This is a genomic window from Flavobacterium sp. 9, from assembly GCF_002754195.1.
Taxonomy (GTDB): Bacteria; Bacteroidota; Bacteroidia; order Flavobacteriales; family Flavobacteriaceae; genus Flavobacterium.
The window spans coordinates 2,420,889-2,478,559 of record NZ_PEEU01000001.1; the positions used below are offsets into that span (position 1 = coordinate 2,420,889).

Consider the following 57,671-nt stretch of genomic DNA (forward strand, 5'->3'; position numbering starts at 1 on the left):
CGAGTTTCTAAGACACTCAATAATTCTTCTTGCTGTTCTGCTGATAATTTATTTTGTTGACTCATATAATTCTGTTTTATGGAATCTTAAACCTGATTTTAATTCAAATTCTAATCTTTCAAACCTTTTCCGTTCAGAATATTTGCGATACTATTTTCTACTCTCGATTCTCTGGTTTTGGATTGTTTAGGTTGAGAAAAATATAATAAATAACCTCTTTGTCTGCCTGGAGTTAAGTCATAAAAAGCTTGTCTTAAATCGAGCATTTCGTCCAATTTCTTCTGAAACTCTTCTACAACTTCAAAATCAGTTGTCTTTTTAAGCGCGACTTTTAAGCCTGCTTTTTCTATTTCGATAGCCTGATAAATGTAGGTTTTCAAAATAGCTTTCTGCTCAATTATTTCTTTAAGATTAGTAAATCTAATTTGGCGTCCAGCTTGTACATTCTCACTTTGATGCACCAAAATATTGTCGGTATCTTTTAATAAAGCGCCTTTGAAAAATAAGAAGGCACAATATTCTTTGAAGGTATGAATCAAAACAACATTGTTTTTACCTAAAGTATAACAAGGACTTCCCCATTTTAATTCTTCGTTCAACTGACAATCAAGCGCAATTGCACGCAATTCTTCTTGTTCTTTTTGCCATTTTTCGGCTTTATCAAAATAAAAATCAACTTCAGGATTCATAGTATTTTATACTTTAAGTTCTTACTATGTATTAAAATTCATACGTTATGCTAAATTATAAAATCTTATGAAAGAGAAACTTAAATTTCAATTAATAATATTCAATTTCATATTTAGTTATTTCTTCTTCATACTCATTATCATAATAACATTTTCTTGCTTCTAAAATTAGATTGCCATTATCATCATAAAACTTTTCATTAGTTTCTTCCGTATTATTTCGGTCTTCAATGTAGTAAACTAATTTTCCGTTATCGTTAAAACTAAACTTCTCGCTTATTTTATTGAAACCATTGTTCATTGTTTTTTCAATCATATTACCTTTTTCGTCAAAAGAATATGCAAAATCAAGTTCCCGTTTATCATCCCAATCGGTATGAATTTCAAATGACATATGTTTAATCACCATTTTTAAATCATTATACTCGTAATGATCTCCGCTGACAAGCGCTATTGTACGTGAAGAAGACTCTTTATCATACTCAAATTCTTCTTGAAGTATTTTATTTCCAAATTCATCATATTCATAAATGGTTTCAGAATCCAAAAAATTCATAGCCAAAGGAATATCTATTGTTTTTCCGGAAATATCAACACGAAATGCTTTCATCATTTCGAAATATTCTTCAAAATACTGCAATTCGTCAGGATCATAATTCGTAACATCTCGCTTTCTAAAATATAGTGCTCTAATAAGCTCTTTTTTTTCGTTAAACTTTAGAATCTGCAAATATTCGAGAAGTCCATTACTATCATAACGTTTGGTATATTCATCATTACCAATCAAATTATAAAGAATTGTACTCTCAATTTTATCTTCTGAATCTAATGCTGTTTCAGATACTAGTTTTTGGTTTTTATCATATTTATAAAAACATTTAGATACATAATTTCCAATTCCGTCGTATTCTTCTTCGATTTTTTCTTCTTTATTTAATTTTTTCAGGTTTCTACCAACAAGAATTCCATCTGCATTAAATGTTTCCTTTAAAATGCTTTTGTTTTCGTACTTAAAAATCAGGATGGACTTTAAAGATCCGCTATAAAAATCATATTCTTCTTCTTTAATTAATTTTCCCTGAGCATCAAAATATCGAGCACCTTTAATTTTATCCTCTGCTATCTTTTTACAAGATTTTATTTTTTCATTCATATTTGATGTTATTCTAAGTTTTAGTCTTTTTCTCAGGTAAATAATGATGCTTAAAATCCTTAAAGCATTACGATAGTAAAGAATAGATCCATTGTCTTTTTATCTTAATTTATATTTCCTTCGTTAATCGATCCATTTCTTTTAGCAAAGTTGGCATTCTAAATTCGCCCGCCATTTTTTCTACTTTCTCAAAAGCATCTTCCAGTTCAATACCAATTGCGGTAACATACAGCGGTTTTTTGCTTTCGCCTCTAAACCAGCTTTTTTTGTCTTTTTCGATTGAAGCAAAATTTGTTTTCGCCACACCAATAATCGCAACTTCTTTATTTAGTTTTTCATATAAATGTCCGCCTAAACCGTATTTCTTTTCATCGTCCAGATAAACAAAACCATCAACTATAATGGCTTCAATATTTTTCAGATCAAATTTATCTAGAACACTAAGAATACAAGGCAATTCTCTTCGATAGAATTCTCCCGGAATATAATCTTCAACATTATCGATTATTTCTGTGTGAATTTTGAAGTTTTCACTTTGATTCCATTCTGTAAATTCAAGGCAAACGGTTTTTGCTTTTCCGTCGTAGTAATAAGTATCGAATGCTAATATCATAATTTTGGCATAATAGTATCGCCTACACTAAGTGTGTACGATAGTTTTGGATAAGAAAAATTCATAACGCTGTTTTCTTGTCCTCTTAATTTAAAAAATTCTTTTTGTTGATCTTCATCTGCTAATGTCAATAATTCTCCGCTAGAAAAATAAGGCAAATTGTCCTTAAATTGTATAAAAGTTTTTGATTTTCGAAAAGTAATCCCAAGCCATTTATTATCTGATTCTGATCGTTTTGGATTCGGAAGTGATTCTAAAATAATCTTATGATGAAACTTTGCATTAGCTTCTAATGAAAAAATCACAACTGAATTATGTGTCAATGAAATTTCAAATTCTTCATTGGTGATTCTGTCTTTGAGTTTTAGTTTTCGGATATTTTTCTCGATTAGTTTCTCCGGATTTTCATAACAGCTAAAAAGTCCGATATAAGAATCTGCTTCTAAATCTAAACATTGATCTGAATGATATTTCATTGTCGTATAATTACAATCGTATCTTTCTATAAGCGCATTATTGAATTCTAATCGCGGCAAATCATCCGTTATATCATTTATTGTTTCTACTAACTTATGATGAATCTCAGAAAAGTTTTGCGCCGGTATATTATACATTGTTGTTGTTCTCACTATTGGAACACCTTTGTCACTTACATCAACCAAATGATTCCCGATTCTTCCTTTGGCAACATCTTCAAATTCTGCAGAAAGTAATAATTCATCGAATAAGTTCTTTTCTATCGGAAGTGTAATTTTATAAAAATCTGACTTATTCATAGTTTCTTTTATGGTGTTTCAACTTAATATATTGGTTTTTCATAATCGCCTGAATTCATACTAAAGTGAATTTTTCCGTATTCTACTTTCTTTTCCGTACTATTTTCTTCGTAATATGAATTTCTCAAATCGACCATCATTTCCGGAGTCATTTGTTCTAATTTAACCAACTCATTATTTTCTTTAATATACGTTTGACCTTTCATATATACAGCTTCCAGATTTGAACATCGGGCAACATAACCCATTCTAATCGGGATTTGATCGACATTCAAAACCGATGGTTTAATTTCATGCGTGTATAATCTATTGGTAGAAAGCGGAATTAAAAAAGCCGAATTTGGATATAAGATAACCGTAAATTCTTTGTCTAAAGTATCGTCAATTACGGTGCTTTTTAACTTGAAATGAAGTCTCGTAAATCCGCTGCCTTTTTTATAACACCAATCGTATCGATCTTCTTTTGATGGCTTTAGTTTATCAAAATTAGATTGATCATAAAAAGTACAAAAAGCAATAAGACCATCTTTTGGCATATCCTTCGTTTTATCAGAATGTGCTTTTATTTTAGATTTTACTTCTTTTGCATTTTCTTCCGTTTTCATTTTATTCTCGTAAATCTGAACCAAAACATGATTGAGTTTTGTTTCTTCTTCAAAAGTATATTTCACGGCATCGTTTAATGCATTTATTATAGTATGATCTGCATTACGAAAATTATCTGTTGGTCCGGTAAAATTACTGGAACATCTCAAAAGGCGAAAATTTAATCTTTCGTCTTCGGTTTCTTCTTTTGAAACTTCAGTTAAATAAATTCCTGTTCTTAATGCAGTAGATTCTTTATTCGATTCTGTTAAATGCTGAAAAATATGTTCCGATTTGATCGTATTAAAATAATTATCTTCGTCAAACATCTTTCTGAAATAAACTCCGGCATTGCTTACCAAAATAGGAACTTTACCCAATTCTATTAGATGAATATTTTTTTCGTTTCGATTTTCATAATTTGTAGAAACTTCTTTGATTATGTATAAAGTATTATCATCATTCTGAAGTTGATTGATATCTCCACACACATAAATCTTTTTGTCGTCAAGCGAAGTTGTAACTTCAGAAAGATTGTTTACCACAATTCCGCAAAAATTGTCGATTAGATATTGAAGTTCCGAAGTTATTTCTACATTTTGTTTTAAAACAATTAAAATATTTTTGTCTTTAGAAATTTTATTTTCAAAAGGAGATGATGTCATTTTTATTGGAATATTTGGATAAGCTTTAGGTCTTTTTTACTTTTTTCTGCAATCAAAATTTTCATGTTTTTATTGCTGAACAACTTTTTATAATGGCTAATATAGAACTAATTTTATTACATTTCTTTTAGAAAAACAAAACTTAATCTTCAACCAAAGAAATCTCAAAAACAGTTTTTTCACCTTCATTTTTATGTGCAATATAACCGCCATGAGCTTCTATAATATTTTTAGAAAGTGTCAATCCAATTCCCGCACCTTCATTTCTGGTAGTGAAAAACGGCAGGAATATTTTGTTTTCGATTTCTTTTTCAATGCCATTTCCGTTATCAATAATCCTGATAAAAATGCGGTTTTCTTTGGCTTCCGCCGAAATTAAAATTTGTTTTTCTTCAATATTTTTCAAGGCATAAATGCAATTGGTAAGAAGATTAATCAAAACTTGCTCGATTTGTTGTGAATCAACATTTATCCAGCGTTTAAAAGAAATTTCGTTTACAACCTCAATCTTATTTTCCTTAAATAAGGGATTCATGATTTGTACACAATTGTCTATCAAATAATGTAATTCTATTTTTTCTTTTTTGGGAGAAGGAAGCATCGCCAACTTTCGATAACCTTCGACAAATTTTTGAAGATGATCGCTTCGTCTCAACATAGTTTCTACACTGGTTTTGACATCTTCTAAATCTTCAGCCGATAATGAATCTTGCTCGACCAAATCCTGCAAATTCTGACATATTGAACGAATTGGCGTTATGGAATTTAAAAGTTCATGCGAAATGACTTTCATCAAATTTACCCACGCATCTTTTTCTTTTTTCTCTACAACATTCTGAATCGAATCGAGCAAAACGATAAAATAATCTTTCTCGAATATCTCTGTTCTCGAAGCTTGCAAAACAAACGTTTGCATATTTTGTTCGTTTATCCGAATTTCTACCGATGTTTTTACTTCCTGAAAACCGTCTTCTTCAATAATCTCGCATAACGAAGGCAATTGATTTTTGAGATATTTCCATTTTGAAACTTTAGGAACATTAAAATGAGAAGAGAAATAATCGTTCAGCAAAAAAATATCCCAATCATTATCCTGCTTTTGTAAAATAATAATTCCGGTTTCGATATTATTTAAAATAGAACGGTAAATGATATCTTTTGAAACTTGCTCGTTTTGCTTATTTTTCAAAGTATCATATAAAAGGAACAAATCATTATAACTTTTATTGAATTTATGCTTTGTAAAATCCGAAGTAAAATCATTTTGCAAAATCGAAGCAATGGTTTTATCATAAAGCAAAACGAAATTTCGAACATAAAAATACATTTCTCTACCTAATAGAAAAACTATAAAAAGACCAAATACTGCGGTAAAAAGTAAACCTTCTTTAAAAAAATAAATAGAGATTTCTATTCCTGCCACAATAAAAATTAATCTCAAAAAAAGAAGTTTATAAGTCTGAAATGATTTAAACATATTAATTGATATTGATGTTATATTTCTCCAGACGACGATACAAAGAACCTCTTGACAACCCAAGTTCTTCGGCAGTTTTACTGATATTATTATTGTTTTTTACTAATGCTTTTTCTACCGCCGCTTTCTCAACTGAAGAAAGTTGAACATCATCCGGATTTTCTTCATACGTTGTAATCGTTTCTAAATCTAAATCAGAAACCGTGATTTTATTATTTTCACAAAGAATAACAGCGCGTTCTATTTTATTTTCCATTTCCCTGATGTTTCCATTCCAGGCATGTTTTTCTATTTGTTCCAATACTTTTTTATCAAAAGTAATTTCATCTCTTCCGTATTTTTCAATCATTTTATCCAGAAGATATTCAGCTAACGGAATTTTATCTTCGTTACGTTCGCGCAACGGAGGCAAAATAATTTCCATCGTATTGATTCTATAATATAAATCTTCTCTAAAACTTTTATCGGCAACTTCAAGTTTCAGGTTTAAATTTGTTGCCGTAATAATTCGAACATTCAAAGGTCTTGGTTTGGTTTCGCCCAATCTTGTTACGGTTTTGGTTTGAATAACCTGCAAAAGTTTAGATTGCAAATGCAGCGGAACATTCCCGATTTCGTCTAAAAAAATAGTTCCGTTTTGAGCCATTTCAAATCGTCCCGGCGTATCTATTTTTGCATCTGTAAAAGCACCTTTGGCATAACCGAATAATTCACTTTCGAAAATATTCGAGTTTAAAGATCCTAAATCAACGGCAATAAAAGGATTGTTTTTTCTTTCGGATTGACTAAAAATATGATGCGCCAAAACAAATTTTCCGGTTCCGTTTTCTCCAAGGATTAAAACATTGGCATCGGTTTTTGCCACTTTATCAGCCAGAGAATATGCTTTTTTTATAATCTCAGAAGTTCCAATAAAAAAGTTGTCTTCGACTGCAACATTTTTAATCTTCTTTTGGTCTTTTCGGGATTTATCAACGGCTTGTTTTACAGATTCAAGCAGCTTTTTATTTTCCCAAGGTTTTAGAATATAATCAAAAGCACCATTTTTTAAACCTTCAACCGCAGTGTCTACTTTTCCAAAAGCAGTCATTAAAATCACAACGGTTTTTGGCGAAAGCGTTTTTATTTCTTTCAATAAATACAAACCTTCTCTTCCGTCTTCAAAACCTATTCGATAATTCATGTCGAGCAAAACGACATCAATTGTTTTTTTAGACAATAATTCGACAATATTTTTGGGATTATTTAGCGTATAAATGTCTTCAAAATACTTTTTCAGGAACACTTTTGACGCAAAAAGTATGTCTTCCTGATCATCGATAATTAATATTGACGCATTTGTCTTTTTCATTTTTGTTCGGTTTTGGACGAAAGCTGTCCAATAATGGACACTTTAGATTTCTATTAAAAAATAAAAATTTAAAAATAAGGTAGTTACGATCTTTAAATTTTTGGCACGAAAATCACATTAAGACTAACAAATCAGCAAATATGTGAAACATTATTGTTGGTAAAAGTAACAAAAATAGACATTTATCGATTATATTGTCAATTATCTTAATCGGATGCGTTTCTGTTACTTCAACAATAAAATTATTGAGAAGAAAAATAACAATCTATAAAATAACAATCATGATCACAATCAAAAAACTATCAAAAATTTTCAGAACCGAAGAAGTAGAAACAAGTGCATTAAGCGAAATTTCATTAACGATTAATCAAGGCGATTTTATCTCAATTATGGGTCCATCCGGAAGTGGAAAATCGACTTTGCTAAATATCATAGGATTATTAGACAGCGCTTCTGGCGGAAGTTATGAATTACTAGGTCAGGAAATGATTGGTATTAAAGAAAAATTAAAATCGAAAGCGAGAAAAGAAAACATTGGATTCATTTTCCAAAATTTCAACTTGATTGATGAACTTTCTGTTTTTGACAATATCGAATTACCGTTGATTTACAATAATGTTCCATCATCCGAAAGAAAGAAAAAAGTAGAAGATATTGCAACTATTTTGGGTATTTCACATCGTTTGAAACATTATCCGCAACAACTTTCAGGAGGTCAGCAACAACGTGTTGCCGTTGCGAGAGCTTTGATCAACGACCCAAAAATTATTCTTGCCGATGAACCTACGGGAAATCTTGACAGCAGAAACGGAAATGAAGTAATGGAATTATTGACGGACCTTCATGCAAGCGGCGCCACAATTTTGATGGTTACGCACTCTGATTATGATGCTTCATTTTCGCAAAAAACGATTTTAATGAAAGATGGAATTATACTTTCAGAAAAAGTAAATAATAGAAATGTCGATGTTTTTGCAGTTACTTTAAATAATTAAGATCATGCTAAAGAACTGGACAAACATATTTATTTACCACATCAAGAACAACAAGTTTTTTACAGCTTTGAATGTTTTGGGTTTGAGTATTGGAATCGCAGGATTAATTTTTGCCATTTTGTATTGGAACGAAGAACATTCATACGATCAATGGAATCCCGAAAAAGATAAAATTTATTCGGTAATGAGTAATCTTGGAGGAGGAAATATCTGGGCTGTAACTTCAACAATTCCTGCACCTATTTTAAAATCTACCACTTCTTACTTAGATGAATATTGCTATTTTAGAAACAATTATTCTAAGGGAACGATACAATATCATGGAAAAACAGAGTTAGTTGATAAGATTTTTACAGCGCAAAGTAGTTTCTTTTCTTTTTTCCCATTTGAATTTATTCGTGGGAACGCAAAAAATGCCATTCATGATCGCAATAGTATTGCGTTTTCTGAAGAAACTGCTGCACGTTTATTTAAGGACGAAAATCCGATGGGAAAACAAGTCAGATATGCTGAACGTCTTTTCGTTGTTCGGGGTGTATATCGATTATCAGACAAATCTTCGGTACAGCCGTCTGCAGTTACAACAATAATAGAAGACGATTTAGAAAAATACAGAGAAAGCTGGGGTTTGAGTTACGGATTAATGCTTAAGCTAAAAAAACAAAGTGACACAACCGCAGTTATTAAGCAACTGGATCAAATCTTTCTTGAAAAAAACTACAAAAAACAGGCAAAGAAAGAAGGTTTATCTCTTGAAGACTTTATAAAAAGATATGGTGAACCTCTTAAAGCAGAATTATTACCCCTTAACAGGGCAAGACTGTATCAGGGAAATACTCCATTTCCTGAAGGAAATGCCAATCTGACTTTTTTACGAATATTGATGGCTTTATCTATACTTATTCTGTTATTATCAATTGCCAATTACATTAATCTCGCAACTGCCAATGCTGTAAAACGTGCTAAAGAAGTAGGCATAAGAAAAGTTATTGGTGCCTCAAAATTGCAAATCGTTATTCAATTTGTATTTGAAACCATATTAATTACTCTTTTTTCAGTATTGCTGGCATTGGTAATTGTAGAACTTTCACTGCCTTTTTATAACGCTTTATTAAACAAAAACCTCATTCTTATCGGAAATCAATTCTATCTCCAACTAGTATTGGTTTTCATTCTTGTTGTTTTTGTTTCCGGTGTTATTCCTGCCATCTACATCTCAAATTTTGAAGTGCTGAAAGTTTTAAAAGGAAACTTTTCGAGAAGTAAAAGCGGTGTCTGGCTTCGTAATGGAATGTTGATTTTACAATTTTCTATTGCCACATTTTTTATAATTGGTTCTTTTATTGTATACCAGCAGGTAAATTTTATGACTGAAAAAGATTTAGGGTTTAAAGGAGCACAAGTCATAGATATTTCATTTATGTCTAAAAAAGGAAGAGGACAATTTGAAAGATATAAAGCGATTCAACAAGAACTTCAAAAAATTAATGGTGTTGAAGCTGTTTCTACGGGATCATTCTCTATTGGAAGCAGCGATAATTCTTGGTCTGGCTTACATTACAAAAATCATCAGGAGGTTATAACTCAACAAATGGGTGTTGATTTTGGAATGCTGAATCTTTTGAAGATACAAGTGATAAAAGGACGTGATCTAACAGAAAAAATTTCCTCAGACACAATTTCAAATGTTTTATTAAATGAAACTGCAGCCAAAACATTAATGGAAAAAGATCCCATAAATAAGATAATCAATTGGCAAGATGGAAATTACAAAGTAGTGGGAATTGTAAAAGACTTTAATTATTTTGGGCTTGAAAATAAAATTTCCCCAATGATTTTCTTTCACATTAAATCACAATTATGGACTCAAAATGAGATCCGTACAATCGCTGTTAAAATTTCTCCAAACAAAATATCTAAGACTATTGGTGATATTGGAAAGTTTTGGAAAACAAAGGTAGATGCCGAATATCCTTTTGAGTATAATTTTGTTGATAGAAACTATGCCAGAACGTATAAAAAATATCAGGACCAAAGTCAGTTATTTTCGCTCTTAAACGGAATTGTAATTCTGATTGCTGTTTTTGGATTATTTGCTTTAGCCTCCTTTTCTATGGAAAGAAGATTGAGAGAAATCGCGATCAGAAAAACATTAGGCGCTGAAACCAATATTTTGCTAAAAGATTTATCAAAACAATATGTATTCTTTTGTTTGATAGGTTTTGCAATAGGAATAATTCCTGCTTATTTATTATTAGAAAAATGGCTCGAAAATTTCGCTTTTAGAATTGATATTCCTGTACTTCCATTTTTTGTCGCATTAATTGCGTTGATATTTTTGACCTTAACTATTGTTTTGGCAAAAGCATATCAGGTAACCAAAATTGATGTTTTGAAATATCTGAAATATGAATAAATAAAAAGATAGGTTTCTTTTTATTCTTAACTCCACAACTAAAACTATGATTTTAAATTATATCAACATATTTATTTACCAACTCAAGCACAATAAACTTTTTTCATTTCTCAATATTCTTGGTTTGTCCATAGGAATTGCCGGATTAGTTTTTGCCTTGCTTTATTGGAACGATGAACAAAGTTACAATGCCTGGAATCCTGAAAAAGAGAATGTTTATCAGGTTTTGGTTAAACTAAGCGATATGCCCGCCCTGTCAGATTGTGCCTTATTCCTGAAACCGGCTTTAGACCAAGATCCAAATGTCAAATCTATACTATATGCTGATAGTTGGTATCAAAAGGATAAAATTATTTACAAAGGAAAAAAGGAGTTTGTAGATAAAATTATCAATGTCGAACAAAATTTCTTTTCTTTTTTCCCTTTCAAAATTATTAAGGGCGATGCAATTTCAGCCATAAAAGATGATTCCAGCATTGCTATTTCAGATATTACCGCTAAAAGGATTTTTGGAAATGAAAACCCAATTGGAAAACAAATAAAATGTTTTGATCAGCTGTTTTCTGTAAGGGCCGTGTACCATATTCCAGGAAATTCTTCGATTGCGCCAAATGTCATCATCAATAAAATGAAACAATATACAACTTCCGGGTTGACTGGTCCGTTTCTTTTAAAGTTATTATTAAAAGTAAAAGACCCGTCAAAAGTTGATCTAACAAGGCAGAAACTCGAAAGAATTTACAATCAAGATTTTATTGCTATAATTGCCAAAGAAGCAGGTTTTACAGTCGAAGTTATGACTAAAAAAGTAGGGCATTTTACAGTTATTCTTGAACCTTTATCAAAAGCCAGATTACATTCAATAATAGATGGTTATCCTGAAACACGAGGGAATTATCAGTTTTTAATAATCATGATGGGATTGTCTCTTTTGATTCTCGTTTTGTCGATTGTTAATTACATCAATCTTGCAACTGCTAATGCTGTAAAACGTGCGAAAGAAGTTGGAGTACGTAAAATTTCGGGTGCATCAAAAGGCGATATTGTGAGGCAGTTTCTTTTTGAAACGGTTCTAACCACGACTTTTTCTATTTTACTGGCGCTAGTAATTGTCGAGTTGACTTTACCATATTATAACAACTTTTTAAACAAGAACATTGTACTTCTTGCCAGTCAGTTTTACATACAATTGATATTGATTTTTATCATTACAATTTTGACAGCAGGATTATTTCCGGCCATTTATATATCCAATTTCGAAACTTTTAAAGTTTTGAAAGGAAATTTCGAAAGAAGCAAAAACGGTATCTGGCTGCGCAACGGAATGCTTATTTTTCAGTTTGCCATTGCTGCCTTTTTTATTATTGGTTCAAATATCGTATACCAGCAAATTAAATATTTACAGAATAAAGATCTGGGTTTTAAGGGCGATCAGGTAATTTCGGTTTCTTTAAATTTTCCGTCAGTTGATTACCAAGGAGAAAATGCAGCCCAAAATATTTACAACAAATACGACATCATAAAACAGCAGCTCAGTAAAATTAAAGGCGTCGAACAAGTCTCCACGGGCCTTATTACGTTTGATGGCTCAGACAATTCTTTATCGGGGGTTTTGTACAATGATGAACTTTTTAAACAACGCGTTATCCCTTTAGATTTTGGCATGTTCGAAATGTTGAACATCAAAATAATTAAGGGAAGAAATTTTGATAGAAAACTGGCATCAGACACCATAAATTCTGTGATCATAAACGAAAGCGCATTAAAATTAATGAATCTTAAAGATCCTATTGGCAAGGAACTCGTAATTCGAGAGCATAAATTAAAAATAATTGGTATTGTGCAGGATTTCAACTTACTAAGTCCTGAATTAAAAGTGCCGCCAATAGCTTTTTACAATATCAAAATGTTTGGTATGACACAAAACATGAACAAAGTTTATGCAAAACTAAATCGGGATGATCTGGAAAATACTATTGCCAATATCGAAAAATTCTGGTCGAAAGTCGATACTGAATATCCGTTTAAATATGATTTTGTAGATAAAGAATATGCGAGAACTTATGAAGCTTACACAAAACAAAAAAACTTATTTTCAGTGCTTAATATCGTTGTTATTTTAATTGCTCTTTTTGGATTATTTGCGCTTGCATCTTATTCCATACAAAAACGCATGAAAGAAATTGCAATTAGAAAAACTCTCGGAGCAGAAACAAATACTTTATTAAAAGAATTATCAAAACAATATATCTTGTATTGCATAATAGGATTTTTAATAGCATTGTTTCCCGTGTATTACTTATTAAATAAATGGCTTGAAAATTTTGCTTTCAGAATTGATATAACTCTGCCACCATTTATTTTAGGTTTTGCAACTCTGTTAATTCTAACATTAATAATTGTTCTTTCGAGAGCATACGCAGCAACAAAAACAGATATTTTGAAATATTTAAAATACGAATAGAAAAATATAATACCAGCCTTTTAAATAAATTGTTAATGTTAGTCACGAAAAACTCCTTAATTACTTAAGGAGTTTTTTAGTTTTGATACCTTTCAAAAAATTGATTATAAAACAGATCCTTTCACAATACCTCTTTTTGAATTTCCTATAAAATCTAAGATTAAATCGCATTCAACAGATTGCTCAAATTGATTTTCAATCAGATTTAAAGCAAATGCAATATTTCTTTTCTCTTGAAAAATAATCCGATAAATATTTTTTAACTCTTCAATTTTATCAATTGAAAAACCGTTCCTTTTTAGTCCAACAATATTCAACCCAACGTAAGAAAGTGGTTCTCGAGCTGCCATAATAAAAGGCGGAACATCCTTAACAATTCGACTAATTCCACTTATCATACTATGTCTTCCAATAATCGAAAATTGATGTATTGCAGATAAACCACTAATATTTGCATGATCTTGTACAGTTACTTCGCCAGCCATTCCCACACTAAAGCCAACAATACAGTGATCACCAATAAAACAATCATGACCAATATGTGCGTTTGACATTATTAAATTATGATTGCCAATTACTGTTTTGCCTTTAGATGCCGTTCCTCTATTTATAGTTACAAACTCACGAATGTTATTATAATTCCCTATTTCTAGCAAAGTATATTCTCCGTTAAATTTCAAATCCTGCGGAATTCCCCCCAAAACAGCCCCTGAATGTATTTGACAATTATTACCAATTCTACAACCGTCTAAAATCGTAACATTATTTCCAATCCAGGTATTATCACCAATTACAACATCATTCTCAATTGTTGTAAAACTTCCGATATAAACATTCTTTCCAATATTTGCATTCCGTCCAATTACACTATTTCTCAAATTCACTAACTTTAAAATTAAGAGCAAATATGAAAAAAAATAAAAACCTTTTATTTGACCTAATGTCAATTAATTGAAGCTCTAATTCTGCTTAAAGTTTCCTGACTTACACCAATTAATGATGCAATGTGCTTTAATTTTGCTTTTAAAATAATCTGAGGAAAAAAATCAAGCAAATACGAATACTTTTCATGAGCATTCATTGTTCGAAATAAATGATGAAACTCATTAATTTTAGAAAGATAAACTCTTAATAGTTTAATATGGAATTTAGCGAATAGAGGATATTCTAATAAAATTTGTTCAGCGTCGTATGTTAACGAATATACAGTTGTTTCCTCACATGTTTGAAAACTCTCAAATGAAGGCTTTTGCTCAAAAAAACTACTCATAGAAGTCACAAACTGATTATCTGTATAAATCCACTTCGTTACTTCAATCCCATCTTCCAGACAAAACCTTCTAACAGCACCGGACTTTATAAAATAAACTTTATTGCAGATTTTTCCTTCTTGAATGATCAATTCATTTTTCTTGAGTTTTTCTATAACAAAGTATTTACGGATTGCTTTTTCCGTTTCAAAATCTATTACTTTAAAACTATTAATCACATCAATTAATTCTGTCATACTTCAAATTATTATTCAACCAAATTTATCAATATAATTTAGATCCGAATTTTAAAATACTGATACAAATCGACCAAAAAGCAAAACTGTGAAAAATAACCGATTTAAGGTGTTTTTAAATTACTTAAATGCAGAAGCATTAAAATTAAAAAACAAGACTTAAAAGAATTTAAAAATCGCTAAATAACATAAAAATGTAAATACAGACGAAGTTTGTAATATTTATGGCGTTCCCCTCCGGGTCGGGCTATCCGCTAAATCTTTTGTGATAGCGGTTTTGTAGAAAATAAGAAGTGCAGGTTATCACAAAAGGATATCGCTTCTATCCCTAACGCACTCTGAGGTAATAAGAAATTTATTTTTCAACAGAAAAAAAGAGCAGAATTAAAAAATGTTATAAACCAAAAAATCCTCATCAAGTAAATGATGAGGATTCTTAAAAGAAAGGCGACGACATACTCTCCCACATAACTGCAGTACCATCTGCGCAGGCGGGCTTAACTACTCTGTTCGGGATGGGAAGAGGTGAGCCCCGCCGCAATAACCACCTTAAGGTCGTTAGTTGCTTTAGGCAACTTTTTAATTGTTAATTGTCAATTATAAATTGTTAATTATCAATTAAAGAATATCTTAACATACTGAGATAAAGAAACATAAAAGTATTTAGAAAGTTTCTCCCCGCACCTTGCAGTGCGGGAAAAGGGTGTACATAAGCTTACGGATTATTAGTACTACTCGACTATGACATTACTGCCTTTACATCTATAGCCTATCAACGTGGTCATCTTCCACGATCCTTAAAAGAAATCTCATCTTGTGGTGGGTTTCGCGCTTATATGCTTTCAGCGCTTATCCCTTCCAAACGTAGCTACTCTGCGGTGCCCCTGGCGGGACAACAGATACACTAGAGGTTTGTCCAATTCGGTCCTCTCGTACTAGAATCAGATCCACTCAAATTTCTAACGCCCACAGTAGATAGAGACCGAACTGTCTCACGACGTTCTGAACCCAGCTCGCGTGCCACTTTAATGGGCGAACAGCCCAACCCTTGGGACCTTCTCCAGCCCCAGGATGTGACGAGCCGACATCGAGGTGCCAAACCCCCCCGTCGATATGAGCTCTTGGGGGAGATCAGCCTGTTATCCCCGGCGTACCTTTTATCCTTTGAGCGATGGCCCTTCCATGCGGAACCACCGGATCACTATGCTCTACTTTCGTACCTGATCGACCTGTATGTCTCTCAGTCAAGCTCCCTTATGCCATTGCACTCTACGCACGGTTACCAAGCGTACTGAGGGAACCTTTAGAAGCCTCCGTTACTCTTTTGGAGGCGACCACCCCAGTCAAACTACCCACCAAGCAATGTCCCCCACAATATGGGGTTAGGCCTCAGATAAACAAAGGGTTGTATTTCAACAATGACTCCACAACGCCTGGCGACGCCACTTCACAGTCTCCAACCTATCCTACACATCATTTATCCAAGGTCAATACTAAGCTATAGTAAAGGTGCACAGGGTCTTTTCGTCCCACTGCGGGTAAACGGCATCTTCACCGTTACTACAATTTCACCGAGCTCATGGCTGAGACAGTGTCCAGATCGTTACACCATTCGTGCAGGTCGGAACTTACCCGACAAGGAATTTCGCTACCTTAGGACCGTTATAGTTACGGCCGCCGTTTACTGGGGCTTCAATTCAATGCTTCTCCGAAGATAACATCTCCTCTTAACCTTCCAGCACCGGGCAGGTGTCAGGCCCTATACTTCATCTTACGATTTTGCAGAGCCCTGTGTTTTTGATAAACAGTCGCCTGGACCTCTTCACTGCGGCCAGCTTGCGCTGGCGACCTTTCTCCCGAAGTTACAGGTCTATTTTGCCTAATTCCTTAGCCATGAATCTCTCGAGCACCTTAGGATTCTCTCCTCAACTACCTGTGTCGGTTTACGGTACTGGTACTAATTACCTGAAGTTTAGAGGTTTTTCTTGGAAGCCCTTAGGCGCACTATCTCTTTGTCCGAAGACTCCGAGTACTATCGTATTTCCCCAAGATCTGTGGATTTGCCTGCAGATCTTATAGGTAGGTACTTCAACGAACTATTCCGTCAGTTCGCGGCGCTTTCATCACTCCGTCACCCCATCACAGTAATTAGTAGTACGGGAATATTAACCCGTTAGCCATCGACTGTCCCTTTCGGGTTCGCCTTAGGACCAGACTAACCCACAGCTGATTAGCATAGCTGTGGAAACCTTAGTTTTTCGGTGTGCGGGTTTCTCGCCCGCATTATCGTTACTTATGCCTACATTTTCTTTTCTAACCAGTCCAGCATACCTTACGATACACCTTCAACCCTGTTAGAATGCTCCCCTACCACTTACAGTAAACTGTAAATCCATAGCTTCGGTAATACGCTTATGCCCGATTATTATCCATGCTCGTCCGCTCGACTAGTGAGCTGTTACGCACTCTTTAAATGAATGGCTGCTTCCAAGCCAACATCCTAGCTGTCTGGGCAGACAAACCTCGTTCTTTCAACTTAGCGTATATTTGGGGACCTTAGCTGATGGTCTGGGTTCTTTCCCTCTCGGACTTGGACCTTAGCACCCAAGCCCTCACTGTTATGAAACATTATATAGCATTCGGAGTTTGTCAGGAATTGGTAGGCGGTGAAGCCCCCGCATCCAATCAGTAGCTCTACCTCTATATAACTTTATGCATAACGCTGCACCTAAATGCATTTCGGGGAGTACGAGCTATTTCCGAGTTTGATTGGCCTTTCACCCCTACCCACAGGTCATCCGAAGACTTTTCAACGTCAACCGGTTCGGTCCTCCACTGTGTGTTACCACAGCTTCAACCTGCCCATGGGTAGATCACACGGTTTCGCGTCTAACACTACTGACTAAAGCGCCCTATTCAGACTCGCTTTCGCTACGGATCCGTGGCTTAACCACTTAACCTTGCCAGCAACGTTAACTCGTAGGCTCATTATGCAAAAGGCACGCCGTCACCCCACGAAAGGGCTCCGACCGCTTGTAAGCGTATGGTTTCAGGATCTATTTCACTCCGTTATTCACGGTTCTTTTCACCTTTCCCTCACGGTACTGGTTCACTATCGGTCTCTCAGGAGTATTTAGCCTTAGCGGATGGTCCCGCCAAATTCAGACAGGGTTTCACGTGCCCCGCCCTACTCAGGATCCCACTATCTATTATACTTGTTACCCATACGGGACTATCACCCTCTATGGTGTCACTTTCCAGTAACTTCCGGTTCCTTGTACATAAAATGTCGTGGTCCTACAACCCCAACAATGCCGTAACATCATTGGTTTGGGCTAATCCGCGTTCGCTCGCCACTACTTACGGAATCACTTTTGTTTTCTTCTCCTCCGCCTACTTAGATGTTTCAGTTCAGCGGGTTTGCCCACCTATCGGTGTACTATGTCTTCAACATAGTGGGTTGCCCCATTCAGGTATCTACGGATCAATCGGTGTGTGCCCGTCCCCGTAGCTTTTCGCAGCTTATCACGCCTTTCATCGCCTCTGAGAGCCTAGGCATCCCCCATACGCCCTTATTTTGCTTATTGTACCAATCATAAAATTAATTATGACCGTTTTTTTTTGCTTTTTACAATAAATTGTAAAAAACGCTTTCTACTTTTTATTATTTTCTTATCTCAATATGTCAATGAACTTTTATTTACTATCTTCACAGTAAATCAGTGGAGAATAACGGAGTCGAACCGTTGACCTCCTGCGTGCAAGGCAGGCGCTCTAGCCAGCTGAGCTAATCCCCCTTTTTAATTAAAAATTAAAAATCGTGAATTAAAAATTATGAACTTTTGATCCTAAATCTTTCAACTTCTAAAATTTCCTTTTTCTAAGCATACAGTCTTTTTAATTTATTTGCTTCTTATAATTTACAATTCATAATTTATAATTAACAATTTAAAAAGTAGTCCCGGGCAGACTCGAACTGCCGACCCCTACATTATCAGTGTAGTACTCTAACCAGCTGAGCTACGAGACTCTGTTTTACTTAAAATTTATTATTTGAACTAACAGCAAGAGTAATTGAATCTGGTGATTCAGAACCTTCTAAATAAACATCTTTTTTCCTCAACGTGTGTTTCCACTAACATTTGAGGCTCTAGAAAGGAGGTGTTCCAGCCGCACCTTCCGGTACGGCTACCTTGTTACGACTTAGCCCTAGTTACCAGTTTTACCCTAGGCAGCTCCTTGCGGTCACCGACTTCAGGCACCCCCAGCTTCCATGGCTTGACGGGCGGTGTGTACAAGGCCCGGGAACGTATTCACCGGATCATGGCTGATATCCGATTACTAGCGATTCCAGCTTCACGGAGTCGAGTTGCAGACTCCGATCCGAACTGTGACCGGTTTTATAGATTCGCTCCTGGTCGCCCAGTGGCTGCTCTCTGTACCGGCCATTGTAGCACGTGTGTAGCCCAAGGCGTAAGGGCCGTGATGATTTGACGTCATCCCCACCTTCCTCACAGTTTGCACTGGCAGTCTTGTTAGAGTTCCCGACATGACTCGCTGGCAACTAACAACAGGGGTTGCGCTCGTTATAGGACTTAACCTGACACCTCACGGCACGAGCTGACGACAACCATGCAGCACCTTGTAATTTGTCTTGCGAAAGATCTGTTTCCAAACCGGTCAAACTACATTTAAGCCTTGGTAAGGTTCCTCGCGTATCATCGAATTAAACCACATGCTCCACCGCTTGTGCGGGCCCCCGTCAATTCCTTTGAGTTTCATTCTTGCGAACGTACTCCCCAGGTGGGATACTTATCACTTTCGCTTAGCCACTGAAATTGCTTCCAACAGCTAGTATCCATCGTTTACGGCGTGGACTACCAGGGTATCTAATCCTGTTCGCTACCCACGCTTTCGTCCATCAGCGTCAATCCATTAGTAGTAACCTGCCTTCGCAATTGGTATTCCATGTAATCTCTAAGCATTTCACCGCTACACTACATATTCTAGTTACTTCCTAATAATTCAAGTTTAACAGTATCAATGGCCGTTCCACCGTTGAGCGATGGGCTTTCACCACTGACTTATTAAACCGCCTACGGACCCTTTAAACCCAATGATTCCGGATAACGCTTGGATCCTCCGTATTACCGCGGCTGCTGGCACGGAGTTAGCCGATCCTTATTCTTACGATACCGTCAAGCTGCTTCACGAAGCAGTGTTTCTTCTCGTATAAAAGCAGTTTACAATCCATAGGACCGTCATCCTGCACGCGGCATGGCTGGATCAGGCTTGCGCCCATTGTCCAATATTCCTCACTGCTGCCTCCCGTAGGAGTCTGGTCCGTGTCTCAGTACCAGTGTGGGGGATCTCCCTCTCAGGACCCCTACCCATCGTAGCCTTGGTAAGCCGTTACCTTACCAACTAGCTAATGGGACGCATGCTCATCTTTTACCGTTGTGACTTTAATTATAAAATGATGCCATTTCATAATACTATGAGGTATTAATCCAAATTTCTCTGGGCTATCCCTCTGTAAAAGGTAGATTGCATACGCGTTACGCACCCGTGCGCCGGTCTCTAATTCCGAAGAAATATACCCCTCGACTTGCATGTGTTAAGCCTGCCGCTAGCGTTCATCCTGAGCCAGGATCAAACTCTTCATCGTATATTTTAATATTATATTGCGATGATATCTATCGGTTCTTTTCAAATCTCTCGATTCTATTACTCTTATTCTTTTGTTTTAACATCTCTGTTAAAACGGCTGTCAATTCAATATGTCTACGAACGTGTATTTCTTTTTCTTTTCGCTTGTCTCTCAAAGCGGGTGCAAAAGTAGAAAACTTATTTCTAACTGGCAAATGTTTTTTGAAGTTTTTTTTAAGAAAATTTTCGTCTCTTTTAACTTCTTTATTTACCAATCTTTCAATGAACTTTCCGTGTTTTGCGGGGTGCAAATGTAATATCCCTTTTCGAATCTCACAAGCTTTTTTTAATCTTTTTTGAAAATAAATTTTCAATTTCAATTCCTTTGCTTGTCAGTATTTCGAAGAGCGTCTATCGCTGTTGCGGGTGCAAAATTACACTCTTTATTCACTTCTGCAAGCCTTTTTATTATATAATTTCAATGTTTTTCGAAACTTTTTCTTAACACTCTGATAACACCAACTTTAACTTTTTATCTTTTTTATCGTTTATAAGATTTTACTTATTTGCTTTAAGGTTCTTATAACGCAATCAGCAGTAACAACGCCTTTTTTATTGGCTTCGCAGATTTTTACCCGCTTCTTTGACAACTTTTCAATAGTCCTTAAAAATTGATTTATTGAAATTTTAACTGTTTTATGGTATTCTATCACTAAAACACCCAAATACTATATTGGGTTTAAATCTACAAAGCCATAAAGTTTCATTCCCTACTTATATATAGACAATCTTCTTTTGAAAACTAAAGCCATAGCCCCGATAGCAGCGAAAATCCTTTTGCGCCGGGGTTCGGCACAAAAGATTGAAGTGAATAGCGGGAAATAGCTCCATATTAAAACCAAATTTCAAAACGGTTTCTCAAAACTACCTATATATAATAGTATGATTTTACTCTTATATATAAATACAAAACAAAAAACCCGCAAGTTGAACTTGCGGGTTATATAATATACATTCAAAATTACTCAAATCGAATTGCTTTGACCGGCGAAATCTTTGTTATAATATAGGAAGGAATTAATAATACCAAAAAGCAAACTGTAACCGTTAACACATTTAATAAAACAATGTAAGTCCAATTTAAATAAACTGGCGCCTGGTTGACATAGTAGTTTTCAGGATTAAGGGCAATTACACCAAACTGCTGTTGGATTAACAAAAGCAATATACCTATTAAGTTACCCCAAAACAATCCGCGCATGATTAGATAAAAGGCGTTATACAAAAATATTTTTCGAACTGTCCAATTATTCGCTCCCATTGCTTTTAAAATCCCAATCATTTGTGTGCGTTCTAAAATAAGAACTAACAAAGCTACTACCATATTTATGGTCGCCACTAAAATCATCACAGCTAAAATAACTATTATATTAAAATCGAATAATTGGAGCCAGTCAAAAATGTAACTATACTTCTCAATTATTGTTTTGGTATCTAAGCTTGATGGTGTTTGATCATAAATTTGACTCCCAACTTGCTTAATACTTCCGAAGTCATTTACAAAAACTTCAAATGCACCAACCTGATCAGGACTCCATTTATTGATTCTTTGAATATGACGAATGTCTCCTATTACATATGTAGCGTCAAAATCCTGAAATCCCGAATTAAAAATACCAGCAATTTTGAATCGGCGGATATTTGGTAGTTTTCCTTGTTCTTCTTTTACGAAAAAGGTATTGAAATTATCTCCAACTTTTAAATTCAACCTGTTTGCAAGAAATCTCGAAATTAAAACTTCTTCATTCAGATCTTTTGAGAAATTAGGTAATTTCCCTTCGACAAGATATTCTTTTATATTACTCCAATCGTAATCTTCTCCGACACCTTTGAAAATAATTCCTTCAAAAGCACTTTCGGTTCTGATGATTCCGGCCTTACTTGCGATTGCCTGAATATGTTTTACCTCGGGAACTGATTTGAAATTGGGATAGAAATCCTGTTTTTTGGAAATTGGCACTAAAGTTACTTCCGAATTATTATTGTCATAATTGGAAATAATTACCTGCCCATTGAAAGCAGAAACTTTATCACGTATTTTTTGCTGCAGTCCAATTCCGGTAGCAACTGAAACCAGCATCATAATAATACCAATAGCAATCGCCGAAATAGCAATTTTAATAATAGGCGATGAAATACTGCTTTTATAATCTTTTGCAGTAATTAGTCTTTTGGCTATGAAATATTCTAAATTCAAATTTTCAGTTGTCTTTTGTTAATCATGATAACATTACTCAGTCTTTGGAATCAAAATTACATTTAAAAAAACAAAAATGATTTGCTTCTAAAAACAATTACAAAAACTTTAATCCTTATAAAGGAAGTTTCTTTTTCATTTCTTCTACTATATTATAAGCTGCCGGACAAATAGCAACATTTTTAAGCGTGAGATCTGTTATTTGATGAAATTTTTTTCGGTCTGTATGCGGGAATTCGCGACATGCTTTTGGACGAACATCATAAATCATGCAATAATTCTCATTATCCAGAAAAGTACACGGAACACTTTTTAAAACATAATCCTTGTCTTCATCGATTCGAAGATATTGCTCGATGAATTGTTGCGGCTTTTGTCTGAAAGATTTTGAAATTCTTTCGATATCTGCCAAAGTAAATAATGGCCCGGTTGTTTTGCAACAATTGGCACATTGTAAACAATCCGTTTTTTTAAATTCAGCATCATGCAAATCCTGCATGACATAATCCAAATTCTTAGGTTGTTTCTTTTTCAGCTTATCAAAATACTTTTTGTTTTCGATATGCTTATCTTTGGCTAACTTATTTAAGTTATTTAAAATTTGTTTCAAGTTTAAAATTTAAAGTTGATCTGCAAAATTAAACAACTTTAAACTTGAAACCTTAAACTTTGAACTAAAATACGATGAAAGATCTATTTGGGAAGGCGATGTTCGACTTTCACACCAATAATTCGCCGGAAAACATAATTACAGAAACTTCAATTTCTGAAGAGGATGAAATGAGCGTTGATTATTTGTTTCGTTCTTATAACGAAATGCCAAAACTGGAGCAAAAAGCATTGCAATTGGCCACCGGAAAAACGTTAGATGTTGGTTGCGGAGCCGGAAGTCATAGTTTGTCATTACAAAATGATCGTAATTTAGATGTAACTGCAATCGATATTTCTGAAAAAGCAATCGAAACATGCAAACTCCGTGGTGTAAAAAATACGAAAGTTCAAAATATACTTGACTTTGAAGGAGAAAAATTTGATACCATTATCTTATTGATGAATGGAACTGGAATTTTTGGTAAACTAGAAAATTGCAATAAATATTTAACCAAGCTAAAATCCCTTTTAAATCCGGGAGGACAAATTTTACTGGACAGCTCTGACATCATCTATATGTTTGACGAAGATGAAGACGGCGGAAAATGGATTCCGTCTAATAATGATTATTATGGGGAACTTGTTTTTAATATTTCTTATAAAGGCGAAAAAGAAGAACCTTTTGATTGGCTTTATTTAGACTATAATACATTGCAAAATGCTGCAATCGCAAACGGACTTAAATGCGAACTTATTTTAGAAGGCGAACATTATGATTATTTAGCCAAACTTTCTATTTAAAATTAAACATTGAAATCATGGAAGAATTAGATTTAGAAAAATTAAAATATCCTATAGGGAAATTTCAAGCTCCGCAAGAGTATTCTCCTGAATATATTGCTGATAAAATTGCAGAAATCGAGTCTTTTCCAGAAAAATTAAAAAAAGAAACGATTCATTTAACTGATGAGCAACTTGACACACCATATCGTCCCGGCGGATGGACTGTTCGACAAGTGATTCATCATTGTGCAGAAAGTCATATGAATTGTTATATAAGACTAAAATGGGCTTTGACCGAAAATAATCCAGTGATAAAAGCGTATGATGAAGTATTGTGGTCTGAATTAAATGATAATTTAAATATGCCAATTCAACCCACTTTAACATTATTAGAAGGTCTACATTTTAGACTTGGCTACATAATGAAAAATTTATCAGAATCGGATTTAGAAAAATCATTTATTCATCCCGAAAACAATTCGGAATATCGAATAAAACAAATCATTGGAAGTTATGCCTGGCACGGAAATCATCATCTGGCACATATTACGACTTTAAAAAAATATAAAAACTGGAAATAAACATAAATTGTTCCTTTTTTATACAGTGTATAATCTTTACCTAAATAAAAAATCTCTTCAATTGAAGAGATTTTTTTATAGTCCTTAAGGAATATTTAAATATTTATGTGTTTGAAGCGAAACTCTCCACTTTGGATTATTCATTACATAATCAACAATCAGCGGCGTCATCTCTTCTTTTTTACTCCATTCCGGCTGAAGGAATAAAATTGCTTTATCATTTACAAGTTCTGCTTGTTCTTCTGCAAAAATAAAATCGTGTTTATTGTAAATTATCACTTTCAACTCATGCGCATTATCATAAACTGTTTGAGTTGGTAATTTATTTTTTTTAGGAGAAAGACAAATCCAATCCCAAGTTCCGGTTAACGGATAAGCTCCTGAGGTTTCTATATGAACTTTTAAATTTTTATTCTTTAATTGTTGCGTTAAGAATGTCATATCCCAAGTTAATGGTTCTCCACCTGTAATTACAACAGTATCTGCCGCACTTGAAGCATTTTTTACAATTAAATCAACACTTGTTGGCGGATGTAATTCAGCATTCCAACTTTCCTTCACATCACACCAGTGACAACCAACATCACAACCTCCAATTCGTATAAAGTACGCAGCAGTTCCTGTATGAAAACCTTCTCCCTGAATCGTGTAAAACTCTTCCATCAAAGGTAACATCGCTCCTTTATTAACCTCTAATTGTATTTCTTTTGATAACATTATTTTATTTTAAAGTGCAAAGATAGTCAATTAAATACGGAACAAAAAAAACCGATAGCTCAGAGCTATCGGTTTTTTTTATAATTAAAAAGTCTTTAACTATTTTAAAGCTTTTATAGATTGTGTTGCGTAAGCATTAGTCGGATCTAAAACTAAAGTTTTGTTGAAATACTCAACAGCTTTAGCTTTGTCTGTATTAGCATAACTTGCTGCAATACTATTGTAAGATTCTACGATTTTTTTAACAGTTGCAGGTTTTGCAAGTTCTTCAGCTCCTTTAGCAGATGTTCTATTGATATACTCTTGGTAGTTTTTAATGATTAAATCATCTTTCTCTAACAAGTTATTGATTCTTCCTTTGTATAAATAAGCTTCATCGTATGTTGGTGAAGCAACTAAAACTCTGTCGAATGCAGCATCAGCTTTCGCTAAAGCAGCAGCATCAATAGCAGTTTTCTCTTTATTTGCATTTGCATAGTAAAGTGAAATACCGTAGTATACATTATCATTTAGATAATTTTTAGATTCTGTATTATTTGCACTTAACTCATATAAAGCCGCAGCTTGATTGTATTGTTTTTTAGTAAACAATTCTTTTCCAAAATCTCCAAGATCTTCAACAGCTAAAGGTTCCATAGCAACCGCTTTTTTAATATCAGCTAAACCAGCATCAAAAGCAGCAGCATCAACTACACCGTCAGCAGCAGTTCCTTTTTTAATTTTAGCAAATCCTAAATAAAGATAATCTTTAGCAATTACTTTATTTGTTGGAACTTTTACGTAATCTTCTAATGATTTAATAGCAATATCAACGTTTCCGTTTTCATAAGCCGAATATCCTAAATATCTAAAAATTCTAGGATTAACTTTATCCAACTCAATCATTTTGTTAGCTTCAGCTTCAAGAGCTTTGTAGTCTTTTACCAAAATCAAGAAATCTGCGTGACGCATTCTTGAATCAATAGAACGATCAGTAAGACTTAAATATTTCTCATAGTTAGAGATTGCTTTTTGATAGTTTACTTGTTGAGTAGATGGTTTATTTCTAGCCCATTTGTAATATGTTTCAGCTAATTCTCTGTAAACTGGTCCGTAATTTGCGTCTATAGCGATAACTTCATTAAATGCTTTAATAGCTTCTTCATAAGATTTTGCACCTTTTAAAAGAACACCTAATTGCATTTTTGCTCTCAAAAGTGTTGGATCTGCAGTAAATGCATCACGATAAGATTTGTAAGCATCATTTTGATTGTTTGCTCCATGATAAGCATCTCCAATAGCCAAAAGTGCAGTAGCATTTTGAGGCTCAATTAACAAAGCTCTTTTCAAAACAGCGACAGCATTTGTGTAATCAGGATTTGTAGAATTCATGTAAGCTCTACCAATGTAAATAAACTCATTTACATCTTTACGCTTCATATCTTTTGCCGCCAAATCAAAATTAGCTTTAGCTGCAGCTGCATTTTTAGCATCAAGATCTAATTGTCCTAATCCAATATAATTTAAGTTTTTCTTATCAGCAGCTTCCAATCCATTTAAGTAATAAATTTTAGCTGAATCAACAATAGCTTGATTCAAGTAAATATTACCTAAAACAAAATTAGCTTCTCCATCAGAAGGTTTTGCTTTGATGATTGATTTTAATAATGACTTTGCTTTATCAAATTGCTCAGCATCGATTGCTTTCTTAGCTTGGTTGATATCTTGCGCTTTTGCTACAGAAGCTGAAGCAACTAAGGCAAGACTAAAAATTTTAAATTTATTCATCTTTATTGTAATTAATTTATTCTTTTTCGTTTTCGTTTATAATTTGACTTCTAATCTTAAGTTTTCTACCTGGTGTTCTAACTGGCATTAATCCAGATTTCAAAATAATTCGTTGACCAATATCTCCGGCAATGAATGAAGCAAACCCCATTCCTAAACCTGAATAACCCTGACAATTGATAATAAACAAATCACGTGCCAAAGGATATTTTCCCAATATAAGATCACTTTGGCTAGGATCATAATACTTATCATCTTTTAAGCCTTTAACACTTAAAATATTTATTTTTTTTATCGGCTCTATCATACTTGGAGAAGGCTGTGATAACCAATTCACACCTACTATCCCAATCATGCCATCATTCTCAGAAACGAATTTAATAACTTCATCGTTAGTTTTAAAAGAAAAAACACCTGTTGCAGGAATATTTTTAACTTTAGCTAATTCTTTCATATAACGCACAGTACTTGAATTTGGATTATCAAATACCAAACCTTTAATTCTCGGATCAGCTTTACCCTGCATAAAATCAATTACACTTTTCAACGCAATTAATGTATCATTATTGCTCTTGTTTGAAATTAAAGCAATCGCATCAGTTGCAAACTTAGTTACTCTAGGATTTATCTTGCTTTTTTCAAATCTGGCTTTTTCTTCTGTTGTTAAATCTCTTGTTGTTACAGCTACTTTTGCTTTCTGATTTAACAAGTCATTTATAAGTTCTGCTTCTGACTTAGGTGTTACCGAAATATGAGCTCCATAATAAGTTCCTTCAAAAACAGCAATTTGATCATCTACAATTGGTTTTACAGTTTCATCAACTGTAATATCCATTTTTCCTTTTAAGATCGTTTCTTTATCAGAATCATTCTTGCTTTTTTGGTTACACATGGCAAACAAAAAGACAAAAACAACCAAACCAAAAACTTTACTATATTTTAACATAATTACTCTGTGTTTGAATTAATTAATCTCAAAAAGCGTATTGCTGAATAAACGATTAGCAAACCACCAAAAGCATATCTGTATTTTGGTTCCATATCCAATGGGAGCTTTTCCCAAAACATAATCATTAAACCCAGCACAAGATATATTAAAAAAAACAGTATTCCTAAAACAAGAAGAAATCGCTCTTTGAGCGATTTCTTCTGAATATTATTAAGCATATCTTTTAACATTATTCTGCAGATTGAATAGTAATAGGAAGAGAGTAAAGAACCCTAACTTTTTTACCATTTTGCTCGCCGGGAGTCCATTTTGGACATTTTTTAAGAACACGAATTGCTTCTGCTCCTGTACCGTAACCGATATCCCTTAAAACTTTAATGTCGGTTAATGAACCGTCTTTTTCAACTACAAACGTAACGTAAACTTTACCTTTTAAACCTTCTTCTTCCGGAGTCTTGTAATTGTTTCCTACGAATTTGTAGAATTTCTCAATTCCTCCAGGGAAGTCTGGTTTTACTTCGATACCAGCTGTGTTATATACTTGGTTATCTTCTTCTACTACTGCAGCAGTTCCAGTACCTACTGGCTCATCAACAGTTAAAACTGCATCCGGATCTCCTTTGATAGTTTCAGAACCAACTTTTTTGTCTTTAAGCTCCTCAATTTTCGGAGGATCTTCAGTAACCTCTTCAGCCTTAGCAACCACTGGTTTTGTAAACTTCACCTGATCCACTTTTGGCGGTGGTGGTGGTGGTGGCGGTTGGTTAGGTTTCACTTCCTCTTTTTTAGGAGGTAGTTTTACTGTAGCGATCTTAACATTGTTATTCACATCATCTTCACTAGAATCTGGTAAAAAGCTTGCAATAAGAGGAGCTGCTACAGCAAAGCTAAAAATGATCGAACCAATAATAAGAGCTCTAACAGTAGTCTTATTATTCGATTTTCTTAACTCATATGCACCATATATCTTATTACGTCCTTCGAATACGATATCAAGCCACTGATTTTTTATAATATCTAATTTCATTTTTCTTGATTATTAGGATGTTAAAACAAGACAACTCTTATTTTTTCTCTATCAATTTATTTTCCTCTGGCGTAAACTCAGGAACAATAGCATAAGTTTCTACTCCAGTAATAGCCATCTCATCCAAGATATCAACCAAATTACGATAATTCGATTTTTTAGTTGGTTTGATAATAACTATGATCCCATTTTTAGGTTTCCCTTTCGCAGCAGAATATTCTAAAACTGATTTTTTTCTTTTAAGTAGTTCTCTACGAATACCATCTTTACCATATGTAATATCTTTAGGTCCAGCAATAGGAGTCGCTAATAATCCCATATAATAAGTCAGTTTATTATTTTCTCCTAATATTACAGTCATCGTACGATTTTCATCTACTTTAGTATCTACTGTCTTAGTCGAATCCGGATCTTTATCCGGCAATGACAAATCCATCGATTGAGGTTTTGACAACGATGTGGTTAACATAAAGAATGTGATCAATAAGAATGCCAAATCCACCATAGCCGTTAAATCGACTTTCGAATTTTGCTTTTTACTTCTTACTTTGCCACCTTTTCCGCCACCACCGTCGCCGGTATTTAATTCAGCCATTTTAGTGTATCTTTTTTAATTAAAAGTCTTTTCCTCTCGTACCTGTAACTAAGTTAAAGGAATTGATTTTCTGATCTTGTAAAATATCCATAATCTTTTTGATTTGTGGATATTGTTCTTTAGCATCTCCTTTAATTGCAATTTGCAATTCTTTATCATCAATGTCAATTGCAGCTCTTCTTGAAACTAACAACCATTCTTTTAATTGATTATCTAAAGAATCGATTGGAATTCCACTTTGATCCGCTTTAACTCTGTCAGACGCTTTCATAGCAATGATGCTTTTCAATTCTCCTACAGGAACACCGAAGTCATCCATTAAAGCAAATTTAGTTTTATCATCTTCTGAAAAAGTCACGCCAAATTTTGCACCCATTCCTTCAAGAGTTCTTTTACGAATCTCTCTTCCTTTGATGTCAAAAAACACTTTGCTTTTCCCGTCTTTGTCTTTTCCTACTGTGATAATTGCCAAATCTGTATCAGGCAATTTAAACTCAGCAACAGAAGCAGGCATATCTACAGGAAGTGCTTCAGGCACCTTAGCAGTAGCGGTCAAAATAAAGAACGTAAGCAAAAGGAACGCAACATCACACATGGCAGTCATATCTGTCGATGTTGACTTTTTTTTCATTTTTATTTTAGCCATTCTCTTTTATTTTTATTTTGATATAATTAATTGTAATTATTAATATCAAAAATTAATTATTGTTTCAAACTTCCTCTGAATCTTCTGTAAGTATTCACGATTGTAGTACCAGCCTCATCGATAGAGTAAGTTAAATCATCAATCTTAGCAGTAAAGAAGTTGTAAGAAACGATAGCTAAGATAGAAGTAGAGATACCTGTTGCAGTGTTGATAAGTGCCTCAGAGATACCTGTTGCAAGAGCAGCTTGGTCAGGAGTTCCAGCAGAAGCTAACGCACCAAACGCTTTAATCATACCTGATACAGTTCCTAATAATCCTCCTAAAGTTCCTAATGATACTAAAGTAGAGATAATAGTCATATTTTTTTCTAACATTGGCATTTCTAATGAAGTTGCCTCTTCGATTTCTTTGTGGATTACTTCTGAAGCTTCTTCACTGTTGAAACCTTCTTTTTTAACATCTTGATATTTAATCAAAGCAGATTTAATTGCGTTTGCAACTGAACCTTGTTGTTTGTCACATGAAGCGATAGCAGCCTCGATGTTTCCTTCTTTAATACTTCCTTGTACATTTTTCATGAATGCATCTAAGTTAGATTTACCAGCAGCTTTACCGATAACGATAAATCTTTCAATAGAAAAAACAACAACCATTAAAAACATACCTAATAATACTGGTACGATGAAACCTCCTTTATATACTTGACCTAATGTATTGATCGGATGACCAGTTTCTGGATTACCTCCCTCGAAGTTAGACGCATCTCCCATGATTACTTTCCAAATAAACACCCCAACTAAAATACACGCAACAATAATGATTCCAGTAATCATTCCTCCTCCATTTGAAGTGCTTTCTTTTTTAACTTTAACGTTTGCCATTTTTTTTAATTTTAATAGTTTTAAATAATTTTATTTTTTAGTTATATTTAACTTGTAGAGGAGCAAATTTATACGTTTAGTTTAAATAAAAAAACTTTTTTTAATTTAATTGAACGAAATTTAACGTCAATTTAAAAAATATCTCATTAAATTGCTCACTTCATTTTTTAGATAAGACAAAAAAAAGGACGATTAATGGGAAAATTACAACGTTTTAGTAAATATTCAAACATTCTTTTGATATCTTCTTAAAAAGTTGCGAAATAATTTTTTGTATTATTTTCAAACTAAAAAAGCTTTTTCTTACTAAAAAAAACAATCTAAAAATGTTAAAAAACAGAGCAATACTCTTATAATCATCTAAATTACAAATAAAAACATGAATAAAAAAGAGAATTTCATTGAAGATATAAACACAGGTTATTTATCAAAAGGTGATAGTATTATTTTAGGAGGCGCCATTTTAGACGGAGAACCTATTGCCGAGGCACACGTCAAAATTCCTCTAAAAACCTTAAACCGCCACGGATTAATCGCTGGCGCAACCGGAACTGGGAAAACAAAAACAATACAAGTTTTTTCTGAGCAATTATCAAATGCAGGAATCCCGGTTTTAATGATGGACATAAAAGGTGATTTTAGCGGAATCGCAAAAGAAGGAAAAGAGGAAGGCTTTATTACTGAACGACATGCAAAAATAAACATACCTTATAATGTAGCTTCTTTTCCGGTTGAACTAATGTCTTTATCAAAACAAAACGGAGTTCGTTTGCGCGCGACTGTTTCTGAATTTGGACCTGTTTTATTTTCCCGAATTTTAGATTTAAATGATACTCAGGCCGGAGTTGTTTCTGTTATATTCAAATATTGCGATGACAACCAAATGCCTTTATTAGATTTAAAAGACATTAAAAAAGTCATTAATTATATTACTGAAGAAGGTAAAGATGAAATCGCTGCGAGTTATGGTAAAATCTCAACTGCAACGACCGGAACTATTTTAAGAAAAATAATTGAACTCGAACAACAAGGCGGAGATTTGTTTTTTGGAGAAACCTCTTTTGAAACTGATGATTTAATGCGTATTGACGAAAACGGAAAAGGATACGTAAATATCATTCGCTTGACGGATATTCAGGATAAACCAAAGTTATTCTCGACTTTTATGTTGAGTTTATTGGCTGAAATCTATCAAAAAATGCCAGAAAAAGGAGATGCAGAACAACCCGAATTAGTCATTTTTATTGATGAAGCGCATTTAATTTTTAATGAAGCCAGCAAAGCGCTGTTAGAACAAATTGAAACCATTGTAAAACTGATTCGTTCTAAAGGCGTTGGTATTTATTTTGTAACCCAAAATCCAATGGATGTTCCAAGTGGCGTTTTGGCACAATTAGGATTAAAAATTCAACACGCACTTAGAGCTTTTACGGCAAATGACAGACAGGCGATAAAGAAAACCGCTGATAATTATCCGACTTCTCAATATTATAAAACAGATGAATTGTTGACCAATTTAGGAATTGGAGAAGCTCTCGTTACCGCTTTGAACGAAAAAGGTATTCCAACGCCACTTGTAGCAACGATGATGCGTGCGCCACAAAGCCGAATGGATATTTTGACCGCTGACGAAATTGAAGATATAAACAACAAGTCGAAACTCGTAAAAAAATACGTTGAAGAAATAGATCGCGAAAGCGCCTATGAAATTCTAAACAAAAAAATTGCCGATGCAGTTCAAGCAAGTGCTGAGCAAGAAGAACAAGCTCCAACAAAATCATCAAAGGCAGAACCGAGCACAGCAAGTGTTGTTGGAAAATCTGTATTGAAAGTTGTAACGAGCGCTACCTTTATAAGAGGTGTTTTTGGAGTTTTGACAAAAATATTCAAGAAATAAAAAAACTAAACCATATAAGTTATATAAGTCCATTTAATTTATATGTTGAATTACATCACGTATTAAATATCAAACCCGACAGGTTTTAAAAACTTGTCGGGTTTATTATGTGTAAAGCATTAAATGAACTTATATAACTTATATGGTTTAAGAAATTATGCGTTTTGCAACAATTCCAGAATCTTATTTTCGATTTCGGGAGTATTCCAAATATTTTCGATATTATCAGTTCGTAAAACTTGCTCCATAATTTCGTTTTGGAAATCTCCAATTGCCAAAGCTTCTGTATATGGCCGATCACTAAAAGTCACACGACTATAAAGTGGAATCCATTTATCAGGATGTTTATCAGAGAATGCTTTTTCGATTTTCTTTTGTAACAAGAATTTCTCATCGGCGGTTTTTGTACTCATTTCCATGAAATTTCGATACGAAAGTTCCGCAATAGCATCAGCATTTGGTTTACGTGAAATTTCATATTCAGAGAAGATCTTCTTCCAATCGTTTCCGTATTTCTCAATCATTTCATTTAAAACCGTGATATCTTCAAAACCAGCATTCATTCCTTGTCCATAAAACGGAACAATAGCGTGACAAGCATCTCCAATTAAAGCGATTTTATTTTCATATGTCCACGGAAAACATTTCATGGTTACTAAAGTACTCGTAGGATTCTTAAAGAAATCTTCTGCTAACTTCGGAATTACCTCAATCGAATCTGGGAAGTTTTTCGTAAAAAAATCTTCAACCATTTTACGATCTGTTAAAGACGCAAACGAGTTTTGCCCTTCAAAAGGCATGAATAAAGTACAAGTAAAACTTCCATCTAAATTAGGAAGCGCAATTAACATATATTCGCCACGAGGCCAAATATGAAATGAATTTTTATCTAATTTGTGCGTAGCGTCTGCATTTGCCGGAATATTCAATTCTTTATATCCCATATTCAAAAATTCCTGCGAATAATTAAACATGCTTTGGCGTTGCATTCTGTGTCTGATTCTCGAAAAAGCACCATCGGCACCAAAAACCATATCATATTTTTTCTCCTCCCACTCACCTCTTTCGGTTTCGCCAATATGCAAAGTTGCATCACTTAGCGTTACATCCCATATTTTTTGGTCAAACAAAAATTCCGCTCCGGCTTCTTCAGCAAGATCAATCATTTTCCGATTCAGAGTTCCCCTAGAAATCGAATAAATGGACTCGCCTTCTTGTCCGTAATTCTGAAAATTCAGTTTATCAACCAAATGAATCGCACGTTTATCCATTGGAATTGCAATTTCGCGAACCGAATCGCCAACACCAACAGCATCAAGAGCTTTCCAACCACGATTGGACATAGCCAGATTAATAGAACGACCCGAAAAATTAATTTTGCGAATATCAGGGCTTCGATCATAAACATGAACGGTGTGACCTGCTTTTTTAAGATAAATTGCCAATAGCGATCCTACTAATCCAGAACCAACAACCGCAATTTTTAGTGAAGTTTGCATCAAGAAAAATCTAAATATAAGATCGTAAAAATAAGTAATAATTATACAAGAGCTTAAAAATAAAGGAAATATTTATGATTAATCTGGGCATGACCCGCAGAAAAAGCGGGTCGGGCTTTCGGCTATATTCCAGATTAATAAAAACTACGGCTAAAAAGCCTTGTTTTTCTAAATCGGGAGATACCGCCTCTATCCCTCATGCAACTCTAGGTTTCTTAACAAATTTTGGTTTTTATTGATTTATTAGAAATCCGAAAAAGACTACTTTCGCTGAAGATCTAATCTCGCAAAGTCGCAGAGACGCAAAGTTTTTTTGTTTCACGCAGATTCTACAGATTTTATTTAAATCGTTCTAATCTTTAGCTTTATACAAACTTTGCGTCTCTGCGACTTTGCGCGAAAATCATCTGCAACATCAAAAAAACTTAATTAAACGACATTATACTTAAACACAATGAAAAGCGAACTATTACAATCTGATATCATTCTCGAAAACGAACGAGTATTATTACTTCCATTCGAAAATGAAAGAAACATCGAACTCAAAGAAATTATTTTTGACGACGAAATCTGGAAATACATGGGAATGTATGTAAGAAATGATTCTGATTTCGAGAATTACATCAAAAATACTTTAAAACAAAAAGCCGAAGGAATATGTTATCCATTTTTAATAATTGACAAAACAACGAACAAAGTTGCCGGAAGCACGCGTTACGGTTATCTAAATCACGCAAGCCAAAAATGTGAAATCGGCTGGACTTGGTACGGAAAAGACTTCCAGGGAACGGGTTTAAATAAAGCTTGTAAATACGAATTACTAAATTTTGGTTTTGAAAACATTCAATTCAAGAGAATACAATTCAGCGCAGATCTTGAAAATGAAAAATCACAACGAGCAATCGAAAAGCTAGGCGCTGTAAAAGAAGGAATCTTTAGAAATAACTATGTCGATTCTGAAGGAAAAAGTAAAGATGATGTTTATTATAGTGTGATTTTAGAAGAATGGGAGAATACTAAACGAGATTATTTTTCTGAATTTATTTGAAAATTTATATTTTAGCTAAAAACCCTATCAATAATTTCTCAAAAGCAAGTTTTATAATATGGAAACAATAAGCTTAACTGCTTCTTTAATGGGATTTTCATTTATATGGTATATTACCTTTGTCTATCCTCCAGCGCATAGAATTTTACGAGATAAAAAAACTTATAATTTATTTTTATATTTTTCAATCCTAACTCCAATATTAGCACTAATTGCATATAATGATAATATGCTACAAAACAGAAAAGAAACTTCTTTCTTGTCTATGTATCTTTTGATATTCCTCATAATGTATAAATACTTCGATAATTATATTTTAAAACAAAATAATCGAAATCTATATTTCAAAAAGAAATATAATTCAGTTTGGGTCGATGAAGAATCAAATGAAGTTACCTCAATTGAAGAATGGTTTCAATTTTCATTAACCATTTTACCGTTGCTTTTTTGTTACATTTTAAAATACATTATACTTGATGTAATAATAAAAAACTACTTTTAACAAATCAATCGAAAATCCAGCATAATACACAAATATGAACCTATATTCAGAATATTATGTCAGCAAAAATTGCGAACGGTTTGTCAATAAAATTTGGTGTCTTGATAATAGCATCGGCGAAAGCCAGATTGAGAACAAACTTGTTTTACCAAATGGATGTTTTAATCTAGCAATTGTAAGCGGAAATACGATAGAAGTTCATACCAGCAAAAACAAATACACGATGAACGAAGGGTTTTACTTTTGTTCGCAAATGACCAATAAGGTTTTGGTTAATATTCAGCCTAAAACTAAGGTTACAATAATTCAGCTTCATGCCTGGACACTTTCGATGTTTCCAAATTATGATTTGACCAATTTTTCAGATTCTATTCTAAAAATTGATCAAACGGAATTGCCTTTTGCAATCAAAATTGATTCGGGATTAAATAGTGATATTTTAGAATTACTAAATATACTCAATACTTATTTTGAAGAATTAAACTTTTCTAATCCAGCTAAAAATGCAATCGAAAAGATCTGTGAAATTATAAAACTTCATAAGGAAGAAATCACAGTTTCCGAAATTGGAAAAAGTTTAAAGGTTTCACAACGATTATTACAGATTAAATTTAAAACGGCAACCGGACTTACGATTAAAAATTACATTCAGATTCTGAAATTCAGAAAATCAGTCGATCAAATGGTAAACTCCAATCTGGACAAACTCAGCTTGACGGATGTAGCGCTTTATAATAAATATTTTGATCAGTCACACTTTATAAAAAAGTTTAAAGATGTGACCAAAACAACTCCAAAAATGTTCAATTCAAATTTGTACTTTCTTTCAAAAAAAAGATAGGATTTCGCATTTGTACAATTTTGTGAATTCCGATTAAACTAATATTGCAAAATCATTAATCAATCAAATCAATCACAAAATGAATATTAACAAATCCATTTTCCAGTTAAAAGCAATCTTAGTTGGAATACTGCTTTTCCAATTCCAAATTGGCTTTTCACAAGAACAAAAAAACTCAGAAATATACAAAACCATAATGTCAAGAGACAGCCTTCTGTTTAATGTTGGCTTTAATACTTGCGACGTTTCACAGTTTGAAAACTTACTAAGCAACAATTTCGAATTTTATCACGACAAAGATAGTATCCAGGATAAAGCCTTATTTCTAAAAAACATTAGAAAAGGTTTATGTAGTTCAACCAAAACATATCAAGCTAGAAGAGATTTAGTACCAGGTAGTACCGAAATTTATCCATTGTCCAAAAATGGTGTTCTGTACGGTGCTCTAAAAGTAGGAATTCATCAATTTTTTGAAACTACACCAGAAGGAAAAGATAAATTTGGAAGCACAGCAAGATTTACCCATGTCTGGATTTTAGAAAATGGAATCTGGAAACTAAGAAGATCTTTTAGCTACGATCATCAAAGTGCTAACACTGCAGGAACTAAATCGGATATTTTTGATAATGATCAGGAAATTGAAAAATGGCTGACTCAAAACAATATTCCAACATTAGGAATTGGTGTTATCAACAACGGAAAACTACAAGAAGTAAAGGTATTTGGTGAACTTAAAAAAGGAGTTTCGGCACCTTATAACACGATTTGGAACGTTGCTTCCCTGACAAAACCAGTAACTGCAATTGTAGCACTAAAATTGGTAAGTTCAGGAAAATGGGATCTTGACGAACCGCTTTATAAATATTGGACTGATCCGGATATTGCAAATGATCCAAATACGAAACTTCTAACAACAAGAATTATTTTAAGCCATCAAACTGGTTTCCCTAACTGGAGATTTATGAACGAATCCGGCAAACTGGATTTTAAATTTAAACCCGGAACAAAATACCAATATTCAGGCGAAGGATTAGAATATTTAAGAAAAGCACTTGAAAAGAAATTCCACAAAACATTGGATCAATTAGCGGATGAGTTAATTTTTCAACCTCTAAAAATGAATGATACTAAGTTTTTATGGAAAGACATAACTGATGTTTCAAGATATGCTATTGGATATGATAACAAAGGAAATGCCTATGAACCTACTAAAAACAAAACAGTAAATGCTGCCGATGATTTATTGACAACAATTGGAGATTACGGAACGTTTTTATGCAGCATAATGAATAGCGATGGATTGAGTAAAAAAGTTTTTGACGATATGACATCGCATCAGGTTGACACGAAGAAAAACAAATACTTTGGATTAGGTTTTGAGATCTACGATTTAGGAAACAATGATTATGCGCTCTCTCACGGCGGCGCGGACAAAGGCGTTCAAACCATATTTTTATTACTTCCGAAAACAAAACAAGGAGTGGTAATTTTTACTAATGTTGACGATGGTTATAAGCTTTATGAAAAAATAGTTACTCATTATTTAGGTGAAAACGGTCAAAAAATAATTGACATCGAAACGAAATAAGCATGAGTCAAAAAATAAGGCATTAACAAAATTCAAATTATGAAACTCATGATAAAACTATTTATCCTTATCCTAATATTCTTAACACAGGTCGCTTTTGCTCAAACGAATAAAGATGTTCTAAAAATGGCTGCTCTAAGAACCGAAATTATCAAAATGGATAGTTTACTTTTTTCAGTTGCCTTCAATCAATGTGACACGACACTTTTCAAAAAAATAATTGCTGACGACATCGAATTCTACGATGACCGATCCGGATTAAATGCCTCTAAAGCAAATGAGATAAAATCTTTAATCTCAAAATGTGTAATGTCTAAAAAATTGATCCGAAAACTAAATTCGACTACAATTGATAAATTGGGTGATTTTGGTGCTGTACAATTAGGCGAGCATACTTTCTATTTTGATGGTAAACCAGAAGGAACCGCAAAGTTTATTCATATCTGGGAACGAAAAGATAATGATTGGAAATTAAAACGAATTGTAAGTTACGAGCACAGACCTATTAAAAAATAATTTTTAGAATCTGTTCTGATAATATTGTAATTAAGGAATTTGAAAAAAAATTGATTAAATGTGAAACCAAATGATTTTTTTGTCGTCTATTAAGATTATAGCATAGTTCAAAGCATTGCTTTAATTTGTAATTTCGTTTAAGAAATTAAATTACAGACGTTTAAAAAGTTTCGATCATCAAATCAAAAAATCAAATAACACTTTAATTAACCTTAATTACTAATCATCAATCAAAATGAAAAATTCAATCAAACTACTTGCAGTTTGCCTTTTTGTGCAACTGTTCTCTCTTACTGTTTCTGCGCAGGACAAAGCAAAACAAATTGACCAATTATTAACCAAATACAATGAATACGGGCAATTTAACGGATCTGCATTAATTGCTGAAAACGGAAAAATTATTCTAAAAAAAGGATATGGTTTAGCCAATATGGAATGGGATATTCCGAATCAGCCCAGCACCAAATTTAGATTAGGTTCAATAAGTAAACAATTTACAGCTTTGCTAATCGTTAAATTGGCAGAAGAAGGCAAACTAAAACTTGACGTGCCAATTACCACTTATTTACCTGATTATCCAAAAGAAACTGGTGACAAAATAACGATTCATAATTTATTGACGCATACATCCGGAATTCCAAATTATACTTCGGCTCCAAATTTCCTTAGAGATAAAAGCCGTAATCCTTACACTCCGGAAGATTTTATAAAAACGTTCAATAAATTGCCTCTTGAATTTACTCCGGGCGAAAAATTCAGATACAGCAATTCAGGTTACTTTTTATTGGGGTATATCATCGAAAAAGTTTCGGGTAAAACATACGAGCAATATTTACAGGAAATCATTCTTACTCCGCTAAAAATGGCTAATACAGGTTATGATCATTTTGAAGTAATTATAAAAAACAGAGCTGCAGGTTATGAAAAAAACGGAAAAAACATTGGTAATGCTTCATTTATCGACATGAGTATTCCGTATGCTGCTGGTTCTTTATATTCTACTGTGGAGGATTTATATCTTTGGGATCAGGCTCTTTATACCAATAAATTACTTTCGGCAAAATCAATGGATTTATTATTCAAACCTTACATCACAACAGGCGGAGATGATTTTTATGGTTATGGATGGTTTACAAGCGAAGAAACCGTTGGAAAGAAAACAGATAAAGTAAAAGTGATAGAACATGGTGGAGGAATCAATGGTTTTAATACCGTTATTTCACGTATGCCGGCAGATAAAAACTTAGTTGTTTTATTGAATAATACTGGTGGAACTGTTTTAAGCGAAATGAATAATAGTATCAGAGCGATTCTATACAATCAATCTTTTGATGTGCCTAAAAAATCAATGGCATTTGAACTTTTAGATGTTTACACTGAAAAAGGTGCCACAGTTGGAACAAATACTTATAAGAAACTTAAAAGCGATCCAACTTACGGAATCAAAGAAAACGACATAAACCAAGTAGGATATCAATTATTGCAATCCGGAAAAAAGAAAGAAGCTATCGAAGTTTTTAAAATCAATGTAGAAACTTTTCCAAAATCAGGAAATGCTTATGATAGTTTAGGCGAAGCTTATCTTGCTGATGGCGATAAAACGTTAGCCATTGTAAATTATAAAAAATCAGTTGAGCTTGATCCAACAAACGAAAACGGAAAAAAAGTTCTTGACGAAATTTCTAAAAAATAATACTTCTAAGTTTTAACATTCAGAAACAGTAATCCTAATCTTACCAACTCCGAAAGTTCTGGTTTATGACCAAAACTTTCGGAGTTTTTTGTTTGAAATTGCATTTTCCGATTCCATATTTACTATAAAAAAACTACTTTAGCGCTGCCCAAACAAATCTAATTTTTATAGCTGAAAAAGCTGTATTTGATACCAAATTATAACCTATGAAAAAATTAAAGAAGCAAACTCTTTTAGTGTTATTAGTATGCATGTTTATTCCGGTTGTTGCTATTTCTCAGACTTCTGCGCCAAAAGTAGCAATGCCAACACAACAAAATAAAATTATAATTGACAAAATTGTTGAAGCAGCACATTACAAAAATTACGTTATCGATTTTTGCTTAGCTACCATAAACGAAGCCGCTACTGCAGAAAAATGGAACGATCAAAAAACACTTGAAACTACAGAAAGCATCAATTACAAAAACTTCAGAGATGCCGTTTATAATATGTTTGCATTTTATAATGAAATAGATCTGGAAACTTTATTAAAAGCGTATCAAAACGACACAGCATTTCAAACTACAAATGCAATGACAACAAATGATGCACTTGCCTATAATCTTGAAATATTTGCAAATGATATTGTTCGCGGAAGATATATTTCTAAGTAAAGGTTCTGAGGTTCTCCAAATCTTTGTCAAAGTTTTAAACTTTGACAAAGATCACACAAGATGAAAACCTGAAACCTGAAACTTCAAAAAACCTGAAACAAAAAACTCTACTCTCCTTTCGGTTTCAGAATTAATTTTGTCGAAGTTTTTATAATTTCCTCTTTATTCAATTTCATTTTTCTAAATTTTCCGGCATTGTACATTTCTGCCTGATCATCATAATGTTTACTAAACGGATTTCCTGATTGTCCGGTTGGCAAAATACTCCAGCTATTTTCAATATCTGAGAAATCGACAATTCTTCTGGTCGAAGGTCCACCTTTTACATGATATTTCCCTTCTTTATTAAATCCAAAGAACTGATTATTTATCACTTCATTTGAACCCGGAGCTGCAAAAGGTCCAACATTAAAAAGTTTACGTAATGCAGCCACTTTTCCTAACGGATGTTCGTGTTCTACAGTATGAGCTTTTCCCCAGTTCCAATCATTAATTTGATTGCCAAATTGTTTCTCAAGCGCAGCAATAGCTTCGTGAAATGATTTCGAAACAATATCACTTCTATTTTCTTTTACGTTTTTAGTTTTAATATTATCCCACCAAACGGAGTTTTCATTTTCAATTTGTCTGGCAATAATTTGTTTTCCTAAAGAAGTATCCAGAAATAAATTAAAATTATCCTCGCCCATTTCGTCTTCAAAAGTATTTTTCAAATACAAATAAACCCATTTATTGTAAATCGTTGGCGCAACATCTTCTAGATTATTTGTTCCTTTCCATGATTTCAAAACATTGATAGCTTCTTTTTCTTTTGCTGAAGCAGAATTACTATTTACATTCGAAATCAAACTCTGAACCACGCCCGGCGCAATTGGAGAAGTATTATCAAAAATCATTTTACTAATTGTTTCTTTATCCCAATCAGATTTTGCATCCATTAAACCCGAAATTCTCTTTGCACGATCTTCCGGCAAATAATATCCCGGATATAAAAAACCATCTATCGCTTCCGGCTGATTATTTGCCGAATAAACATAACCCCATTTTGGATTTTCGGAAGACGGATTCTTAGAAAAATCAAGATATTCCTTAATATCATCTTTGCCGCTTGCACCATCTAAAATAAGAAACGTGTTAACACCTTTGTCATGTTTATAAAGTTTTCCTGTCGCCCACCAAGCAACATTTCCTTTCGCATCGCCATACATTACATTCAATCCCGGTGCAGCAACCAATTGCACTGCTTTTCTAAAATCATCTTTACTTTTAGCGTGTGAAAGTCCATAAACTGCATCAAGAATCTGAATTGGTTGTTGTGTATAAGTCCAAGACATCGCAATTGGATTTTTTTTATCTAAACGTTCTAACAAATCATTCATAATTGGTCCGTGTCGGCTTGATTTAACCGTCAAAACTACATCCGAAGTATCTTTTACTTTTATTGTCTTTTTTATAGATTCATACGCTGCAAAACCAGTTGGAGTCTCATATTGATTTGTATCTCCCGCCTTATTCTTTTCTTCATAAAAATCAATATCATCATTTTCGAACATTGTCAATCCATAAGCATAATTACGATTATGAGCCAATAACGGATAAGGAGTTCCAGCCAAATAACAACCATACAATTCAAAATCAGGCGTTACCAAATGTGCTTCGTACCAAGTTGCCGGTTGCGAAAATCCAATATGCGGATCGTTTGCAAAAATCACCTTTCCGCTTTTGGTTTTATGAGGTCCTGCAACCCAACTATTACTTCCCACAAATGGAGGAATTGGAGAATTGTCCAATAGCGCTGCGACAGATTTTGAAATCGAAGTATATTCTTCAATATTCTCTTTTGAGATTTTAATTTTCGTAGTATTAAATTCACCGTTAATTCCTAAATCTTTCAAATATTCAGCTCCGTATTTATTTCGAACAAAAGTCAATAATGGATCTGTTTTTTGAGCCATTGCAAAACTAAAAGACATATATCCAAAAATATTATAAACGTCTTTTATCGTGAATTTTTCCTTTTTCACGCCAACCACAGTAAACTCAACCGGTGTTGGTCCTTCGTCTAAATATTGATTAATTCCATCCAGATAAGCCATTGTCATTTTATAACTCTGACTGTTTTTATCTAACTTGGCAATGGCTTTCACCGAAGCTTCTTCTATACCAATTCCGGAGAAAAACTTATCATTTTTAAGCGCAACAGATCCAAAGATTTCAGACAATTTTCCAGGCGCAATTCTTCGAAGTAATTCCATTTGCCATAATCTTTCCTGCGCATGAACATAACCCAAAGCTGTCATGGCATCCTTTTCAGAATCGGCATAAATATGAGGAACACCAAAATCATCAAAATAAACAGTGGTTTCTTTCTGGAGATTTTTCAATTGAACTTCTCCTTCATATTTAGGTTTCAAATGAAAAATATAGGCACATAAACCTATTCCGAGAACAACAATCAATACGAATAAAACCAGCAGAATTTTTTTAATTTTTCTCATATTTATAAAAAAGTATAATAATAAATGATTCCGTAATGATGTAACTTAAAGCTAAAATCCTGTAAGAAACATCGCTTTTAAAAGTCTAAATTTATGTATTTAAAATCAATACTATAAATGTCTGTCTATAAAAAAATAGCAATCTGCATAATTTCTCTGTTTCTTTTTGTGATTTTAGTCAATATTGGTCTTAATTATTGGATAAAAAAACAATTACCAATTATTATAGACCAGAAAAATAAAACGGCTTATCATATTAATTACGAAAAAATCGAAGTCTCGCTTTGGTCCAGAAATATTTATGCCCAAACTTTATTGGTTCATCCAAAAAATCAATTGGAAAACAGTAAAACAAAAACCGGAATCTTTTCGAAAATCGAATCCATTACAATCAAACATTTTAATATTTGGGATTTAGCTTTTCGTGATATCATTCAGGCCGAAAGTATCACGATTAATAAAGCCAGAGTAATCTTGTACAAAAAAGATGAAAAACTTATAAATAATCGTAAAAGTATTAAAACCGAAATAATCGAACCTTTCCGAAAAATAATTGCTGTTTCGAATATTTATTTAAATGAAGGAAGTGTCGATGTAGTTTCGCTAAAAAACGACAAACCAATTCTGAGCATCAAAAATATTATTTTGAAATTGGAAGGTATTTTAATTTCTGATGTTACACTAAAACAGAAAATTCCAATGCATTTTGAAAAATATGTTTTGATTTGCGATAGTTTATATTATAAACCAAATGCATTTTATCATTTGAATATTGGTAAAATCAGCACGGAAAATAACTTTTTAAGAATTCGAAATTTCTCTTATTTGCCTGAATTTAATCGTAAGGAATTTGTTCAGAAACTAGATAAAGAAAAAGACATTTACACGATAAAATTGGATTCCGCCGATATTGAAAAAATGGATTGGGGATTTAAAAATGAGCGTTTCTTTTTTAAAGCAAATTCAATTGTTGCCAATCATGTTGACGCTAATATCTATCGAAACAAAATCCCAAAAGATGATTTGAGTAAAAAATATCTTTACAATGCTTTATTGCGAAAAATTAAATTTCCTCTTCAAATCGATACCATACAAATTCTTAAATCAAAACTGGTTTACGAAGAAGAAATTGATTTCTCAAAAGGTCCGGGAATTTTGAATTTCGATCATTTCAACATGCAGGTTACCAATCTCAAAAGCGGTTTTGGTTTGACAAAAACACCAGATGTTAAGATAAAAGTGAATTGTCAATTTATGAAAACATCGCCTTTAAATGTCAATTGGAGTTTTAATGTATTGAATCAAAAAGATAGTTTTCACATTCAGGGAACGATCTCCAATTTTAATGTTGTGGCAATGGAACGATTTACAAAACCATACATAAACACTTCTTTTACAGGAAAATTCAATAAATATCATTTTAATTTTTATGGAAATGATAACAGCGCCAAAGGAAATGCAACACTTGATTATGAAGATTTAAAAGTAAAATTATTCAAAAAGAAAGATCGTGAAAAAGAGGCAAAATTAAAAACTGCTGTTGCTAATTTATTGCTGAAAAATGATTCCGGCGACAAAAGCAAAAAAGCAGATGTCGAACTGGATCGTATTCCTGAGAAATCATTTTACAACTTTTTATGGAGAAGTATCGCGGAATCTTTAAAGAAAATTTTGATTTGATTTTCTTGAAGATGTATCAATAATCTTTGTCATTTTGAAGAATGAGATTATCAAGATTACGCAAACCTTTGTCAAAGTTTTAAACTTTGACAAAGGTAACTACACGACATCTCACATATAATAGGATTTTACAGAAGTGCAGTTATTCAAAAATAATTCGTGAATTCGTTGCAAAAAATCTCTCTAACATTTTACAAACCTGACAATTATCAGGTTTTAAGTAATTTCTTTTTCTAACATTTGTTTCTATTTTAATTTTAAAACAAATGACAAAAAAGCCTTTACACACTTTTCATATTCCTGTAATGGGACTCGCATATACAATTGACAGCCCAATTAGAGTGGCGCAATACGGTATTTCATCTGTTGTTTCTATTGCAGACGATGATTTGATTGAAAAGATGCGTAATTTTTATAGTACGAAATTCAATTTTCCGTACGAAGAAATCAGCCAAAAAATTCAGGATTACAGAGCACAAAGAATTACTTCTTATCTTAATTTAGTAGACAAAATTGTAAAACAAAAATTCGACAATTTTAAAGCGGAATTAATCGAAAGTAAAACTGCCGTAGAAAATTATATTGCGATGTTGCCTAATACATCAGACATCAAAAAAGGGTTTCAGAATTTATTGGATGATGGAATTTCTTTTAAAGAAAACATTCAGAACTATATTGAATCCCATCTTTCGCCAGGTTTAATTGATGTAAATATCATGACAAAACTGGATAAAGATAATTTCGATAAAGACGAACAACTTCCAATTGAGTTTAATGATTCACATGCTGCTTTAAGAGGTTTTGCAAATAGCAATCTGGAATCTTCAGTGGTACTTTCTGCGGGAATGAATCCGAGATTATATAGCTATTTCGAAAATTTCTCAGATTTCTTTCCAAATCCAAATAATGAACTTAAGAAGAAAATCATTTTAAAAGTAAGTGATTTTAGATCTGCAATGATTCAGGGAAATTTCTTAGCCAAAAAAGGACTTTGGGTTTCAGAATATCGCATTGAATCCGGACTAAATTGTGGCGGACATGCTTTTGCTACAGACGGACTTTTATTAGGTCCGATTCTGGAAGAATTTAAGCAAAAAAAGGATCAACTTATTTCATCCGCACATGAATTGATGACAAAAGTATTACAGCAAAAACAAGCTTACGCGCCTGAGAATCCTTTACCGCTAAAAATTACTGTTCAGGGCGGCGTAGGAACTTCTGAAGAGCATGAGTTTTTATTAGAAAATTACAAAGTAGATTCTGTTGGTTGGGGATCTCCATTTTTATTGGTTCCGGAAGCAACTTCTGTAGATAAAGCGACTCGTGAATTATTGATGAACGCTAAGGAAGAAGATTTATATTTGAGTCACATTTCTCCTTTGGGAGTTCCGTTTAATACTTTAAGAGGAACTACAAATGAAATTGTAAAACAAAAAAGGATTGAGCAAAATAAAGCAGGAAGTTCTTGTCCTAAAAAATTCCTTGCTTTAAGTAAAGAATACGATCCACAAGGAATTTGTACAGCTTCTAAAAAATTTCAGGATCTTAAACTGGACGAATTAGAAATCATAAAAAACACGCTTTCTCATGAAGCTTTTGAAAAGGCAAAATTTGATATTACCGAAAAATCATGTTTATGTGTAGGTTTAGCCAATGCTGCCTATTTAGAAAACGACATCAAGATAAAAGGTCAAGCACAAGGTGTTGTTATCTGTCCAGGACCAAATATGGCTTATTTTGACCACGAAGTTTCTTTGTCTGATATGTTGGGTCATATTTATGGAAATAAATCGATTCTGAGAACTGAAAACAGACCAAATGTTTTTGTGAAAGAATTAAAAATGTACATTGATTACTTCAGAAATGAAATTGATTCTATTTCGGGAGAAATCACTAATGCGCAACTAAAAAAATGGAATACTTTTAAAGCGAATATTCTGGAAGGAATTGAATATTATCAAACGTTACTTTCTCCTGCGATTTATTTTAAAGAAGATTTAAATAAGATAAAAAGAGATTTTGAATTTTATAAATCAGAATTAACTAAAATTGATATTCCAATTTTAAAAGTAGCATAAAACAAAAATCCCGATTCAAGATTCTGAATCGGGATTTTTTTATTTTGAACTTATAAGATCTATTCTTTTTTCTTTTTACTTCCGTCAATAATTGCTCCGGTTCCGGTACCAACCGCAGCTCCGGCCAAACCACCAATTATAGCTCCTTCACCTTTTTTCTTACTGATCACGGCTCCGGTAACAGCTCCAACACCTGCACCAATTACGGCTCCTTTAGCTGTATTACTCCAACCTTTCTTTTTGGTCGTAGTTGTTGTTGCAGTTCCATCAGCTTGTTGGTGTACTACTACTACTTTTTGAGATTCAACTTTTCTTTCCTCTCTTAAATTGGCCATTTCTGTTCGCATTGAATCAATAACTTTTTGTCGGTTTATTTCAACTTTCATTGAATCAATACTAGCTTGTTTTGCTTTATTGATATCTTCTTTCCCTTGTCCTTGGTTTTGACAAGAAACGATTGATAAAGCGGCGAATAATATATATATGGCTTTCATGATTGTAGTTTTTAAATTATTACACTACAAAGTAAAGAAGATCCTTTTTGTTGAAGTTACATGATTTTGTTTAATGGTTACAGAATTTGAAGATTGCAACGTATTTGGGACGCGGATAAAACGGATTGCTAACGCAAGACGTGGATTTAAAACGGATTTTTTATTTTCGGAGGTTTTTCTTTTGTATTTATAAAAAATCTCGCAAAGACGCAAAGTCGCAAAGTTTTTTTCTCATTTTATGTCATTTCGAGGAACGAGAAATCTCCACGAGAAGCTCGCCAAAGATTGGATTCTTTTTACGGAGTTTCTCGTGGAGATTTCTCGTTCCTCGAAATGACAAACAGTACTTAAGCACTGCCTTAAAAAAACTTTGCGACTTAGCGTCTTTGCGAGATTAATATGCTTCTATTAACCTAAAATTCCTCTTTTAAGAATTTGTCCAAAATCAAACATATCTTCATAAGAACAATAAAGAGGAACTGGCGCAAGGCGAATTACATTTGGTTCACGCCAATCTGTAATTACACCATTTTTCATGAGATAGTCGAATAAACTTCTTCCTTCTCCATGTAAAAAAACAGACAATTGAGAAGCTCTTTCTGTTGGATTTGAAGGTGTAATGATTTCGAAATTACCTTTTACTTCTTTATCAATTTCGTGCAATATGAATTCTAAATATGAGGTAATATGATCTCTTTTTTTAATCAAGGCATCCATTCCAACTTCTGCAAACATTTCTACAGATGCTAAATAAGGCGCTAAAGAAAGTACGGGTAAATTACTAATCTGCCAGCCATCAGCTCCGTGAACAGGATCAAAATTAGGTTCCATTTTAAAACGGCGCTCTTTATTATGTCCCCACCAACCTGCAAATCTTGGTAAGTCAGGATTATTATGATGTTTTTCATGAACGAAACAACCAGAAGCATTTCCTGGTCCTGAGTTCATATATTTATAACTGCACCAAGCAGCAAAATCTACATTCCAATCATGAAGTTCAAGTTTGATGTTTCCGGCAGCGTGTGCCAAATCCCAACCTACTTTTGCTCCGGCTTTTTGTCCTGCTTCGGTAATTGTTTTAATATCGAAAACTTGTCCGGTATAATAATTTACTCCTCCAATTAAAACTAAAGCCAGTTCATCACCAACTTCTTCAATTTTTGCAAGAACATCTTCAAGGCGAATGTTATGTTCTCCTTCGCGACGTTTAATTTCTACAATTGCATCTTCTGTTTTATAACCGTGAAAATGAACCTGACTCTGAAACATATATTGATCTGAAGGAAATGCTTTTTCTTCGCAGATAATTTTATAACGTTTCCCTTTTGGCTGATAAAAAGAAACCATTAATAAGTGAAGATTTACGGTCAAAGTATTCATTACCGTAACTTCAGATGGCAAAGCACCAACTATTTTACTCAATGGTTCTGCAAATCTTTCCTGATAATCCCACCATGGTTTATTCGCATAAAAATGCCCTTCGACTGCAAGATCTGCCCAATCGTTCATTACTTCATCGATGTAAGCTTTGGTACGTTTTGGCTGTAATCCAAGTGAATTTCCTGTAAAATAAATAACTCGTTTGTCATTTACTTTTGGAAAAATAAATTGATCCTGATAATGATTTAGTGTGTCTTGCGAATCAAACTCTCGTGCAAATTCGCGTGTATTTTGAAAAGTCATCTTTTTTGTTTTGAAGCGTAAAAATAGGAAAATGTTTCAAGTTTCAGGTTTCAAGTTTCAAGTTTAACGTTGATATACTTTGTGTGATTTACCGCAAAGCACGCAAAGTCTTCTTTTGCTTAGTATTTAAACATATAAAGTTCGCAAAGGTTGAAGTAAAAAAATTGTAGACTTTGCGGCTAATATTTCACAACGAACTTGAAACCTGAAACTTGAAACTTGAAACAAAACTATTAAAAAACAAAAAACCCGACAGGTTTTAAAAAACTTGTCGGGTCTCTTTATAAGATAAATTCTAATTAAAGAATCAACATTGCATCTCCGTAAGAATAGAATTTATATCCTTCTTTGATTGCTTCTTCGTATGCTCTTTTCATTAAATCATGTCCACAGAAAGCAGAAATCATCATTAATAATGTTGATTTTGGTGTGTGGAAATTTGTAATCATACAGTTTGCAATACTGAAATCATGAGGAGGGAAAATAAATTTATTTGTCCATCCTTCATAAGGATTTAAAGTATTTTGAGAAGAAACAGAACTTTCAATTGCACGCATTGAAGTTGTTCCAACAGCACAAATACGTTTTCTGCTTGCTTTTGCAGCATTTACAATATCACATGCTTCCTGATTAATAATCAATTCCTCAGAATCCATTTTGTGTTTAGATAAATCTTCAACCTCAACTGGATTAAAAGTTCCTAAACCAACGTGTAATGTTACTTCAGCAAAATTAACTCCTTTGATTTCTAATTTTTTCAAAAGGTGTTTTGAGAAGTGTAAACCAGCAGTTGGTGCAGCTACAGCTCCTTCTTCTTTTGCATAAATAGTTTGGTATCTTTCAGCATCTTCTGCAGTTACTTCTCTATTGATGTATTTAGGAATTGGAGTTTCTCCAAGTTCTGTCAATTTATTTCTGAATTCTTCGTAAGAACCGTCATATAAAAAACGTAAAGTTCTACCACGAGAAGTAGTATTGTCAATTACCTCAGCAACTAATGAATCGTCGTCACCAAAATAAAGTTTGTTTCCAATACGGATTTTTCTAGCCGGATCAACTAAAACGTCCCAAAGACGTTGCTCTGAATTTAATTCTCTTAATAAGAAAACTTCAATTCTTGCTCCTGTTTTTTCTTTGTTTCCGTACAAACGTGCAGGAAAAACTTTAGTATTGTTAAGAATCAAAACGTCTCCGTCATCAAAATAATTGATAACATCTTTAAACATTTTATGTTCTATAGTTTGTTTTTGACGATCGATTACCATTAAACGAGATTCGTCTCTATTTTCTGCCGGGAATTCCGCTAAAAGTTCTTTCGGTAAATTAAACTGAAAATGTGATAATTTCATTTGAGAAAGTTATGAGTTATAGATTTCAATCAGGATTATTTGAATACCTGATTTTTAATCGTGTGCAAATATACGACTGTGAGATAGGCGTTGTCAAGTGTTTTGATGTTTATTTTCAAAAGTCGTTGATTTAGTGGTGTTTTGACAACATAAAAAAATTAGGATTTCACCATATTAGTTATATAAGTTCATTTAATTTGGATTCATCAAAAAAATGTATGTGTTTTTATTTGGCTAAAGCCAAACAGTTTGCACATAAAAAAACCTCCAGTTAAAACTGGAGGCTATTCAAATTATGCTTATTTAAATGAACTTATATCACTTACATGGTTTAAAACAATTCTGAAACTTGGAAGTTTAAAACTTTTAAATCGTTCCAGAAATCAGGATATGATTTAGAAACTACTTCAGCATTTTCGATAATAATTGGCACTTTTAAAGCTAAAGGTGCAAATGCCATTGCCATACGGTGATCGTTGTAAGTGGCAATTTTTACATTATGATTGATATTTTCTGATGCTGTTAAAGTCAAACTATCATTAGTAACCGAAATATTTGCTCCCAATTTTGTCAGCTCAATTCTAAGTGCTTCCAGTCGATCTGTTTCTTTGATTTTTAAAGTATGAAGACCAGTTAAATGACAACCAATTCCTAAACCTAAACAAGTTACCACAATGGTTTGTGCAATATCTGGTGTATTATTTAACTCAAATTTTACAGTTTCGAATTTAAAATTTTCTTGTTTTACCAAAGTCATTTTATTGTCTTGGAAAGTAGTCTTCACTCCTAATTTCTCATAAAGTGAAACTAATTCTGAATCTCCCTGTAAACTGTTTTCCTTGTAGCTGCTTAAAGTGATTGAAGCTGTATCTGCCAAAGCCACCAAACTAAAGAAGTAAGATGCTGAACTCCAATCTGATTCTACTACCATTTCTTTGGTTGCAACTTCAGATTTTGGAAAAACTTTAATCACATTTCCTTCAAAACTGGTTTGAATATTTAAATCGTTTAGCAAAGCCAAAGTCATTTTAATATATGGAATCGAAGTAATTTCTCCTTCTAATGTTAATTCTAAACCGTTCTCTAATTTTGAAGCCACAAGTAAAAGTGCCGAAATATATTGGCTGCTTACATTTGCTGCCAAAGTAACTTTTGAAGCGGTTACTTTTTTTCCTTTAATTCTAATTGGCGGATAACCTTCTTCTTTTTCATAAGAAATCTCAACTCCCAATTGTCCTAAAGCTTCCACTAAAATTTTTATCGGGCGTTCCTGCATTCTGCTAGAACCTGTCATCACTACTTCGCGACCTTCATTAACCGCGAAATAAGCTGTCAAAAATCGCATTGCCGTTCCTGCGTGATGAATATCTACAATTTCGTCATTTCCAATTAAGGCTTTTTGCATTACTTCGCTATCATCAGAATTTGAAGTATTTGCCAATGTAATATTTGAAAATAATGCTTTTAGCAACAATAAACGATTTGTTTCGCTTTTTGATCCTGTTACTGCAATTTGTCCTTGTAAATTATGTTGAGTTGTCTGGAGTAGTAAATTCATTTTTTAAATTGTAAATTGTATATTATGAATTAGGAATGATTAGAAACGTAATTCGCCACGCAATTTACCACTCCACACTCATAATTCAAAATTCAAAACTCATAATTCAAAGCTTATGAGTGATATTTCACAATTATTTTAATTTATCGTTGTTTTTATGACGGTCTTTATCTCTAACCGATTTTAAATCCATTTTTTTATCAAAAGCAGCTTGTAAATCAATTCCTGTTTGGTTGGCAAGACATAATACTACAAAAACAACATCAGCCAATTCTTCTCCTAAATCTTTATTTTTATCACTTTCTTTCTCAGATTGTTCGCCATATCTGCGTGCAATAATTCTGGCAACTTCGCCAACTTCTTCTGTAAGTTGTGCCATATTGGTCAATTCGTTAAAATAGCGAACTCCGTGTTCTTTTATCCAGATATCAACATCAAGTTGTGCATTTTTCAAATCCATGATTAAATTTTTTTAAGAATAATTTTTTCGTTCTGACTTGCAATCATTTTCTGAAAGAGATCCTTTAATCCCTGATATGCGTCAGCTGCAAAAATACTACTGTTAATTTCTTTTGTACTCAAAATTTGAATTTTATTTCCATCACTTGAAATGTTTAATGAGAATACTATTTCTTTATCTCCTAAGGTAACACGAACAGCAGATGGTAATGACTCTACCATATAACCTTCGGGAATTTCTAAATTTATAGTAAATCTTTCCATTGTAAGATATCCAAAATAAATAGCCATTTGTCTGTTTTCCTGTTTAAAAGGATTCTTAGTTCTGGTAAAAAACAATAACGGATTTATAAAAATTTTATCTTTAATTATATCCGATTGATTCTCTGACGTAAAAGAAAAAGTCTCTAAAACCGGACCCGATAAATTTGTCTTTTTATTCTCAATGGTATAATTTGAAATTTTTAAATCGCCTAATTCTTCTTCAAATTTTTCAAGATAACTTTCTTCGTTCTTGTCTGCATTTCGAACTCTAAAATCATAAGCCTCATAATCTGTTCTTTGAATTCTGACTTTCCCTTCCATTTTTCCCTTGGCATCCATCTTAACCATCAAACTGGATATTTCGCGAGATTGAGTAACGGGATCCAAATTAATTTCTTGGGAAGTACCATCTTTCTTGATTAATCGCCCTTTCCAATTTAAAACATTTAATGGCAAAATATTAGGCGCAGTAAATTTATGAGTTGCGTCCAGAAGTATTTGCTTTCCGTCGATTTCGGCAGCGGCAATTACATAATTAAATCCGGTACGCGTTGGATAAACCGGAACTCCGTTTTCGATTGTACTAACCAAAACAGGATTTGCGTCTATACCGGCAATTTTAAGCATGTCAATCAGGATGAAATTAATTTCAGCTACATTTCCAGTCTGATCTTTATAAGCTTTTACAACACCTTTATCAGTATAACATCCTCTGGTTTCGTCCCAATTCATTTTATTTTGAACAAACTTAAAGATGATATCTAATCTTTCGCTTGGCGCTTCAACATTTGCTAATAATCGCTTTACATCTTCCATCAAAAAACTTCTTTCATTAAGTTCTTTTCCGAAATTTTCATCTTTAAAAATTGTTGTTGCTACGCCTTCCCAGGTAACTGTATAATCTTTATCCGGTTGATCGACATATCTAATTCTTTCTAATTCATGCTGAATCGATCCTCTGTAATTAATGGGATTATTTACATAAGGTTCTTCTGTAAGCGCCGGAATATCTTTTCCTGAATAGATCGAATTAATTTGTCTGTAAGAAAGTCTGGCAGTTTGATTGTGTTCGTTTTCAAAACTTTGACCTGCATTAATCAATTTGGAATCAGTAACTATTGGAAGTCTGCCAATCAAAATTGGTTTATAAATATACATTTCCGGAATTTCAGTTTTATACTCGAAATAATTTAACGGAACGTCATACTGAATTTGAAAATCCGGAAGCTTAACAATGTTTTCGGATCTATGAACATATTTGTATTCTATTATTGAGCCTTCTTTTACATTTGGCAACGTTATTATTTTTTCGCTCCAGTATTTATTTATATTTTTTGTAAAACTACCTTGATTGTCAAGTTTCGTTTTTACAATTTTTCCGTTTTCCAAATTATAAGTCACCGCATCTGAAAAGTCAACTCTGTCTTCGTTTAAACTTTCATATCCAATATAGAAACTGGCTTTTTGATTTGCCCAATATAGTCCCTCTTTTTTATAAATTTTGATCTTAAATTCATAAACATTGTTTACATAGAATCCTCTGTCTTTATTATAAGTCAAAAATGTTTTTCCTTTTTTGAATAAAATTGCTGCGGGAGCTGTAGTATCTTTTGGATGTACTTTTTCCTGTAATTCAGCAATAGTAACTTTCCCTAATTCCTGATTTTGCGCATTTATTTTAGAAACACTTAAAATTGAAAATAAAAAAACGATTACTATACTTTGAAATTTCATTTTATATTCTCTTTAAAACTATTTTCTCTGTTTCTTTGGCAATCATTACTTTGTAATATTCTTTTAGCATTTCATATTTTTCAGCAGAAACCACAGCATCATTTATTTGATGTGCGATACTCAACTGTAATGAAGTACCACTGGCCGCAATATTAAATTTAAAAGTTCCTAAATTATCTTCCATATTAAGAATTGCCGGTGCAGGCAAAGTTTCAACAGCAAATCCTTCTGGAATTTGAATTGTAATATTGTATTTATCTAAAAACGGGTAACTAAAATCTACCGGATATTCGCGAACTTCTTGTTTAAATGGATTTTTATCATTGGTAAAAAACAACATCGGGCTTACATAGATTTTCCCTCCAATTACCTCACACAAATTATTTCCTGTAAATGAATATGTTTCTATTGTTGGCAACAAAATGTCTTTTTCGTTTGTTCTGACATATTCGCTAATCTCAATTTTATTATTTAAATTTTCAAGTTTCTCCAGATATTCTTCTTCTTTTACACTACTCATATTATCTCTGGTAATCATCGCATTATAATCTGTACTTTGTCTTCTGGTTTTTCCGGTAACTTTACCGTCAGCATCAATACTATAATTCATAAAAACATTGTCGCTAGATGGTTTTCTTGGCATTAAATCAATTTCTTGAGATGTACCATCTTTTCTAATCAATCTTCCAGACCAGTTTAAAACTCTTAAAGGCAAGACATTTGGAGTAGAAAATTTCTCACTTGCATCAATTAAAATATTTCCTTGCTCTGTTTCAACTGCTGCAATTACATAATTAAAAGCATTTCTATTTGGGAACAACGCGATTCCGTTTGAACGCGTACTTACTAAAACCGGATTTGCTGTTAAACCGGAATAACGTAACATAGCTGTAAGCATTAAATTGATATCTGCTATATTTCCTGTTTTTTCCTTATATGCTTTTTTAACTCCACTGTCACAACTATAGCCCATGTAACCATTCCATTTTACATTGGATTGTACATAACTTAAAATTGTTTGTATTTTTTCTTCAGGAGTATTTTTTCCTGCCAGAAGCGTTTTTAGATTATCTTCAAAATATCCTGTTTTATTCAATTCAGGTCCGAAATCATCATAATCGTATATCGTTTTAACTACCGAATTCCAATCTGTTGAATATTCTTTCATTGTTGAATTAGGATATTTTATCATAGACAATTCATGTGCAACACTTGAAAGATAATTATCAATATTATTTACAAAAGATTCCTCTTTCATAGCCGGAAAATCTACTGCTTTAAATGTCGTCTGAGTTTCTACATAATCAAGCTTATCTGTTGAAAAAGTAGTTGATGTAACACGGCCTTCAGAAGCTCTTTCTTTATTGGTTATAACTATTGACTTAGGATTTTTTTGCGTAAAACTTTTAGGAAAAATATACCCTTTTTGTCTTAAATTAAAAACATAATATTCAGGTATAAAAGTCGAAAATTCAGAGTAATTTACTGGAATAGAGGTTTGAAAATCCCAATCTCTGATTATTCTGTCACTTGGACATTTAATTGTATATCTAAACTCAATTACAGATCCTTCTTTAACATTAGGCATTGTAATCTTTTTTTGTCCTCTGTATTTATTTAAAACTTCATCAAAAGTACCATCACTTTTAAGTTTTGTTTTTTCGATCTTACCATTTACTAAATTATAGGTAACCGCATCTGTAAAAAACACTCGTTCCTTAAAACTACTTTGGTTATAATACCAAACTGCTTGAGTCGCCCAATCGTAACCCTCTTTTTTGTAAATTTTAATTCTGGTTTCAACATCTGTGAAGGTAACAAATCCCTCATTTTGATCGTATTCAATTCTTACTTCTCCTTTTTTATACAATATTGCGGCAACTGCAGACGAATCTTTAGGATGCACTTTTTGTTCCAGTTCTGCGATGGAAACTTTTCCTAATTTAAATTCTTGTGCTGTTACTTTTGAGATAAACAACAAAAGAACTGAAAGACTAAAAAGTTTAATAAATTTCATTTGATTAGTTCTTGATTAATTCTTGGTTAATATAATTTTGGCATTATCGTTTTTTGACACTTGTTCCATAAAAAGGCGATATTCATCGTATTCTTTGTTTGAATATTTTCCCTTATTTAAAAACATAGAGCGTTTGTAGGTCAGTTTGTTATTCTCTTTTTTAATGATTTCAGTTTTGTATTCTCCAAATTTGCCTTTTAATTCAAAATTTGCAGGCAAAAATTCAATGGAAAAACCTGTTGGCAGATTAACTTCGATTTCGTCAGTATCTAAATAACCACGTTGAATTTGAAATGGATTCTTTCTATTTCGGATTCTTTTTACATTACCCGAACTTTGATTAAAGGCATCAATTGCAAAAATCATTTTATTAGCTGAAATCGTCGCGTAGCTTATTGCACTAATCTGAACATCTTCGGTAAAACGAATATTTTCTTTGTCGTTTTTAAAAGTTATTTTCCCCAATTTCAAATTATTGATGTT

At 33.1% G+C, this 57,671-nt stretch carries 45 protein-coding genes, 2 tRNA genes and 3 rRNA genes (2 of these 50 cut by a window edge); 15 read left to right on the top strand and 35 right to left on the bottom strand.

All coding sequences use genetic code 11. The features are described from left to right. The 8 genes from CLU81_RS09805 to CLU81_RS09840 form a co-directional block, all read right to left on the bottom strand. Nucleotides 1-65 carry the beginning of a DUF4256 domain-containing protein gene (locus CLU81_RS09805; protein WP_099709627.1) on the bottom strand. 499 nt of this gene lie to the left of the window's left edge, so the window shows 65 of its 564 coding nt (coding positions 1-65); the start codon lies at nt 63-65; its stop codon lies off the left edge, out of view. Nucleotides 66-110: 45 nt separating this feature from the next. Then, the gene (locus CLU81_RS09810; RefSeq protein WP_099709628.1) at nt 111-689 is read right to left on the bottom strand and encodes a YdeI family protein; all 579 of its coding nucleotides are present in this window, start codon (nt 687-689) and stop codon (nt 111-113) included. Nucleotides 690-780: 91 nt separating this feature from the next. Continuing rightward, complete coding sequence (locus CLU81_RS09815) at nt 781-1,842, bottom strand: hypothetical protein (RefSeq protein WP_099709629.1); 1,062 nt, start codon at nt 1,840-1,842, stop codon at nt 781-783. A 109-nt stretch (nt 1,843-1,951) separates the two neighbouring features. Further along, nucleotides 1,952-2,455: an endonuclease V gene (locus CLU81_RS09820; protein ID WP_099709630.1), complete on the bottom strand. Its 504-nt coding sequence runs from the start codon at nt 2,453-2,455 to the stop codon at nt 1,952-1,954. Continuing rightward, nucleotides 2,452-3,231 (bottom strand): alpha-ketoglutarate-dependent dioxygenase AlkB, encoded by a 780-nt coding sequence (locus CLU81_RS09825; RefSeq protein WP_099709631.1) that lies wholly within the window; start codon nt 3,229-3,231, stop codon nt 2,452-2,454. Before CLU81_RS09825 ends, CLU81_RS09820 begins: the two co-directional genes overlap by 4 nt. 23 nt (nt 3,232-3,254) lie before the next feature. Then, the gene (locus CLU81_RS09830; RefSeq protein WP_099709632.1) at nt 3,255-4,481 is read right to left on the bottom strand and encodes a hypothetical protein; all 1,227 of its coding nucleotides are present in this window, start codon (nt 4,479-4,481) and stop codon (nt 3,255-3,257) included. 142 nt (nt 4,482-4,623) lie between these two features. Then, on the bottom strand, nt 4,624-5,958 hold the full coding sequence (locus tag CLU81_RS09835; RefSeq protein WP_099709633.1) for a PAS domain-containing sensor histidine kinase: 1,335 nt from the start codon (nt 5,956-5,958) through the stop codon (nt 4,624-4,626). A gap of 1 nt (nt 5,959) precedes the next feature. Continuing rightward, entirely contained in the window at nt 5,960-7,309 is a 1,350-nt protein-coding gene (locus CLU81_RS09840; protein WP_099709634.1) for a sigma-54 dependent transcriptional regulator, read from the bottom strand. A 281-nt stretch (nt 7,310-7,590) separates the two neighbouring features. On the opposite strand from CLU81_RS09840, the gene CLU81_RS09845 reads away from it, so the two are divergent. The 3 genes from CLU81_RS09845 to CLU81_RS09855 are packed head-to-tail and all read left to right on the top strand — an operon-like array spanning nt 7,591 to nt 13,184. Further along, nucleotides 7,591-8,304 carry an ABC transporter ATP-binding protein gene (locus CLU81_RS09845; RefSeq protein WP_099709635.1) on the top strand — a complete coding sequence of 238 codons (714 nt, stop codon included), beginning with the start codon at nt 7,591-7,593 and terminating at the stop codon, nt 8,302-8,304. 4 nt (nt 8,305-8,308) lie between these two features. Further along, nucleotides 8,309-10,720: an FtsX-like permease family protein gene (locus CLU81_RS09850; RefSeq protein WP_099709636.1), complete on the top strand. Its 2,412-nt coding sequence runs from the start codon at nt 8,309-8,311 to the stop codon at nt 10,718-10,720. A gap of 46 nt (nt 10,721-10,766) precedes the next feature. Beyond that, nucleotides 10,767-13,184 (top strand): ABC transporter permease, encoded by a 2,418-nt coding sequence (locus tag CLU81_RS09855; protein WP_099709637.1) that lies wholly within the window; start codon nt 10,767-10,769, stop codon nt 13,182-13,184. A 104-nt stretch (nt 13,185-13,288) separates the two neighbouring features. Here CLU81_RS09855 and lpxA read toward each other — a convergent pair whose 3' ends face one another. The 9 genes from lpxA to CLU81_RS09905 all read right to left on the bottom strand — a co-directional run bounded on the left by lpxA (nt 13,289) and on the right by CLU81_RS09905 (nt 23,207). Next, on the bottom strand, nt 13,289-14,068 hold the full coding sequence (lpxA, locus tag CLU81_RS09860) for an acyl-ACP--UDP-N-acetylglucosamine O-acyltransferase (RefSeq protein ID WP_369804790.1): 780 nt from the start codon (nt 14,066-14,068) through the stop codon (nt 13,289-13,291). A 59-nt stretch (nt 14,069-14,127) separates the two neighbouring features. Beyond that, the gene (locus CLU81_RS09865; protein ID WP_099709638.1) at nt 14,128-14,691 is read right to left on the bottom strand and encodes a Crp/Fnr family transcriptional regulator; all 564 of its coding nucleotides are present in this window, start codon (nt 14,689-14,691) and stop codon (nt 14,128-14,130) included. 442 nt (nt 14,692-15,133) lie between these two features. Continuing rightward, nucleotides 15,134-15,243 (bottom strand): 5S ribosomal RNA (gene rrf / locus CLU81_RS09870). 153 nt (nt 15,244-15,396) lie between these two features. After that, nucleotides 15,397-18,278 (bottom strand): 23S ribosomal RNA (locus CLU81_RS09875). A gap of 136 nt (nt 18,279-18,414) precedes the next feature. Beyond that, nucleotides 18,415-18,488 (bottom strand) — tRNA-Ala (locus CLU81_RS09880). A 159-nt stretch (nt 18,489-18,647) separates the two neighbouring features. After that, nucleotides 18,648-18,721 (bottom strand) — tRNA-Ile (locus CLU81_RS09885). A gap of 124 nt (nt 18,722-18,845) precedes the next feature. Then, a 16S ribosomal RNA gene (locus CLU81_RS09890) occupies nt 18,846-20,359 on the bottom strand. Together the 16S, 23S and 5S rRNA genes with 2 tRNA genes alongside form the textbook arrangement of a ribosomal RNA operon. A 1,002-nt stretch (nt 20,360-21,361) precedes the next feature. Next, nucleotides 21,362-22,597, bottom strand: coding sequence for an ABC transporter permease (locus CLU81_RS09900; protein ID WP_099709640.1), 1,236 nt, complete (start codon nt 22,595-22,597; stop codon nt 21,362-21,364). A gap of 115 nt (nt 22,598-22,712) precedes the next feature. After that, the gene (locus tag CLU81_RS09905; protein ID WP_099709641.1) at nt 22,713-23,207 is read right to left on the bottom strand and encodes a YkgJ family cysteine cluster protein; all 495 of its coding nucleotides are present in this window, start codon (nt 23,205-23,207) and stop codon (nt 22,713-22,715) included. Nucleotides 23,208-23,281: 74 nt separating this feature from the next. Here CLU81_RS09905 and CLU81_RS09910 point away from each other — a divergent pair, with 74 nt between their 5' ends. Further along, nucleotides 23,282-23,989, top strand: coding sequence for a bifunctional 2-polyprenyl-6-hydroxyphenol methylase/3-demethylubiquinol 3-O-methyltransferase UbiG (locus tag CLU81_RS09910; RefSeq protein WP_099709642.1), 708 nt, complete (start codon nt 23,282-23,284; stop codon nt 23,987-23,989). A gap of 17 nt (nt 23,990-24,006) precedes the next feature. After that, the gene (locus CLU81_RS09915) at nt 24,007-24,552 is read left to right on the top strand and encodes a YfiT family bacillithiol transferase (protein WP_099709643.1); all 546 of its coding nucleotides are present in this window, start codon (nt 24,007-24,009) and stop codon (nt 24,550-24,552) included. A gap of 84 nt (nt 24,553-24,636) precedes the next feature. Here CLU81_RS09915 and CLU81_RS09920 read toward each other — a convergent pair whose 3' ends face one another. The 8 genes from CLU81_RS09920 to CLU81_RS09955 all read right to left on the bottom strand — a co-directional run bounded on the left by CLU81_RS09920 (nt 24,637) and on the right by CLU81_RS09955 (nt 31,134). Then, entirely contained in the window at nt 24,637-25,269 is a 633-nt protein-coding gene (locus tag CLU81_RS09920) for a 7-carboxy-7-deazaguanine synthase QueE (RefSeq protein ID WP_099709644.1), read from the bottom strand. Nucleotides 25,270-25,368: 99 nt separating this feature from the next. Next, nucleotides 25,369-27,036: a tetratricopeptide repeat protein gene (locus CLU81_RS09925; RefSeq protein ID WP_099709645.1), complete on the bottom strand. Its 1,668-nt coding sequence runs from the start codon at nt 27,034-27,036 to the stop codon at nt 25,369-25,371. A gap of 16 nt (nt 27,037-27,052) precedes the next feature. Then, on the bottom strand, nt 27,053-27,982 hold the full coding sequence (locus tag CLU81_RS09930; RefSeq protein WP_099709646.1) for a PstS family phosphate ABC transporter substrate-binding protein: 930 nt from the start codon (nt 27,980-27,982) through the stop codon (nt 27,053-27,055). A gap of 2 nt (nt 27,983-27,984) precedes the next feature. After that, on the bottom strand, nt 27,985-28,215 hold the full coding sequence (locus CLU81_RS27100) for a hypothetical protein (protein WP_057122313.1): 231 nt from the start codon (nt 28,213-28,215) through the stop codon (nt 27,985-27,987). Next, nucleotides 28,215-29,012 carry an energy transducer TonB gene (locus CLU81_RS09940; protein ID WP_099709647.1) on the bottom strand — a complete coding sequence of 266 codons (798 nt, stop codon included), beginning with the start codon at nt 29,010-29,012 and terminating at the stop codon, nt 28,215-28,217. Before CLU81_RS09940 ends, CLU81_RS27100 begins: the two co-directional genes overlap by 1 nt. A 37-nt stretch (nt 29,013-29,049) precedes the next feature. Then, nucleotides 29,050-29,607, bottom strand: coding sequence for a biopolymer transporter ExbD (locus CLU81_RS09945; protein ID WP_099709648.1), 558 nt, complete (start codon nt 29,605-29,607; stop codon nt 29,050-29,052). A 19-nt stretch (nt 29,608-29,626) separates the two neighbouring features. Further along, a complete protein-coding gene (locus CLU81_RS09950) occupies nt 29,627-30,253 on the bottom strand; it encodes a biopolymer transporter ExbD (RefSeq protein WP_099709649.1) in 627 nt (208 codons plus the stop codon). 56 nt (nt 30,254-30,309) lie between these two features. Beyond that, entirely contained in the window at nt 30,310-31,134 is an 825-nt protein-coding gene (locus CLU81_RS09955; RefSeq protein WP_099709650.1) for a MotA/TolQ/ExbB proton channel family protein, read from the bottom strand. A gap of 379 nt (nt 31,135-31,513) precedes the next feature. Between CLU81_RS09955 and CLU81_RS09960 the strand changes: the two genes are divergently transcribed. After that, nucleotides 31,514-33,031 carry a helicase HerA-like domain-containing protein gene (locus CLU81_RS09960; RefSeq protein WP_099709651.1) on the top strand — a complete coding sequence of 506 codons (1,518 nt, stop codon included), beginning with the start codon at nt 31,514-31,516 and terminating at the stop codon, nt 33,029-33,031. Between the two features lie 155 nt (nt 33,032-33,186). Here CLU81_RS09960 and CLU81_RS09965 read toward each other — a convergent pair whose 3' ends face one another. Further along, entirely contained in the window at nt 33,187-34,530 is a 1,344-nt protein-coding gene (locus tag CLU81_RS09965) for an NAD(P)/FAD-dependent oxidoreductase (RefSeq protein ID WP_099709652.1), read from the bottom strand. A 454-nt stretch (nt 34,531-34,984) separates the two neighbouring features. Between CLU81_RS09965 and CLU81_RS09970 the strand changes: the two genes are divergently transcribed. From CLU81_RS09970 to CLU81_RS10000, 7 genes are all read left to right on the top strand, one after another. Beyond that, complete coding sequence (locus CLU81_RS09970; protein ID WP_099709653.1) at nt 34,985-35,578, top strand: GNAT family N-acetyltransferase; 594 nt, start codon at nt 34,985-34,987, stop codon at nt 35,576-35,578. A gap of 58 nt (nt 35,579-35,636) precedes the next feature. After that, a complete protein-coding gene (locus tag CLU81_RS09975) occupies nt 35,637-36,080 on the top strand; it encodes a hypothetical protein (RefSeq protein WP_099709654.1) in 444 nt (147 codons plus the stop codon). A 34-nt stretch (nt 36,081-36,114) separates the two neighbouring features. Then, complete coding sequence (locus CLU81_RS09980) at nt 36,115-36,921, top strand: helix-turn-helix transcriptional regulator (protein ID WP_099709655.1); 807 nt, start codon at nt 36,115-36,117, stop codon at nt 36,919-36,921. A 79-nt stretch (nt 36,922-37,000) separates the two neighbouring features. Further along, a complete protein-coding gene (locus CLU81_RS09985; RefSeq protein WP_099709656.1) occupies nt 37,001-38,509 on the top strand; it encodes a serine hydrolase in 1,509 nt (502 codons plus the stop codon). 48 nt (nt 38,510-38,557) lie between these two features. Then, nucleotides 38,558-39,025: a nuclear transport factor 2 family protein gene (locus CLU81_RS09990; protein ID WP_233209688.1), complete on the top strand. Its 468-nt coding sequence runs from the start codon at nt 38,558-38,560 to the stop codon at nt 39,023-39,025. A gap of 235 nt (nt 39,026-39,260) precedes the next feature. Continuing rightward, nucleotides 39,261-40,718: a serine hydrolase gene (locus CLU81_RS09995; RefSeq protein ID WP_099709658.1), complete on the top strand. Its 1,458-nt coding sequence runs from the start codon at nt 39,261-39,263 to the stop codon at nt 40,716-40,718. 206 nt (nt 40,719-40,924) lie between these two features. After that, nucleotides 40,925-41,374 carry a hypothetical protein gene (locus CLU81_RS10000; RefSeq protein ID WP_099709659.1) on the top strand — a complete coding sequence of 150 codons (450 nt, stop codon included), beginning with the start codon at nt 40,925-40,927 and terminating at the stop codon, nt 41,372-41,374. Between the two features lie 107 nt (nt 41,375-41,481). On the opposite strand, the gene CLU81_RS10005 is transcribed toward CLU81_RS10000, so the two are convergent. Further along, the gene (locus CLU81_RS10005; protein ID WP_099709660.1) at nt 41,482-43,872 is read right to left on the bottom strand and encodes a penicillin acylase family protein; all 2,391 of its coding nucleotides are present in this window, start codon (nt 43,870-43,872) and stop codon (nt 41,482-41,484) included. Nucleotides 43,873-43,989: 117 nt separating this feature from the next. Here CLU81_RS10005 and CLU81_RS10010 point away from each other — a divergent pair, with 117 nt between their 5' ends. Next, nucleotides 43,990-45,552, top strand: coding sequence for a hypothetical protein (locus CLU81_RS10010; RefSeq protein WP_099709661.1), 1,563 nt, complete (start codon nt 43,990-43,992; stop codon nt 45,550-45,552). Nucleotides 45,553-45,818: 266 nt separating this feature from the next. Next, nucleotides 45,819-47,630: a hypothetical protein gene (locus CLU81_RS10015; RefSeq protein ID WP_099709662.1), complete on the top strand. Its 1,812-nt coding sequence runs from the start codon at nt 45,819-45,821 to the stop codon at nt 47,628-47,630. A gap of 59 nt (nt 47,631-47,689) precedes the next feature. On the opposite strand, the gene CLU81_RS10020 is transcribed toward CLU81_RS10015, so the two are convergent. The 8 genes from CLU81_RS10020 to CLU81_RS10060 form a co-directional block, all read right to left on the bottom strand. After that, nucleotides 47,690-48,124, bottom strand: a complete 435-nt coding sequence (locus CLU81_RS10020; RefSeq protein WP_099709663.1) for a YMGG-like glycine zipper-containing protein — start codon at nt 48,122-48,124, stop codon at nt 47,690-47,692. Between the two features lie 408 nt (nt 48,125-48,532). Then, nucleotides 48,533-49,807, bottom strand: coding sequence for a kynureninase (gene kynU / locus CLU81_RS10030; protein ID WP_099709665.1), 1,275 nt, complete (start codon nt 49,805-49,807; stop codon nt 48,533-48,535). 299 nt (nt 49,808-50,106) lie between these two features. After that, nucleotides 50,107-51,156, bottom strand: a complete 1,050-nt coding sequence (queA, locus tag CLU81_RS10035; protein WP_099709666.1) for a tRNA preQ1(34) S-adenosylmethionine ribosyltransferase-isomerase QueA — start codon at nt 51,154-51,156, stop codon at nt 50,107-50,109. Nucleotides 51,157-51,487: 331 nt separating this feature from the next. Beyond that, nucleotides 51,488-52,714, bottom strand: a complete 1,227-nt coding sequence (locus CLU81_RS10040; protein WP_099709667.1) for a 3-phosphoshikimate 1-carboxyvinyltransferase — start codon at nt 52,712-52,714, stop codon at nt 51,488-51,490. 133 nt (nt 52,715-52,847) lie between these two features. Further along, nucleotides 52,848-53,174: a nucleotide pyrophosphohydrolase gene (locus CLU81_RS10045; RefSeq protein ID WP_099709668.1), complete on the bottom strand. Its 327-nt coding sequence runs from the start codon at nt 53,172-53,174 to the stop codon at nt 52,848-52,850. A gap of 2 nt (nt 53,175-53,176) precedes the next feature. Further along, nucleotides 53,177-55,171: a DUF3857 domain-containing protein gene (locus CLU81_RS10050; RefSeq protein ID WP_099709669.1), complete on the bottom strand. Its 1,995-nt coding sequence runs from the start codon at nt 55,169-55,171 to the stop codon at nt 53,177-53,179. 1 nt (nt 55,172) lies between these two features. Then, nucleotides 55,173-57,188 (bottom strand): transglutaminase domain-containing protein, encoded by a 2,016-nt coding sequence (locus CLU81_RS10055; RefSeq protein ID WP_099709670.1) that lies wholly within the window; start codon nt 57,186-57,188, stop codon nt 55,173-55,175. A 15-nt stretch (nt 57,189-57,203) separates the two neighbouring features. Next, nucleotides 57,204-57,671 carry the 3' portion of a DUF3857 domain-containing protein gene (locus tag CLU81_RS10060; RefSeq protein ID WP_099709671.1) on the bottom strand. Its footprint extends 1,440 nt past the window's final position, so the window shows 468 of its 1,908 coding nt (coding positions 1,441-1,908); its start codon lies off the right edge, out of view; the stop codon is at nt 57,204-57,206.

Coding starts and splice junctions, on each gene's coding strand:
- CLU81_RS09810 (WP_099709628.1), bottom strand. CDS start 689: ATGAATCCTGAAGTTGATTTTTATTTTGATAAAGCCGAAAAATGGCAA.
- CLU81_RS09815 (WP_099709629.1), bottom strand. CDS start 1,842: ATGAATGAAAAAATAAAATCTTGTAAAAAGATAGCAGAGGATAAAATT.
- CLU81_RS09820 (WP_099709630.1), bottom strand. CDS start 2,455: ATGATATTAGCATTCGATACTTATTACTACGACGGAAAAGCAAAAACC.
- CLU81_RS09825 (WP_099709631.1), bottom strand. CDS start 3,231: ATGAATAAGTCAGATTTTTATAAAATTACACTTCCGATAGAAAAGAAC.
- CLU81_RS09830 (WP_099709632.1), bottom strand. CDS start 4,481: ATGACATCATCTCCTTTTGAAAATAAAATTTCTAAAGACAAAAATATT.
- CLU81_RS09835 (WP_099709633.1), bottom strand. CDS start 5,958: ATGTTTAAATCATTTCAGACTTATAAACTTCTTTTTTTGAGATTAATT.
- CLU81_RS09840 (WP_099709634.1), bottom strand. CDS start 7,309: ATGAAAAAGACAAATGCGTCAATATTAATTATCGATGATCAGGAAGAC.
- CLU81_RS09845 (WP_099709635.1), top strand. CDS start 7,591: ATGATCACAATCAAAAAACTATCAAAAATTTTCAGAACCGAAGAAGTA.
- CLU81_RS09850 (WP_099709636.1), top strand. CDS start 8,309: ATGCTAAAGAACTGGACAAACATATTTATTTACCACATCAAGAACAAC.
- CLU81_RS09855 (WP_099709637.1), top strand. CDS start 10,767: ATGATTTTAAATTATATCAACATATTTATTTACCAACTCAAGCACAAT.
- CLU81_RS09865 (WP_099709638.1), bottom strand. CDS start 14,691: ATGACAGAATTAATTGATGTGATTAATAGTTTTAAAGTAATAGATTTT.
- CLU81_RS09910 (WP_099709642.1), top strand. CDS start 23,282: ATGAAAGATCTATTTGGGAAGGCGATGTTCGACTTTCACACCAATAAT.
- CLU81_RS09915 (WP_099709643.1), top strand. CDS start 24,007: ATGGAAGAATTAGATTTAGAAAAATTAAAATATCCTATAGGGAAATTT.
- CLU81_RS09920 (WP_099709644.1), bottom strand. CDS start 25,269: ATGTTATCAAAAGAAATACAATTAGAGGTTAATAAAGGAGCGATGTTA.
- CLU81_RS09925 (WP_099709645.1), bottom strand. CDS start 27,036: ATGAATAAATTTAAAATTTTTAGTCTTGCCTTAGTTGCTTCAGCTTCT.
- CLU81_RS09930 (WP_099709646.1), bottom strand. CDS start 27,982: ATGTTAAAATATAGTAAAGTTTTTGGTTTGGTTGTTTTTGTCTTTTTG.
- CLU81_RS27100 (WP_057122313.1), bottom strand. CDS start 28,215: ATGTTAAAAGATATGCTTAATAATATTCAGAAGAAATCGCTCAAAGAG.
- CLU81_RS09940 (WP_099709647.1), bottom strand. CDS start 29,012: ATGAAATTAGATATTATAAAAAATCAGTGGCTTGATATCGTATTCGAA.
- CLU81_RS09945 (WP_099709648.1), bottom strand. CDS start 29,607: ATGGCTGAATTAAATACCGGCGACGGTGGTGGCGGAAAAGGTGGCAAA.
- CLU81_RS09950 (WP_099709649.1), bottom strand. CDS start 30,253: ATGGCTAAAATAAAAATGAAAAAAAAGTCAACATCGACAGATATGACT.
- CLU81_RS09955 (WP_099709650.1), bottom strand. CDS start 31,134: ATGGCAAACGTTAAAGTTAAAAAAGAAAGCACTTCAAATGGAGGAGGA.
- CLU81_RS09960 (WP_099709651.1), top strand. CDS start 31,514: ATGAATAAAAAAGAGAATTTCATTGAAGATATAAACACAGGTTATTTA.
- CLU81_RS09965 (WP_099709652.1), bottom strand. CDS start 34,530: ATGCAAACTTCACTAAAAATTGCGGTTGTTGGTTCTGGATTAGTAGGA.
- CLU81_RS09970 (WP_099709653.1), top strand. CDS start 34,985: ATGAAAAGCGAACTATTACAATCTGATATCATTCTCGAAAACGAACGA.
- CLU81_RS09975 (WP_099709654.1), top strand. CDS start 35,637: ATGGAAACAATAAGCTTAACTGCTTCTTTAATGGGATTTTCATTTATA.
- CLU81_RS09980 (WP_099709655.1), top strand. CDS start 36,115: ATGAACCTATATTCAGAATATTATGTCAGCAAAAATTGCGAACGGTTT.
- CLU81_RS09985 (WP_099709656.1), top strand. CDS start 37,001: ATGAATATTAACAAATCCATTTTCCAGTTAAAAGCAATCTTAGTTGGA.
- CLU81_RS09990 (WP_233209688.1), top strand. CDS start 38,558: ATGATAAAACTATTTATCCTTATCCTAATATTCTTAACACAGGTCGCT.
- CLU81_RS09995 (WP_099709658.1), top strand. CDS start 39,261: ATGAAAAATTCAATCAAACTACTTGCAGTTTGCCTTTTTGTGCAACTG.
- CLU81_RS10000 (WP_099709659.1), top strand. CDS start 40,925: ATGAAAAAATTAAAGAAGCAAACTCTTTTAGTGTTATTAGTATGCATG.
- CLU81_RS10005 (WP_099709660.1), bottom strand. CDS start 43,872: ATGAGAAAAATTAAAAAAATTCTGCTGGTTTTATTCGTATTGATTGTT.
- CLU81_RS10010 (WP_099709661.1), top strand. CDS start 43,990: ATGTCTGTCTATAAAAAAATAGCAATCTGCATAATTTCTCTGTTTCTT.
- CLU81_RS10015 (WP_099709662.1), top strand. CDS start 45,819: ATGACAAAAAAGCCTTTACACACTTTTCATATTCCTGTAATGGGACTC.
- CLU81_RS10020 (WP_099709663.1), bottom strand. CDS start 48,124: ATGAAAGCCATATATATATTATTCGCCGCTTTATCAATCGTTTCTTGT.
- kynU (WP_099709665.1), bottom strand. CDS start 49,807: ATGACTTTTCAAAATACACGCGAATTTGCACGAGAGTTTGATTCGCAA.
- queA (WP_099709666.1), bottom strand. CDS start 51,156: ATGAAATTATCACATTTTCAGTTTAATTTACCGAAAGAACTTTTAGCG.
- CLU81_RS10040 (WP_099709667.1), bottom strand. CDS start 52,714: ATGAATTTACTACTCCAGACAACTCAACATAATTTACAAGGACAAATT.
- CLU81_RS10045 (WP_099709668.1), bottom strand. CDS start 53,174: ATGGATTTGAAAAATGCACAACTTGATGTTGATATCTGGATAAAAGAA.
- CLU81_RS10050 (WP_099709669.1), bottom strand. CDS start 55,171: ATGAAATTTCAAAGTATAGTAATCGTTTTTTTATTTTCAATTTTAAGT.
- CLU81_RS10055 (WP_099709670.1), bottom strand. CDS start 57,188: ATGAAATTTATTAAACTTTTTAGTCTTTCAGTTCTTTTGTTGTTTATC.